General features: G+C 64.4%; 54 protein-coding genes and 1 pseudogene. 26 read left to right on the forward strand and 29 right to left on the reverse strand.

Annotated features, from left to right (window positions below):
- The 3 genes and pseudogenes from N5A93_RS07710 to N5A93_RS07720 all read right to left on the reverse strand — a co-directional run.
- Positions 1–392, reverse strand: a pseudogene (locus N5A93_RS07710) (transposase); the annotation flags it as partial.
- 51 nt (positions 393–443) lie between these two features.
- Positions 444–662, reverse strand: a complete 219-nt coding sequence (locus tag N5A93_RS07715; protein WP_328405802.1) for a DNA cytosine methyltransferase — start codon at positions 660–662, stop codon at positions 444–446.
- Between the two features lie 86 nt (positions 663–748).
- Positions 749–1,216: a YbaK/EbsC family protein gene (locus tag N5A93_RS07720; RefSeq protein WP_268954508.1), complete on the reverse strand. Its 468-nt coding sequence runs from the start codon at positions 1,214–1,216 to the stop codon at positions 749–751.
- 82 nt (positions 1,217–1,298) lie between these two features.
- On the opposite strand from N5A93_RS07720, the gene N5A93_RS07725 reads away from it, so the two are divergent.
- From N5A93_RS07725 to N5A93_RS07745, 5 genes are all read left to right on the forward strand, one after another.
- Entirely contained in the window at positions 1,299–4,097 is a 2,799-nt protein-coding gene (locus N5A93_RS07725) for a bifunctional [glutamine synthetase] adenylyltransferase/[glutamine synthetase]-adenylyl-L-tyrosine phosphorylase (protein WP_268954679.1), read from the forward strand.
- A 1-nt stretch (position 4,098) separates the two neighbouring features.
- Complete coding sequence (locus N5A93_RS07730; protein ID WP_268954509.1) at positions 4,099–4,368, forward strand: hypothetical protein; 270 nt, start codon at positions 4,099–4,101, stop codon at positions 4,366–4,368.
- 151 nt (positions 4,369–4,519) lie between these two features.
- On the forward strand, positions 4,520–5,155 hold the full coding sequence (locus N5A93_RS07735; RefSeq protein ID WP_268954510.1) for a DUF6778 family protein: 636 nt from the start codon (positions 4,520–4,522) through the stop codon (positions 5,153–5,155).
- A 37-nt stretch (positions 5,156–5,192) separates the two neighbouring features.
- A complete protein-coding gene (locus N5A93_RS07740) occupies positions 5,193–6,389 on the forward strand; it encodes an RSP_2647 family RNA methyltransferase (protein ID WP_268954511.1) in 1,197 nt (398 codons plus the stop codon).
- Complete coding sequence (locus N5A93_RS07745) at positions 6,389–6,934, forward strand: RSP_2648 family PIN domain-containing protein (protein ID WP_268954512.1); 546 nt, start codon at positions 6,389–6,391, stop codon at positions 6,932–6,934. The genes N5A93_RS07740 and N5A93_RS07745 overlap by 1 nt, the downstream gene beginning before the upstream one ends.
- Positions 6,935–7,025: 91 nt before the next feature.
- Here N5A93_RS07745 and N5A93_RS07750 read toward each other — a convergent pair whose 3' ends face one another.
- Positions 7,026–7,715, reverse strand: a complete 690-nt coding sequence (locus tag N5A93_RS07750; RefSeq protein WP_268954514.1) for a M48 family metallopeptidase — start codon at positions 7,713–7,715, stop codon at positions 7,026–7,028.
- Between the two features lie 40 nt (positions 7,716–7,755).
- Positions 7,756–8,706, reverse strand: a complete 951-nt coding sequence (locus N5A93_RS07755) for a radical SAM protein (protein WP_268954515.1) — start codon at positions 8,704–8,706, stop codon at positions 7,756–7,758.
- A 191-nt stretch (positions 8,707–8,897) separates the two neighbouring features.
- On the opposite strand from N5A93_RS07755, the gene zwf reads away from it, so the two are divergent.
- Genes zwf through pgi form a run of 3 tightly spaced genes read left to right on the forward strand, consistent with a single transcriptional unit; the run spans position 8,898 to position 12,638 of the window.
- Complete coding sequence (gene zwf / locus N5A93_RS07760) at positions 8,898–10,352, forward strand: glucose-6-phosphate dehydrogenase (protein WP_268954516.1); 1,455 nt, start codon at positions 8,898–8,900, stop codon at positions 10,350–10,352.
- Entirely contained in the window at positions 10,349–11,020 is a 672-nt protein-coding gene (pgl, locus tag N5A93_RS07765) for a 6-phosphogluconolactonase (protein ID WP_268954517.1), read from the forward strand. The genes zwf and pgl overlap by 4 nt, the downstream gene beginning before the upstream one ends.
- Positions 11,021–11,030: 10 nt before the next feature.
- The gene (pgi, locus tag N5A93_RS07770) at positions 11,031–12,638 is read left to right on the forward strand and encodes a glucose-6-phosphate isomerase (RefSeq protein WP_268954518.1); all 1,608 of its coding nucleotides are present in this window, start codon (positions 11,031–11,033) and stop codon (positions 12,636–12,638) included.
- A 258-nt stretch (positions 12,639–12,896) separates the two neighbouring features.
- On the opposite strand, the gene N5A93_RS07775 is transcribed toward pgi, so the two are convergent.
- The 4 genes from N5A93_RS07775 to N5A93_RS07790 form a co-directional block, all read right to left on the reverse strand.
- Complete coding sequence (locus tag N5A93_RS07775) at positions 12,897–13,064, reverse strand: hypothetical protein (RefSeq protein WP_268954519.1); 168 nt, start codon at positions 13,062–13,064, stop codon at positions 12,897–12,899.
- Between the two features lie 89 nt (positions 13,065–13,153).
- The gene (eno, locus tag N5A93_RS07780) at positions 13,154–14,428 is read right to left on the reverse strand and encodes a phosphopyruvate hydratase (protein WP_268954520.1); all 1,275 of its coding nucleotides are present in this window, start codon (positions 14,426–14,428) and stop codon (positions 13,154–13,156) included.
- 78 nt (positions 14,429–14,506) lie between these two features.
- Positions 14,507–15,394 (reverse strand): DMT family transporter, encoded by an 888-nt coding sequence (locus N5A93_RS07785; protein WP_268954521.1) that lies wholly within the window; start codon positions 15,392–15,394, stop codon positions 14,507–14,509.
- An 85-nt stretch (positions 15,395–15,479) separates the two neighbouring features.
- On the reverse strand, positions 15,480–15,893 hold the full coding sequence (locus tag N5A93_RS07790; RefSeq protein ID WP_268954522.1) for a Fur family transcriptional regulator: 414 nt from the start codon (positions 15,891–15,893) through the stop codon (positions 15,480–15,482).
- Between the two features lie 343 nt (positions 15,894–16,236).
- Here N5A93_RS07790 and N5A93_RS07795 point away from each other — a divergent pair, with 343 nt between their 5' ends.
- Positions 16,237–17,526, forward strand: a complete 1,290-nt coding sequence (locus tag N5A93_RS07795) for a DEAD/DEAH box helicase (RefSeq protein ID WP_268954523.1) — start codon at positions 16,237–16,239, stop codon at positions 17,524–17,526.
- A gap of 75 nt (positions 17,527–17,601) precedes the next feature.
- Here the strand turns inward: N5A93_RS07795 and N5A93_RS07800 are convergent, their stop codons facing one another.
- Positions 17,602–18,300: an endonuclease/exonuclease/phosphatase family protein gene (locus tag N5A93_RS07800; protein ID WP_268954524.1), complete on the reverse strand. Its 699-nt coding sequence runs from the start codon at positions 18,298–18,300 to the stop codon at positions 17,602–17,604.
- Between the two features lie 40 nt (positions 18,301–18,340).
- Between N5A93_RS07800 and N5A93_RS07805 the strand changes: the two genes are divergently transcribed.
- Positions 18,341–18,976 carry a DUF2238 domain-containing protein gene (locus N5A93_RS07805; protein WP_268954525.1) on the forward strand — a complete coding sequence of 212 codons (636 nt, stop codon included), beginning with the start codon at positions 18,341–18,343 and terminating at the stop codon, positions 18,974–18,976.
- A 7-nt stretch (positions 18,977–18,983) separates the two neighbouring features.
- Here N5A93_RS07805 and N5A93_RS07810 read toward each other — a convergent pair whose 3' ends face one another.
- The 3 genes from N5A93_RS07810 to mazG form a co-directional block, all read right to left on the reverse strand.
- The gene (locus N5A93_RS07810; RefSeq protein ID WP_268954526.1) at positions 18,984–20,405 is read right to left on the reverse strand and encodes a protein adenylyltransferase SelO; all 1,422 of its coding nucleotides are present in this window, start codon (positions 20,403–20,405) and stop codon (positions 18,984–18,986) included.
- 31 nt (positions 20,406–20,436) lie between these two features.
- A complete protein-coding gene (locus tag N5A93_RS07815; protein WP_268954527.1) occupies positions 20,437–20,883 on the reverse strand; it encodes a GNAT family N-acetyltransferase in 447 nt (148 codons plus the stop codon).
- Between the two features lie 130 nt (positions 20,884–21,013).
- A complete protein-coding gene (gene mazG, locus N5A93_RS07820) occupies positions 21,014–21,835 on the reverse strand; it encodes a nucleoside triphosphate pyrophosphohydrolase (RefSeq protein WP_268954528.1) in 822 nt (273 codons plus the stop codon).
- A gap of 64 nt (positions 21,836–21,899) precedes the next feature.
- On the opposite strand from mazG, the gene N5A93_RS07825 reads away from it, so the two are divergent.
- The 6 genes from N5A93_RS07825 to N5A93_RS07850 all read left to right on the forward strand — a co-directional run bounded on the left by N5A93_RS07825 (position 21,900) and on the right by N5A93_RS07850 (position 26,683).
- The gene (locus N5A93_RS07825) at positions 21,900–23,063 is read left to right on the forward strand and encodes a M20 aminoacylase family protein (protein ID WP_268954529.1); all 1,164 of its coding nucleotides are present in this window, start codon (positions 21,900–21,902) and stop codon (positions 23,061–23,063) included.
- Positions 23,064–23,098: 35 nt separating this feature from the next.
- Positions 23,099–24,076 carry an agmatinase gene (gene speB / locus N5A93_RS07830; protein WP_268954530.1) on the forward strand — a complete coding sequence of 326 codons (978 nt, stop codon included), beginning with the start codon at positions 23,099–23,101 and terminating at the stop codon, positions 24,074–24,076.
- 408 nt (positions 24,077–24,484) lie between these two features.
- A complete protein-coding gene (locus N5A93_RS07835) occupies positions 24,485–24,772 on the forward strand; it encodes a sll1863 family stress response protein (RefSeq protein ID WP_268954531.1) in 288 nt (95 codons plus the stop codon).
- A gap of 11 nt (positions 24,773–24,783) precedes the next feature.
- Positions 24,784–25,236, forward strand: coding sequence for a sll1863 family stress response protein (locus N5A93_RS07840; protein ID WP_268954532.1), 453 nt, complete (start codon positions 24,784–24,786; stop codon positions 25,234–25,236).
- Between the two features lie 75 nt (positions 25,237–25,311).
- Positions 25,312–26,055, forward strand: a complete 744-nt coding sequence (locus N5A93_RS07845) for a ZIP family metal transporter (RefSeq protein ID WP_268954533.1) — start codon at positions 25,312–25,314, stop codon at positions 26,053–26,055.
- 148 nt (positions 26,056–26,203) lie between these two features.
- Entirely contained in the window at positions 26,204–26,683 is a 480-nt protein-coding gene (locus N5A93_RS07850; RefSeq protein ID WP_268954534.1) for a hypothetical protein, read from the forward strand.
- An 86-nt stretch (positions 26,684–26,769) separates the two neighbouring features.
- Here the strand turns inward: N5A93_RS07850 and N5A93_RS07855 are convergent, their stop codons facing one another.
- Positions 26,770–27,126, reverse strand: coding sequence for an SLC5/6 family protein (locus tag N5A93_RS07855; RefSeq protein ID WP_268954535.1), 357 nt, complete (start codon positions 27,124–27,126; stop codon positions 26,770–26,772).
- Between the two features lie 314 nt (positions 27,127–27,440).
- Between N5A93_RS07855 and N5A93_RS07860 the strand changes: the two genes are divergently transcribed.
- Both N5A93_RS07860 and N5A93_RS07865 read left to right on the forward strand, forming a co-directional pair.
- Positions 27,441–28,667, forward strand: a complete 1,227-nt coding sequence (locus N5A93_RS07860) for an ATP-grasp domain-containing protein (protein ID WP_268954536.1) — start codon at positions 27,441–27,443, stop codon at positions 28,665–28,667.
- Between the two features lie 21 nt (positions 28,668–28,688).
- On the forward strand, positions 28,689–30,713 hold the full coding sequence (locus N5A93_RS07865) for a hypothetical protein (RefSeq protein WP_268954537.1): 2,025 nt from the start codon (positions 28,689–28,691) through the stop codon (positions 30,711–30,713).
- A gap of 214 nt (positions 30,714–30,927) precedes the next feature.
- Here the strand turns inward: N5A93_RS07865 and N5A93_RS07870 are convergent, their stop codons facing one another.
- Positions 30,928–31,122 (reverse strand): hypothetical protein, encoded by a 195-nt coding sequence (locus tag N5A93_RS07870; RefSeq protein ID WP_268954538.1) that lies wholly within the window; start codon positions 31,120–31,122, stop codon positions 30,928–30,930.
- Between the two features lie 363 nt (positions 31,123–31,485).
- Here N5A93_RS07870 and N5A93_RS07875 point away from each other — a divergent pair, with 363 nt between their 5' ends.
- Positions 31,486–33,453 (forward strand): metallophosphoesterase family protein, encoded by a 1,968-nt coding sequence (locus N5A93_RS07875; protein ID WP_268954539.1) that lies wholly within the window; start codon positions 31,486–31,488, stop codon positions 33,451–33,453.
- 51 nt (positions 33,454–33,504) lie between these two features.
- On the opposite strand, the gene N5A93_RS07880 is transcribed toward N5A93_RS07875, so the two are convergent.
- From N5A93_RS07880 to N5A93_RS07905, 6 genes are read right to left on the reverse strand one after another with little or no spacing between them, the layout of a single operon-like run.
- On the reverse strand, positions 33,505–35,628 hold the full coding sequence (locus tag N5A93_RS07880; protein WP_268954540.1) for an acetate--CoA ligase family protein: 2,124 nt from the start codon (positions 35,626–35,628) through the stop codon (positions 33,505–33,507).
- A complete protein-coding gene (gene sauS, locus N5A93_RS07885) occupies positions 35,618–37,021 on the reverse strand; it encodes an acylating sulfoacetaldehyde dehydrogenase (protein WP_268954541.1) in 1,404 nt (467 codons plus the stop codon). Before sauS ends, N5A93_RS07880 begins: the two co-directional genes overlap by 11 nt.
- A gap of 16 nt (positions 37,022–37,037) precedes the next feature.
- The gene (locus N5A93_RS07890; RefSeq protein WP_268954542.1) at positions 37,038–38,225 is read right to left on the reverse strand and encodes an acyl-CoA dehydrogenase family protein; all 1,188 of its coding nucleotides are present in this window, start codon (positions 38,223–38,225) and stop codon (positions 37,038–37,040) included.
- Entirely contained in the window at positions 38,225–39,427 is a 1,203-nt protein-coding gene (locus tag N5A93_RS07895) for an acetyl-CoA C-acyltransferase (protein ID WP_268954543.1), read from the reverse strand. The genes N5A93_RS07890 and N5A93_RS07895 overlap by 1 nt, the downstream gene beginning before the upstream one ends.
- Before the next feature lie 55 nt (positions 39,428–39,482).
- Positions 39,483–41,006 (reverse strand): 3-hydroxyacyl-CoA dehydrogenase, encoded by a 1,524-nt coding sequence (locus tag N5A93_RS07900; RefSeq protein ID WP_268954544.1) that lies wholly within the window; start codon positions 41,004–41,006, stop codon positions 39,483–39,485.
- 2 nt (positions 41,007–41,008) lie between these two features.
- Entirely contained in the window at positions 41,009–41,782 is a 774-nt protein-coding gene (locus N5A93_RS07905; RefSeq protein ID WP_268954545.1) for an enoyl-CoA hydratase-related protein, read from the reverse strand.
- Positions 41,783–41,958: 176 nt separating this feature from the next.
- On the opposite strand from N5A93_RS07905, the gene N5A93_RS07910 reads away from it, so the two are divergent.
- The 5 genes from N5A93_RS07910 to N5A93_RS07930 all read left to right on the forward strand — a co-directional run bounded on the left by N5A93_RS07910 (position 41,959) and on the right by N5A93_RS07930 (position 46,631).
- A complete protein-coding gene (locus N5A93_RS07910) occupies positions 41,959–42,717 on the forward strand; it encodes a GntR family transcriptional regulator (protein WP_268954546.1) in 759 nt (252 codons plus the stop codon).
- A 73-nt stretch (positions 42,718–42,790) separates the two neighbouring features.
- Entirely contained in the window at positions 42,791–43,774 is a 984-nt protein-coding gene (locus N5A93_RS07915; protein WP_268954547.1) for a Bug family tripartite tricarboxylate transporter substrate binding protein, read from the forward strand.
- Positions 43,775–43,789: 15 nt separating this feature from the next.
- On the forward strand, positions 43,790–44,362 hold the full coding sequence (locus tag N5A93_RS07920) for a tripartite tricarboxylate transporter TctB family protein (protein WP_268954548.1): 573 nt from the start codon (positions 43,790–43,792) through the stop codon (positions 44,360–44,362).
- 12 nt (positions 44,363–44,374) lie between these two features.
- Positions 44,375–45,895: a tripartite tricarboxylate transporter permease gene (locus N5A93_RS07925; protein WP_268954549.1), complete on the forward strand. Its 1,521-nt coding sequence runs from the start codon at positions 44,375–44,377 to the stop codon at positions 45,893–45,895.
- On the forward strand, positions 45,888–46,631 hold the full coding sequence (locus N5A93_RS07930) for an enoyl-CoA hydratase/isomerase family protein (protein ID WP_268954550.1): 744 nt from the start codon (positions 45,888–45,890) through the stop codon (positions 46,629–46,631). The genes N5A93_RS07925 and N5A93_RS07930 overlap by 8 nt, the downstream gene beginning before the upstream one ends.
- Before the next feature lie 53 nt (positions 46,632–46,684).
- Here the strand turns inward: N5A93_RS07930 and N5A93_RS07935 are convergent, their stop codons facing one another.
- Positions 46,685–47,677 carry a serine hydrolase domain-containing protein gene (locus tag N5A93_RS07935; protein ID WP_268954551.1) on the reverse strand — a complete coding sequence of 331 codons (993 nt, stop codon included), beginning with the start codon at positions 47,675–47,677 and terminating at the stop codon, positions 46,685–46,687.
- Between the two features lie 551 nt (positions 47,678–48,228).
- Positions 48,229–48,648 (reverse strand): PaaI family thioesterase, encoded by a 420-nt coding sequence (locus N5A93_RS07940; protein WP_268954552.1) that lies wholly within the window; start codon positions 48,646–48,648, stop codon positions 48,229–48,231.
- Positions 48,649–48,797: 149 nt separating this feature from the next.
- Here N5A93_RS07940 and rpe point away from each other — a divergent pair, with 149 nt between their 5' ends.
- Both rpe and N5A93_RS07950 read left to right on the forward strand, forming a co-directional pair.
- Positions 48,798–49,481, forward strand: coding sequence for a ribulose-phosphate 3-epimerase (gene rpe / locus N5A93_RS07945; RefSeq protein ID WP_268954553.1), 684 nt, complete (start codon positions 48,798–48,800; stop codon positions 49,479–49,481).
- Positions 49,482–49,542: 61 nt separating this feature from the next.
- Complete coding sequence (locus N5A93_RS07950) at positions 49,543–50,823, forward strand: acetylornithine deacetylase/succinyl-diaminopimelate desuccinylase family protein (protein ID WP_268954554.1); 1,281 nt, start codon at positions 49,543–49,545, stop codon at positions 50,821–50,823.
- Positions 50,824–50,921: 98 nt separating this feature from the next.
- Here N5A93_RS07950 and N5A93_RS07955 read toward each other — a convergent pair whose 3' ends face one another.
- The 6 genes from N5A93_RS07955 to N5A93_RS07980 all read right to left on the reverse strand — a co-directional run bounded on the left by N5A93_RS07955 (position 50,922) and on the right by N5A93_RS07980 (position 55,169).
- Positions 50,922–51,968 carry a threonine aldolase family protein gene (locus N5A93_RS07955; protein ID WP_268954555.1) on the reverse strand — a complete coding sequence of 349 codons (1,047 nt, stop codon included), beginning with the start codon at positions 51,966–51,968 and terminating at the stop codon, positions 50,922–50,924.
- Positions 51,965–52,441 (reverse strand): YcgN family cysteine cluster protein, encoded by a 477-nt coding sequence (locus N5A93_RS07960; RefSeq protein WP_268954556.1) that lies wholly within the window; start codon positions 52,439–52,441, stop codon positions 51,965–51,967. The genes N5A93_RS07955 and N5A93_RS07960 overlap by 4 nt, the downstream gene beginning before the upstream one ends.
- The gene (locus N5A93_RS07965; protein WP_268954557.1) at positions 52,438–53,379 is read right to left on the reverse strand and encodes a bifunctional riboflavin kinase/FAD synthetase; all 942 of its coding nucleotides are present in this window, start codon (positions 53,377–53,379) and stop codon (positions 52,438–52,440) included. The genes N5A93_RS07960 and N5A93_RS07965 overlap by 4 nt, the downstream gene beginning before the upstream one ends.
- 66 nt (positions 53,380–53,445) lie before the next feature.
- Positions 53,446–53,628, reverse strand: coding sequence for a hypothetical protein (locus tag N5A93_RS07970; protein ID WP_268954558.1), 183 nt, complete (start codon positions 53,626–53,628; stop codon positions 53,446–53,448).
- A 121-nt stretch (positions 53,629–53,749) separates the two neighbouring features.
- Positions 53,750–54,193 carry a MaoC family dehydratase gene (locus tag N5A93_RS07975; protein WP_268954559.1) on the reverse strand — a complete coding sequence of 148 codons (444 nt, stop codon included), beginning with the start codon at positions 54,191–54,193 and terminating at the stop codon, positions 53,750–53,752.
- Positions 54,194–54,296: 103 nt separating this feature from the next.
- Complete coding sequence (locus N5A93_RS07980; protein ID WP_268954560.1) at positions 54,297–55,169, reverse strand: TIGR01459 family HAD-type hydrolase; 873 nt, start codon at positions 55,167–55,169, stop codon at positions 54,297–54,299.
- Between the last annotated feature and the right edge of the window lie 97 nt (positions 55,170–55,266).

Genomic DNA, 55,266 nt, shown 5'->3' on the forward strand with positions numbered 1-55,266 from the left:
TTCTGATGCGGGATACCTCATGTCTCGCACTCCCCATCCCCGATCATGCTTTTTTTAAGCAGGCGATTTTCCAGGGTCAGGTCGGCAACGACCTCCTTTAGCGCTGTCGCCTCCGAGCGCAGTTCCTTGACCTCGGGCGAGGTTGCCTGACGCGCGGTGTCGCCCGCCAGCCGCTGCTTGCCCGCCTCGAGAAACTCCTTCGACCACGTGTAGTACAGGCTCTCGCTGATCCCTTCGCGGCGGCACAGGGCGGCAATGCTTTCCTCGCCGCGCAGACCCGCCAGCACGATCCTGATCTTCTCCTCGGCCGAGTACTGTTTGCGGGTCTTGCGCTTGATGCCCTTGACCAGCTTGTCAGCGGCGTCCTTCGATGTTTCGGATTTCTTGTTCATCTTCGCTCCTTGATGGCTGCGATGAACCAGAAATCCTCCGTTACGAAAACATCAAATCTGTCCCATGGGTGCTGACGTCAGACAGTTGGCTTCATAGGTCAGTTTCGCAAACTTGTCCCACTCTGACGTGAAAACACAATGGCCGCCAATACTTTCCATTGCCTGCCTTAGGCCACCGATACCGGCGAAGAGATCTATGAAAGAAAAGCCCTGGGTCATGTGTTCTCCGTTTTGATAAATACCATATATCGGAGCGATGGCCGGGTCCATGATGAAGTTCCGATCTGCTCTGCTGTGGTCGACAATGACCCGAACTGGTTAAGGAATTACTTGTCCGGTCTCATGCCCCGGGGGTCTCAGCCCGTAAACGCGGCCTCTTGTGCGCCGGAGATTCGCAGGAGGAGCGCGGGGGCGATGGGGAAGACGTGGCGCGGCGTGCCTGCGGCGGCCCAGACGGTTTCGAAGGCCAGCAATGCCGGATCGAAGAAGGCGCGCGGCGCGGTGAGGTGGCCAAGGGGCGCGACGCCGCCGATGGCAAAGCCGGTCTGGGCGCGGATCAGCGCCGCGTCGGCCTTGCCCAGCCGTTCGCCCGCAAGGGTCGAGGCGCTGTCGGCATCGACCTGATTGCCGCCCGCGGTGATGAAGAGGATCGCTTCGCCCGACATCTCGCCGCGAAACATGATCGACTTGGCGATCTGATCGACGGTGCAGCCGACAAGATCCGCGGCCATCTGCGCGGTGGTGGCCTGACCGACCTCGACGGGCGCGCTGTCGCAGCCGGCATCGGCGAGGGCGCGGCGGACACGGGCGAGACTTTTGCTCATGGCGACTCCTGTTGCTTGCCGGGGCACTATTTCAACCGTGTCGGGCATTGACCAGACCCGTGGCCTCGGTATCAGTGGGATCATGGATTTCTCGTCACGCATCACCCGCCTGCCACGCGCCCACGACCCCGAACAGGGGCGGGAAGCGCGCGCGCTGTTCCCAGACCTCGGCGATGATCTGGCCGATCTGGTGGAAGGGGCGGCGGGGTGCAGCCCCTATCTCAAGACGCTGGCCGAAAAGGAGCGCGACTGGCTGCCCGGCGCATTTGAGGCGCCGGAGGCGGCGATGGAGACGCTGGAATCCGATTTGCGCGCGGTCGCGCCCGAGGCGCTGGCGGATGCGCTGCGTCAGGGCAAGCGGCGGGTGGCGCTGTTGATCGGGCTGGCGGATCTGGCGGGAGTGTGGCCGCTGGAGGAGGTGACCGGGCGGCTGACGGCGTTTGCCGATCTGGCCTGCGATCTGGCGATGAAAGCCTGTGTGGGGGCCGAGATCCGGCGCGGCAAGCTGCCGGGCAAGAGCGCCGATGATGTTGCGAAAGCGGGCGGCATGGTGGCGCTGGCGATGGGCAAGATGGGGGCGGGGGAGCTGAATTACAGCTCTGATATCGACCTGATCTGCCTGTTTGACGAGACCCAGTTCGATGAATGCGCGTATCACGAGGCGCGGGCGTCCTTTGTGCGTGCGACGCGCAAGATGGCTGCGATGCTGAACGACCGCACCGCCGAGGGCTATGTGTTTCGCACCGATCTGCGGCTGCGCCCGGACCCGAGCGTGACGCCGGTCTGTCTGGCGATGGCGGCGGCGGAGACCTATTACGAAAGTCTCGGGCGCACTTGGGAGCGCGCGGCCTATGTGAAGGCGCGCGCTTGCGCGGGCGATCTGGAGGCGGGGCAGAGGTTTCTTGAGGTGCTGCGCCCCTTCGTGTGGCGCAAGCATCTGGATTTCGCCGCGATCGAGGACGCCCACAACATGCGGCTGCGCATCCGCGAGCACAAGGGGCTGGGCGGTGCGCTGACCTTGCCGGGGCATAACATGAAGCTGGGGCGCGGTGGCATCCGCGAGATCGAGTTCTTTACCCAGACCCAGCAGATCATCGCCGGTGGGCGCGACCCGGATCTGCGCGTGCGTGGCACGGTCGAGGGGCTGGCGCGGCTGGCCGAAAAGGGCTGGGTGCCGCAGGATGTGGCCGAGGTGCTGACGGCGCATTACCGGTTCCATCGCGAGGTCGAGCACCGTTTGCAGATGCTGCGCGATGCGCAGACCCATGACCTACCGGGATCGCAGGATGAGTTCGACCGGCTGGCGGCCTTCATGGGGCTGGAAACGGACGCGCTCAAGGCCGAGCTGCTGGAGCGGCTGACAGAGGTTCACGCGCTGATCGAGGGGTTCTTTGCGCCCGAGGATCAAGAGGGTGCGGGCGAAGCGCCTGACATCGGCGAGCTGCCCTTCGACGAGGAGATCATCGCGCGCTGGCCGGGTTATCCGGCGCTGCGGTCGGGGCGCGCGGTGGAGATATTCAAGCGGTTGAAGCCCGATATCCTGTCGCGCCTTGCGCGCACGGCGCAACCCGACGAGGCCTTGATGGCCTTTGACGGCTTCCTCGCGGGGCTGCCGGCCGGGGTGCAGGTGTTTTCGCTTTTCGAGGCCAATCCGCAGCTGGTCGATCTGCTGGTGGATATCGCGGGCACCTCGCCCAAGCTGGCGGCGCATCTGTCGCGTAATGCGGGTGTGTTCGATGCTGTCATCGCGGGGGATTTCTTTGCCGATTGGCCGGGGCGCGCGGCGCTGGAAGAGGCCTTGGGCGAGCGCGTGGCGCGCGAAGAGGATTACGAGCGCAAGCTTGATGCCGCGCGGCGCTGGATGAAGGAATGGCATTTCCGCATCGGCGTGCATCATCTGCGCGGCCTTGTGGGCGCGGACGCGGCGGGGGCGCAATATGCCGATCTGGCGGGCGCGGTGATCGGGGTCTTGTGGCCCGTGGTGATGGCACAGTTCGCGCAGAAACACGGGGAGGCGCCGGGGCGCGGCGCGGTGGTTCTGGGGATGGGGTCGCTGGGGGCCGAGCGGCTGAACGCGGAATCCGACCTTGACCTGATCGTGATCTATGACGCGGACGGGGTCGAGGGATCGGAGGGCAAGCGGCCCCTGGCGACGCGGCCCTATTATGCGCGCCTGACGCAAGCGATGATCACCGCGCTGAGCGCGCCGATGGCCGAAGGCAAGCTATACGAGGTCGACATGCGGCTGCGCCCGTCGGGCAATCAGGGGCCGGTGGCGGCCAGTCTGCAGTCGTTTCAGGCGTATCAGCGCGAGGATGCCTGGGTCTGGGAACATCTGGCGCTGACGCGGGCCAGGGTGATCGCGGGGCCGGAGGCGCTGGCGGGCGATGTCGAGGCGTTCCGCGCCGAATTGCTGGCCGAGAAGGGCGCCCGCGGAAAGGTGATCCCCGAAGTGGCGGCAATGCGCGCCCGCGTCGCCGAAGCGAAGCCGCCCGAAGGCCCCTGGGATACCAAGCTGGGGCGCGGGCGCTTGCAGGAGATCGAGCTGATGGCGCAAGCCGGCAGCCTGATGGCTGGCGAGACGCGGCGCTCGGTCAAGGCGGGGTTGGCGGCCTGTGTCGCAATCGGCTGGCTGGATGACGCTGCGGGAGAGGCGCTGGAGCGCGCGGGCAGGCTTTGCTGGAACCTGTTGCAGGCCGCCAAGCTGCTGAGCGACAGGCCGCTTGATCCCGGACGGATCGGCGAGGGTGGTCTTGGCTTTGTGCTGCGAGAGACCGGGCATGAGACGCTGGCCGAATTGCGCGCCGATCTGGACGCGGCGACAGAGGCGGCGGCAAGGGCGATTGATGCGGGCCTTGACAGCCCGCAAGGAGAGAAATGAGATGGAACGCGACCCGCTGGACGCCAAGGGCCTCATTCGCGAGGCCTATCGTATCGAGGGGATCGAAAGCCCCGAATGCCGCTCGATCTTTCTGGATTGGGCGCTGTCGCTGCCCGACGATCAGGACCAGTCCGAGGCGATCACGCGTCTGCTGGCGCAATATGGCGATGAGCATCCGGGCCATCCGATGACGCAGGTTCTGCGCGAGGGGCTGGAGGCGGGCGAGCGCCCGAGGCGGCGCGGCGGCTGGCGCGCGCGCGAGCGCGGCTGAGGGCGGCTCTGAGGAGCGTGCGGGCGGCGGGCATTGCCACGCCAGCGCCGTTGACAGATCACGGGAAAACGCCGGATTTGTCCAAAATGCGCCCCAATTCAGGGGGATAGTCCATCCAAACCAAAGCGGGCCAGAGGCCCAGGAGGAAGAGATGGTTACCATTCGCTTGTTTGCAGTGCTTCTGCTGGGACTGGTCGTTTCGGGCTGCGGGGCGCGCGACACCGCGATGCGCAACGCCGCGTTCGATCCGGCCGATGTACAGCCGGTGCCGACCTCGGTCGAGGTCCGCGATATCCGGGTGTCGGTGCCCAAGGAACTGAAGGTTTCGGAAGCCAACATGTATCTGCCCGCCGGCGACATCGTCTGGCGCGAGGACCCGCTTGGTGACCGCCATGCGCAGGTCAGGGCGATCTTCGAGACGGCGATGCAGCGTGGCGTCGATGCGCTGCCGCAAGGGCAGGTGCCGGTGGTGCTGGACATCGAGGTCAAGCGCTTCCATGCGCTGTCGGAAAAGGCGCGCTATACGGTGGGCGGGGTGCACTCGCTGCAATTCGTGATGCAGCTGCGCGATCCCGAGACCGGCGCGCCCTATGGGGCACCGCGCACGGTCAAGGCGAATTTCAAGGCGCTGGGCGGTCAGACGGCATTGGAGGCCGAGCGCCAGGGTATCACCCAGAAGGTGCGGATCACCGAGCATCTGGCCGAGGTGATCGGCGAGGAGCTGAGCGGGCAGGCCAGCCAGAAAACGGCCGGGCGCGGGCTCTTCGGGATCAAGACGCGACTCTGATCTTTTCGCGACGCGACAAAGGGCTTAAGGGGATGGCATGACGCTGTCCCCTTATCCCGTTATCCGCCTCAGACCCAAGGGCCAGGCGCGCACCGTGCGCCATGGATTCCCTTGGGTCTATGACAATGAGCTGGTCACCGACCGGCGCACCCGCAAGCTTGCCCCCGGCAGTATCGCGCTGCTGGAGGATGGCGAGCGCCAGCCGCTGGCGCTGGTGGCGGTGAACCCGGAGTCGCGCATCATGGCCCGCGTGCTGGAGCGCGATTGCGGCGCGGTGATCGGGGCCGACTGGCTGCGCGCCCGCATTGAGCGCGCCCGGGCGCTGCGCGCGCGCCTTTATGATGCGCCCTTCTACCGGCTGGTCCATGCCGAGGCCGATGGCTTGCCGGGCGTGGTGATCGACCGGTTCGGCGACACTGCGGTGATCCAGCCCAATGCGGCCTGGGCCGAGCTGTTGCTGGAGGAACTGGCCGATGCGCTGGTCGGGGTCACGGGTGTGCGCAATGTGCTGAAGAACGCGGGCGGGCGGGCAAGGGCGCTGGAAGGGCTAGACGACGCAAGCGCGGTGTTGCGCGGCGAGATGCCCGGCGCGCCGGTGGATGTGCCGATGAACGGCGCCGTCTACAAGGCCGATCTGGAGGGCGGGCAGAAGACCGGCCTGTTCTATGACCAGCGGCCCAACCATGCCTTTGGCGCGCGTCTGGCGAAGGGCACAAGGGTGCTCGATGTGTTTTCGCATGTGGGGGGCTTTTCGCTGGCGGCGCTGGCGGGCGGCGCGACAAGCGCGCTGGCGGTCGATGGATCGGCTCCGGCGCTGGCTTTGGCCGAGGCGGGCGCGCGCGCAAGCGGTGTGGAGGCGTCTTTCGCCACGCGGCGGGGCGATGCCTTCGACGTGCTGGGCGAACTGGCCGGGGAGGGCGCGCGGTTCGATCTGGTGATCTGCGATCCGCCGGCCTTCGCGCCGTCGAAAAAGGCGCTGGAGGCGGGGCTCAGGGCCTATGAGCGGGTGGCGCGCATGGCCGCGCCGCTGGTGGCCGAGGGCGGGTTCCTGGGGCTGTGTTCCTGCTCGCATGCGGTCGATCTTCAGAAATTCCGGACCGCCAGCCTGCGCGGGATCGGCCGCGCGGGGCGCGAAGGCGCCTTGATCCATACCGGATTTGCGGGGCCGGACCATCCGCTGCATCCGCACCTGGCCGAGAGCGGCTATCTCAAGGCGCTGTTCTTTCGGCTGTGATGAAGGTTCTGCTGGATACCTGCGTGATCTATCCCACGGTGATGCGCCAGATGCTTCTGGGCGTGGCGGCGCGCGGGGTGTTCACACCGCTCTGGTCGGCGCGCATCATCGGCGAATGGCTGCGCGCGGCCGAGAAGCTGGGGCGCGAGGGCGTGGCGCAGGCACATGGCGAGGCGGCGCTTCTGGCGCGCGCATGGCCGGAGGCGGAGGTGAGCTATCCGGCGGCGCTGGAGGCGCGGCTCTGGCTGCCGGACGCGGCGGATATTCATGTGCTGGCGGCGGCGATCGCCGGGTCGGCGGATTTGATCGTGACGCTGAATGTCAGGGATTTCCCGCGCAACATTCTGGCCGAGGAGGGCGTGAGCCGCGCCGATCCCGACAGTTTCCTGCACGGCATCTGGCAGGCGCAGCCCGAATTGGTGCACGCGGTGGCGCAGGAGGTTCTGGACGAGGCGAACCGCCTTTCGGGGCGCGCATGGGAGATGCGGCCCCTTTTGAAAAAGGCGCGGCTGCCGCGCATCGCCAAGGCGGTGGGCGGCGGCTGAGAGCGGCAAGGGAGGAATGGGGGCGCTGCCCCCGTCGCGCAAGGCGCGACTCCCCCGGGATATTTGAGAACAGAAGAAGGCCGGGGGGCGTTCAGCCCTTGAGCGCCCAGCGGGATTCGAGTTTCTCGATGGCGGCGATGCGGTCGTCGGTTTTGGGATGGCTCATGAGCCAGGCGGGGGCGGCGCCCGAGCGGGCCTGGGTGAGGGCCTCGAGTTTGCGAAAGAGGGATTTCTGCGCATCGGTGCCGATCCCGGCCTTGGTGAGCAGGGCCGCGGCGTATTCATCGGCCTCGTATTCGTCGCCGCGAGAGAGGCGCGCGGCCAGGAGCGACGTGAGCGCATTGGCGATCCAGATGCCGATGCCGGGCAGGAAGCGCGACAGGATCATCGCGAGTGCCGTGCGCAGGGCGTTCTGGCCCGAGAAGTCGATCATCCGGCGGCGGCTGTGGCCGAGCGCGACATGGCCGAGTTCATGGGCGATGACGCTGGCGAGTTCGCCATCGGTGACCTCGCCCTGCTGGAACTTGCGATAAAAGCCGCGGGTGATGAAGATGCGCCCGTCGGGGGCGGCGAGGCCGTTCACCGGGTCGATCTCATAGATGTTCACGCGGATGCGCGGCAGGTCGAGTGCCGCGGCCAGCCGGTCGGTCATCGCCTTGAGGCGCGGATCGGCCAGTTCGCTGGAGCGCGAATCGAGCTCGCGCCGGGTGCGCCAGACCGAGAAGCGATACATCACGAAGGCGTAGAGCACCGCCAGAAGGATGGGCGTGAAACGGATCATGTCTGATATATGGGGCAGGGTGGGCGCGGGGGCAAGCGCATCAGCCCGAGCAGCTGGCCCCGCCCAGCACGCAGAACTTGGCGCAATGGGGGTGATTGAGGGTGACGTCGGATTCGGCCTCTGCCAGGGTCTCGCCCATTTCGAATTCCGGCGCATAGGGCAGCAATGTGCATGAGAGCACCGCCGGGCGCGCCGCGCCGCGCCGTTTCACCACCATGCGCGAGGAGGCGCACATCACCTCGTCGGGGGATTTGCCCAGGATGTCCCAGCAGGCGGTGGTGATTTCGGGCACTTCGACGGATTCGTCCATTTCGGGGAAGATCACGGTTGCGGCCGGGTCGTCGGCGTCGATGGCGAAGCCATGTTCGGCGTAAAGGCGGCGATAGCCCGCCCGCGCCTCGGCGTCGGTTTCGCCCCAGGTGCTGCGCCCGGCGACGCTCATGCGGATGCCGGTGTCGCGCAGCCATTCCATGCCTTGAAGCGTGCGCGCGAACGCGCCCTTGCCGCGTTCGACATCGTGATATGTCCGCGACCAGTGGTCGAGCGAGATGCGCAGCGTGAGGCGGTCGCGCCATGTGTCGGCCAGTGCGGCGAGGCCGCGCTGGACATGGGGGCGCATCATCGGGCGCATGGCGTTGGTGAGGATCAGCACCTCGAAGCCGCGCTGGAGCGCGGTGCGGGCCATGGCGACCATCTCGGGGTTCATGAAGGGTTCACCGCCGGTGAAGCCGATCTCGCGCACCGGCCAGCGGCGGGTTTCGATCTGGTCGAGGAAATCGCGCGTTTCGGCTTCGGTGATATAGACCAGCCGGTCATTGAGCGGCGAGCTTTCGATATAGCAATTGGCGCAGGTGATGTTGCACAGCGTGCCGGTGTTGAACCAGAGCGTTTCGGGGCGCGACAAGGGCACCGTTGCACGGGGCTGGCCATCGGCGGTGATGGCGGGATCGCGGAACTTTCCGGCATTGGCCGGTGGGGTGCTGGCATCCATGGGGTGACCATTCTCGTTTTGTGACGATGACAGGGCTAACCCGGTGAGGACGCGAAAGAAACCGCTCTGGGGCGGCTTGACGCCATTGTGAAGTTGACCCTGCATGGTAGACTCGGAGTCGGCTGCGGGGTTTTCGCCCGGAGGCCGTGAGCGTCACATCGGTCATGCCGCCTTGCGGCAGGAGGGTTCACATGGTTTCGCGCGTCATCCCGGTCGAGCCGTTCGATCTGGTCGTGTTCGGCGGCACCGGCGATCTGGCCCGGCGCAAGATCCTGCCGGCGCTTTACCGGCGGTTCCTGGCCGGGCAGATGGGCGAGACATCGCGGGTGATCGGCGCGGCGCGCAGCAGGATGGACGCGGCGGAATATCGCGATTTCGTGCGCGCGGCGATCGGGGAGTTCGACCCCGTCTCGGCGCATAATGCCGACGGTCTGACGGCGTTCCTGGAGCGGTTGAGCTATGTCGCGGTCGATGCGGCGGGCGACACGGGCTGGGACAGGCTGGCGGGTGAGGTCGGCAGCGGGCGCATCAGGGCGTTCTATTTCTCGGTCGGGCCGCGCCTTTTCGGGGCGCTGGCCGAGCGGCTGCACGAATACGGCATGGCGGATGCGGACAGCCGGATCGTGGTCGAGAAGCCCTTTGGCCGCGACCTGGCGAGCGCGCGCGAGTTGAACCGGGTGCTGGCGCAGCATTTCCACGAGCACCAGATCTACCGGATCGACCATTACCTGGGCAAGGAAACCGTGCAGAACCTGATGGCGGTGCGGTTCGGCAACATGCTGTTCGAGCCCTTGTGGAACAGCCAGTATGTCGATCACATCCAGATCACGGTGGCCGAAAGCGTCGGGGTGGGCGGGCGCGGGGACTATTACGACCGCGCCGGGGCGATGCGCGACATGATGCAGAATCACCTGATGCAGCTTTTGTGCCTGATCGCCATGGAGCCGCCCGCCAAGTTTGACCCGGATGCGGTGCGCGACGAGAAGCTGAAGGTGATCCGGGCGCTGGATCCGGTAACGCCGGACAATGTGGTGCGCGGGCAATACGAGGCGGATGACGGCAAGCCCGATTACCGCGCGCAGGTCGGAAACCCGGAGAGCACCACGGAGAGTTTCGTCGCCCTCAAGGCGCATGTGAGCAACTGGCGCTGGGCGGGAACGCCGTTTTACCTGCGCACCGGCAAGCGCCTGAAGGACCGCGCCAGCGAGATCGCGGTGGTGTTCAAGGAAACGCCGCATTCGATCTTTGGCGAGGAGGCCGGGCGGCACCGCAATATCCTGACCATCCGGCTTCAGCCCAATGAGGGGATCGAACTGGACGTGACCATCAAGGAACCGGGGCCCGGGGGCATGCGTTTGGTGGATGTGCCGCTCGACATGACATTCGCCGAGGCGCTTGGACCCGACAGCGCCGATTTCCCCGATGCTTATGAGCGCCTGATCATGGATGTGATCCGGGGCAACCAGACGCTGTTCATGCGCGGTGACGAGGTCGAGGCCGCCTGGGCCTGGACCGATCCGATCATCGAGGGATGGGATGCGCGGGGCGAGGCGCCCAGGGCCTATGCCTCGGGAAGTGCGGGGCCGGATGATGCGTTGATGCTGATGCATCGTGACGGGCGCCGCTGGCGGGAGATAAAACCATGAAATTGCTGGAATATGCTGACGATGAAATGCTGGCCATCGAGCTGGCAAACAGGCTGGCGGGGGATTTGCGCGCGGCGCTGGTGCATGAGGACCGGGTCTTGTTCGTGGTGCCGGGTGGCACGACGCCGGGGCCGGTCTTTGATGCGCTTTGCGATTCCAATCTCGACTGGTCGCGGGTTGATGTGATGCTGAGCGACGAGCGCTGGGTGCCGGAGGTTCATGTGCGCTCGAACACGCGGCTGATCCGCGAGCGCCTGCTAGTGGGGCGCGCGGCGGCGGCGCGATTCTTGCCGCTCTATGCCAAGGCCGAGAGCCCCGAGGCGGTTCTGGCCGAGCTGGAATCGAATATATACCCGCGGCTGCCGATCTCGGTTCTGTTGCTGGGGATGGGCGAGGACATGCATACGGCCTCGATCTTTCCCAAGGGCGACAACCTGGAGCTGGCGCTGGCGCAGGATGCGCCGGTGCTGGTGGCGATGCGCGCGCCGGGCCTGCCCGAGCCGCGCGTCACGCTGTCGGCGCGGGTGCTGGACGCGGCGTTGTCCAAGCATATGATGATCACCGGCAAGGCCAAGCGCAACGCGCTGGACCGCGCGCAGAGCAGCAGCCGCCAGCAGGCGCCGGTGCGCGCGGTGCTGGAGGACATGATGGTGCATTGGGCCGCATGAAGGGGCAGGAATGTTCGACAGGCTGAAGAAAATGGCGGGCGATCCCGCACGGCAGGAGATCGCGGCGCTGTTCGCGCGCGATCCCGCACGCGCGGAGACGTTTTCGCTCAGGCATGACGGGATGCTGTTCGACTATTCCAAGACGCGGATCGACGCGGAGGTGTGCGCGGCCTTGCTGGAGCTGGCCGAAACGCGGGGCGTGGCGGCGCGGCGGGATGCGATGTTCGCCGGGCAGGCGATCAACGAGACCGAGGGGCGCGCGGTGTTGCACAGCGCCTTGCGCAACCTTGGCGGCGCGCCGGTTCTGGTCGGGGGGCGCGACGTGATGCCCGGCGTGCTGGAGACGCTGGCGCGGATGGAGGATTTTGCCGAAGCTGTGCGCGGCGGGCGTTTCACCGGGCAGGGCGGCGCCATAACCGATGTGGTCAATATCGGGATCGGCGGCTCGCATCTGGGGCCTGAGATGGCGACACGGGCGCTGGCGCCCTGTCATGACGGGCCGCGCTGTCATTTCGTGTCGAACGTGGACGGGGCCGATATTCATGACACGCTCAAGGGGCTCGATCCCGCGCGCACGCTGGTGATCGTGGCCTCCAAGTCCTTTACCACGGCCGAGACCATGACCAATGCCGCCACCGCGCGGGACTGGATGGCGCGCAGCGTCGCGGAGCCGGCGGCGCAGTTCGTGGCGGTGTCGAGCGCGCTGGAACGCACCGGGGCCTTCGGTATCGCGCCCGAGCGTGTGTTCGGCTTCGAGGATTGGGTCGGCGGGCGCTATTCGCTTTGGGGGCCGATCGGATTGCCCTTGATGATCGCCATTGGTCCTGCGGATTTTCGGGCGTTTCTGGGTGGTGGCGCCGATATGGACGCGCATTTTCGCAAAGCTCCATTGGCCGGGAACATGCCGGTGATGCTGGCGCTTTGCGGGCTTTGGCATCATCAGGTCTGTGGTCATCCGACGCGGGCGGTGCTGCCTTATGACCAGCGGCTTGCGCGGCTGCCCGCCTATCTTCAGCAGCTCGAGATGGAAAGCAACGGCAAGCGCGTGACCATGGTCGGCGCGCCGCTGGAGGATGGCAGCGGGCCGGTGGTCTGGGGCGAGCCGGGCACCAACGGGCAGCATGCGTTCTACCAGCTTATCCATCAGGGCACGCAGGTCGTGCCATGCGAATTCATGCTGGCGGCGAGAGGGCATGAGCCGCATCTGACGCATCATCAGCGGATGCTGGTCGCGAATTGCCTGGCGCAGTCCGAGGCGTTGATGCGCGGGCGCACGATGGCGCAGGCGCGCGATCTGATGCGCGCGGCGGGCGCCACGGGCGAGGCGCTGGAGCGGCTGGCGGCGCATCGGGTGTTCCCCGGCAACCGCCCGTCGACGACGTTGCTTTATGACCGTCTGACGCCGCGGCGGCTGGGCCAGATCATCGCGCTTTACGAGCATCGGGTGTTCGTCGAGGGCGCGGTGCTGGGGATCAATTCATTCGATCAATGGGGAGTCGAACTGGGCAAGGCGCTGGCCAGCGAGATCGAGCCGATCCTGGCGGGCGAGGCGGATGGGCAGGAAAAAGACGGATCGACCCGTGCGCTGATCGCGCATGTGCAGGCGCTGGGCGGTTGAGAACCGGCCCGCACGGGGGATAGACGACAGCGATACAATATGCTTGCCGCTCGTGCGGGCCGGTCCCTCAGGATGACGGGGCCGCGGCGAGGGGTCTGACACGCAAAACACATGCCCCTTCACCCGCATTCTGCTCCGGTCCTGATTTGCGGACTTTGCCTTGTCCGCGAACTTGTACGGCGCGCGTTTCAGGCTGGATCACAAATTTCTCACCGACCGAAGCCGGTCCGGATCCCGGCCCATGTCATGGCGCGGGCTTCAGCTGGCCTGGGGCACGCAATCCACCGCCGAGCTATCGAGCTCCTGAACCGGGTCGCCGGGGGTGCATTCCTCGCCGGTGACGGGGTAGTGATCCTCGTCGGCGCAGGCGCTCAGAAGGGTGGCGGCGGCGGACAGGGCGAAAAGGGTCTTCAGGAATCTTGCCATGCTATGTCTCCGTGAAAATGGGCCGTTTCACGTCTTTAGCAGGGATGCCCGCGCCTGGATTTGACACGTATCAAGGCGCGGGCGAAAGTTCAGCGCAGGATCGAGCGGCCCGCATATTGGGCGGTGTCGCCAAGGGACTCTTCGATGCGGATCAACTGGTTGTATTTCGCGAGCCGGTCCGAGCGCGCCAGGCTGCCGGTCTTGATCTGCCCGCAATTGGTGGCAACGGCCAGATCGGCGATGGTGGCATCCTCGGTTTCGCCCGAGCGGTGCGACATGACGTTGGTCATGCGCGCGCGATGCGCCATGTCGACGGCGCGCAGGGTTTCGGTGAGGGTGCCGATCTGGTTGACCTTGACCAGCATGGAATTGGCGGCGCCGCGCTCGATGCCTTCGGCCAGGCGGGCGGGATTGGTGACGAAAAGGTCGTCGCCCACCAGCTGCACGCGGTCGCCGATGGCGTCGGTCAGCAGTTTCCAGCCCTCCCAGTCATCCTCGGACATGCCGTCCTCGATCGAGATGATCGGGTAGTCGTCGCAGAGGGATTTCAGATAATCGACATTCTCGGCGCTGGACAGGCTTTTGCTTTCGCCGGAGAATTCATATTTGCCGCCTTTGTAATATTCCGTCGCGGCGCAGTCGAGCGCGAGGCAGATGTCGTCGCCCGGCGTGTAGCCCGCCTTTTCGATGGAGGCGAGGATGAGGTCGAGCGCCTCGCGGGTCGATCCCAGTTCGGGGGCGAAGCCGCCCTCGTCGCCAAGCCCGGTGGAGAGGCCCTTGGCGATCAGTTCCTTCTTGAGCGTGTGAAAGACTTCGGAGCCCATGCGCACCGCATCGCGGATATTGCCCGCGCTGAGCGGCATGATCATGAATTCCTGAATGTCGATCGGGTTGTCGGCATGTTCGCCGCCATTGATGATGTTCATCATCGGCACCGGCAGGACCCGCGCCGACGTGCCCCCGACATAGCGGTAAAGCGGCTGGCCGGTGAAATCGGCGGCGGCCTTGGCCACGGCGAGACTGACCCCGAGGATCGCGTTGGCGCCAAGGCGGCCCTTGTTGGGGGTGCCGTCGCATTCGATCATCGCCATGTCGATGCCGACCTGTTCGGTGGCGTCCATGCCCAGCAGTTCCTCGGCGATCTCGCCATTCACCGCCGCGCAGGCCTCGAGCACGCCCTTGCCCATGTAGCGCGCCGCGTCGCCGTCGCGTTTCTCGACCGCCTCATGCGCCCCGGTCGAGGCACCCGAGGGCACCGCGGCGCGGCCCATCGTGCCGTCTTCGAGGATCACATCGACCTCGACCGTCGGATTGCCCCGGCTGTCCAGGATTTCGCGGGCGTGAATGTCGATGATGGTGCTCATGGGCGTTCTCTTTGTCTTGATCCGTTGGGGTTTGGCGGTGCCATACCACCTTCGCGCAGGAATACAACGCTGATAGGGCTAACGGGCCGCGGCGGCGCGGCGGGCGCGGCGGTGCAGGCGCTGTTCGCGCAGCAGGGTATAGAGCCCCGAGCCGATGATGATGGCCGCGCCGGTCAGGGTCAGCGCATCGGGGCGTTCGCCGAACACCGTGACGCCGATGACCAGCGCGAAGACCAGCCGGGTATAGCGGAAGGGGGTGACGAAGCTGACCTCGCCAAAGCGCATCGCGGCGACGATGGCGTAATAGGCCCCGACCCCAAGCAACAGCGCAAGGCCGATGTCGCGCCAGTTGGCCGCGTCCGGGCTGACGGCGCCGCCGCTGAGCCAGATCAGCACCGCGCCTGCGGGAACGGTGGTGGCGAAGCCGTAGCTGGACAGCTGCATCGAGGTGACGCTGCGCGGCACGGCGCGGGTGGCGAGGTCGCGCAGGGCAAGGCCGATCACCGCCTGCACCGCGAAAAGCGAGGCGGGTTCGAACCCTTCGAGGCCGGGGCGGATCACGAGCAGGACCCCGACAAAACCGACGATGATCGCGCTCCAGCGCCGCCAGCCGACCTGTTCGCCCATGAACAGCGCCGCCCCCAGCGTCACCGCAAGCGGTGTCGCCTGCAGGATCGCGGAGGCCGAGGAAAGCGGCGTGAGCGCGATGGCGGTGACGAAACCCAGCGTGCCGATCAACTCGCCAAGATTGCGCAGCAGCACCGGGCCGCTGAGCAGGTCGCGCGAGAACAGGCGATGGCCGCGCGCCAGGGCGATGAGGCCGAAGGCCACCGCGCCGCCGCTGCCGAGCATGATAAGGATCTGGCCCACGGGCAGATCCAGCGACAGCCGCTTGATGAACATGTCTTCCAGCGCAAAGCCGAACATGGCCAGCACCATCAGGGCGCTGGCGCGCAGGTTTTCCATGGTATCGCCTCGGGGTGTCAGTTGTGTCTTCCGCGCCACCTGCCTACGACGGCGCGCAGAGCAAGACAAGATGCCGCAGGCGGCTCTAGCGCTTGCGCAAAGGCACGCCGTAGAGTTCGAGCCGGTGCCCCTTGAGCTTGTAGCCCAGTTTCTCGGCGATCTTTTCCTGAAGCGCCTCAATCTCGGGGTCGACGAATTCGATCACCTCGCCGCTTTGCATGTCGATCAGGTGGTCGTGATGCTCGCGTTCGGCGTCCTCGTATCGGGCGCGCCCGTCGCCGAATTCCAGCTTGTCGAGGATGCCGGCCTCTTCGAACAGTTTGACGGTGCGATAGACCGTGGCGATCGAGATGCGCGGATCGCGCGCCGCGGCGCGGGCGTAGAGCTCTTCGACATCGGGGTGATCCTCGGAGGTTTCGAGCACCGTGGCGATGATGCGCCGCTGTTCTGTCATGCGCAGGCCCTTGGCCTCGCAGCGGTCGGTGATCGTGTCGGACATGCCGGCCCCCCTGTCGTCATCGGGCTGTTGGATAACGTTATCGTCAAAATGATTCCACCTGTTTCGTGCCCCGAGGTTGACTTTGAGGGGCGAAGAGCGCATGTGACATCTCAACCGATGTTTCCTGCCGCGTGAGCAGCCGGGCCGAAGAACTGCCGCATGCCGGCGCTGGCCCATAATGAAACATCGCGGAATGTTCCCAAAATCACGCGTGGGTCCGAACCGTCTGACCAATGACCGGCACGAGGCCGGGCATGGAGTGAGGCGCAACCACGAGACCGGAACCCCGCCTGGGGTTCGCCAAGGTATGCGGCCGTGCGGCCCATGCCCGAAAGGAAATGATTTGAACCTGTTTCAGGAAATGGGCCTGCCCGGCCCGCTGGTGAAGAAGCTGGCAGCATTGGGCATTACAGAACCGACCCCCATCCAGGAGCGCGCGATTCCCTTCGCGCTGGATGGCAGCGATGTCATGGGCCTTGCCCAGACGGGCACCGGCAAGACGATGGCCTTTGGCCTGCCGCTGCTGTCGCAACTGATGGAAGAACATGGCAAGCCCGAGCCGAAAAGCGTGCGCAGCCTGATCCTCGCGCCGACGCGGGAACTGGCGGGGCAGATCCGCGACTCGCTGATGCCGCTGGTCAAGGACACGCCGATCAAGGTGGGTCTGGTTGTCGGCGGCGCGTCGATCGGCGCGCAGATCAAGCGGCTGGAGCGGGGCACGGATGTGCTGGTCGCGACGCCGGGACGCCTGCTGGACCTCTTGGAGCGCCGGGCGCTGCGCCTGGATGCGACGCGCTTCCTGGTGCTGGACGAGGCCGACCAGATGCTGGATCTCGGTTTCATCCACGCGCTGCGCAAGATCGCGGGGCTGCTGCCGCCCGAGCGCCAGACCATGCTGTTTTCGGCCACCATGCCCAAGCAGATGGAAGAGATCGCTTCAAGCTACCTGACCCATCCCAAGCGCGTGCAGGTCAGCCCGCCGGGCAAGGCGGCGGACAAGGTCACGCAGGTGGTGCATTTCATCGCCAAGTCGGAGAAACCCGAGCTGCTGATCGAGCTGCTGAACGGGCATCGCGACGAACTGGCGCTGGTGTTCGGGCGCACGAAGCACGGATCGGACAAGCTGGCGCGCCGTCTGGAGCAGGCCGGTTATGCGGTGGCCGCGATCCATGGCAACAAGAGCCAGGGTCAGCGCGAACGCGCCTTGCGGTCGTTCCGCTCGGGCGAGGTGCGGGTATTGGTGGCAACGGATGTGGCGGCGCGCGGGCTGGATATTCCCGATGTGAAGCATGTCTACAATTACGATCTGCCCAATGTCGCCGAGAACTATGTCCACCGGATCGGGCGCACCGCGCGCGCGGGCCGCGATGGCGCGGCGGTGGCGTTCTGCGCGCCCGACGAGATGGGTGAGTTGAAGGACATCCAGAAGGCGATGGGGATTTCGATTCCGGTGGCTTCGGGGCGTCCCTGGGCGGATCTGCCCGACCCCAACGCCAAGCCCAAGGGCCGTGGCGGGCCGCGTCGCCGCAAGGGCGGCGGTGGCGGCTTTGGCGGCGGCGGCGGGGGCGGACAGCCGCGCAATGCCGAAGGGCCGCAGCGCCGGCGCCGGCGCACGCGCAGCAAGGCTGCCTGAGCAACAGGCAAGGATGAAAGGGCCGGGGCGCATGATGCGCTCCGGCCTTTTTCGTGCAGGTGTCAGACCCGCATATCAGGCGGAGGCGAGATCGGCCCAGACCGGCAGGTGATCGGATGCGATCCGCGCGGGGCGCAGGCGGTGAACGCCCGACGCGAGCGCGCGCAGATCGGGGCTGAGCGCGATACGGTCCAGTGCAGCCACCGGACGCGGCGCGGGAAAGCTGGCATGGCCGGGCAGGAAGCGAACAAGTTTCACCGCCGCGTCCAGCGCCATGCCCGAACCCCAATCGTTGAAATCCCCCGCGAACACGGTCGGCATCGGGGCAAGCACATTGAGTGCGCGGTTGATCGCCGAAAGCTGCAACAGCCGGTAGCGGCGCACCAGCCCCAGATGCAGACCGATCACCCGCACGGGGCCGATGGGCGTGTCGAGATCGGCGCGGATCGCGCCGCGCGGCTCCAGTCCGGGCAATTCCAGGTGGGCCGTGGCAAGGATGCGGGCATCGCCGCGCAAAAGCATCGCGTTGCCATGCCAGCCAAGCGAGCCGCCGGGCTGGCCGAAGGGCAGTGCCTGCCAGCCATCCTCTTCGAGCATGTCATGGGGCAGTGCGGCAGGACGCGGCGGCAGGCGTTTGTCGACCTCTTGCAGCACGACAAGGTCGGCGCCAAGGGCGTTGATCACCCCGAGGCTGCGGCCGGGCCGGCGGCGCAGGTCGAGTCCGACGCATTTTTGAAGGTTGTAGGTTGCAATTCGAAAGGTGGGGGCATTCATGATAGTCATATAAAGGAACTCGAAAGGGATTTGTCACCTCGTGTTTTCGGATCAGACATGGCTGGCAAGATTGATCTGGGCCGCGCTGGTCTGCGTGGTGCTCTGGGCGGTGTTCGAGTGGCAACTGGAGCTGGCCTTCGTGGCACTGGCGACGCTGGCGCTGTCGATGGCGCCGGTCTATGTGGCGAAATGGGCCGATATCCGGGTGCCGCCCAGTTTCATCGCCGCGCTGGGTATCTTTGTGGCGGGCACGCTGTTCCTGGGCGAGGTGTTCGATTTTTATGGCCGGTTGTGGTGGTGGGACATGGCGATGCATGCCAGTTCCGCGATCGGTTTCGGCCTGATCGGGTTCCTGCTGGTGTTCATGATGTTCCAGGGTGACCGATACGCCGCGCCGCCCATCGCGGTGGCCTTCTTCGCCTTCTGTTTCGGGATGACCATCGGCACGCTGTGGGAAATCTTCGAATTCGGGATGGATCAGCTTTTCGGGTTCAACATGCAGAAATCCGGGCTTCTGGACACAATGAGCGACCTGATCGTGAACATGATCGGTGCGGTGATCGGCGCGGCCAGCGGTTTTGCCTATCTCAAGGGGCAGGCACGCGGCGGGCTGACCGGAGTGATCGACGAATTCGTGCAGCGCAATCCCCGCTTTTTCAAGCGCTGGACGAAATGAGCCCGGCTCAGGTGCCGCAGAAGGTCTGTTGCACCACTTCCGAGGGTTCCGGCGGGCGGGTGAATTCGCTGGCGTCGGTTTGGGCCTCGAAGGGGTCAGCAAGCACGTTCAGCAACCGGTCGAAAGGCGCGAAATCCCCGGCCACGGCGGCCTGGATCATCTGCTCGACGCGGTGATTGCGGGGGATGTAGACGGGATTGGCCGCGCGCATGGTGGCAAGCGGGTCGGCCTCGGCCTCAAGGCGCGCGCGCCAGCTGGTTTCCCAGGCATCGAAGGCGGCCGGATCAAGGAACTGGTCACGCGGCGCGCCGTCGCTGAGCGCGCGGAAGGTGTTGGTGAAATCGGCGCGGTTCTCGGCCATCCGGCGCAGCAGGTCGGTGATCAGCGCCTCGTCATCCGCCTGCGCATCGGCCAGCCCGATCTTGCGCCCATAGGCGGCGAGCCATTGCGTGTGGATGCGCTCGGGCATGGCGTGAACGATGCGTGTGAAGTCTTCGACGGCGGCGTCCTGATCGGGCATCAGCGGCACCAGCGTCGTCGCCAGCTGCGCCATGTTCCAGACGATCACGCTGGGCTGGCTTGAAAAGGCGTAGCGCCCATGGGCGTCGATCGAACTGTAGACCGTGTCGGGGTGGTACGTATCCATAAAGGCGCAGGGGCCGTAATCAATGGTTTCGCCAGAGATCGAGGTGTTGTCGGTGTTCATCACGCCGTGAATGAAGCCCACCGACATCCATTGCGCCACCAGACGCGCCTGACGTTCGCAGACGGTTTCCAGAAATTGGGCGGGGGTTTCGGCCTTTGGGGCGTGGCGCGCGAGAGCATATTCGAAAAGTGCCTTCAGCCCCGGCAGGTCGCGCCGGGCGGCGAAATACTGGAATGTGCCGACGCGGATATGGCTGGCGGCGACGCGCGTCAGTATCGCGCCGGGCAGCGCGCCCGCCTCGCGATAGACCGGTTCGCCGGTGGTGACGGCGGCGAGGGCGCGGCTGGTGGGGATGCCAAGCGCGTGCATCGCCTCGGAGACCACGTATTCGCGCAGCACCGGGCCGAGCCATGCGCGCCCGTCGCCCATACGCGAATAGGGCGTGGGGCCGGAGCCCTTGAGCTGGATATCCCAGCGCTTGCCCTCGTTGTCCATGACCTCGCCCAGAAGCGTGGCGCGCCCGTCGCCAAGCTGAGGCGAGAAGCCGCCGAACTGATGCCCCGCGTAAGCCTGCGCCAGGGGTGTGGCGCCTTTGGGCGGGCGGTTGCCGGCGAAGGCCTGCGCCATTTCCTCGGATGTGCCGGGAGCAAGCCCAAGGCGCGCCGCAAGCGCGTCGTTGAAGGCGATCAGGCGCGGCTCCTTGACCGGGACCGGATCGAGCCGGGTAAAGAAGCGGTCTGGCAGGCGGGAATAGCTGTTATCGAAGGGTATTGTCAGGGCCATGGGTCAAACATAGTCCGTCAATGGCGAAACGCTAGAGGGGGCGGGTCATTCGCACCGCGCCGATCGCTGCGCGAAAGCGCAGCCGCGTGAAGAAGCGTTCGGCGCGGGTGTCGCCGGGGCCGAGATCGACATGCAGCGCCACAAGCCCCGCGCCCGCCAGCGCCTTGGGCAGGCTGGTCAGCACTTCGCTGCCAATGCCGCGTCCGCGCACGCCGGGGCGGATGTAGATTTCATCGACGGTGCCGGTCAGCCCGCCCAATGTGACCGACCAGCCGAAGCCGAGAATCGCGAAACCGATGGGCGCGCGCACCGGGCCGATCAGGTAGACAACGCCATGATGCGAGCCTTCGAGCAGCGGCAAAAGCGCGGCGCGGCGCGCTTCGGGCGGCATGTCGAGTCCGCGCTCGACGTGGCTGTCGGTCAACAGGCGGCACAGGAGGTCAAGGTTCTCGGGTCGGGCAAGAGTGAGCTGCGTCAACGGGTCGGGGCCTTCTGGTCCGGCGTGAAAAGGGCTGGCATGGAATGGTGGCGCGGAACGTGGGGCGCAGGCGCGCGAATGTCCAGCGATGATCGGCGGGGATCGGCGTGGTTTCGCTTGCCGGGGGCGCTCAGACCTGGCCGCGTTCCTCGGCCTTGGCGCGGTTCCAGAGCGCATCCATTTCGGCAAGGTCGGAGTCTTCGGGTTTTTTGCCTGCGGCGGCCAGATGGGCCTCGATGCGCGCGAAGCGGCGGGTGAACTTGGCGTTGGCGGCGCGCAGGGCGGATTCGGGGTCGACCTTCATGTGGCGGGCAAGATTGGCCATGACGAACAGCAGGTCGCCGAATTCCTCTTCGACCTTGTCATGCGTCAGGGATTCAGCCGCTTCGCGCAGCTCGCCGGCCTCTTCGGTGATCTTGTCGAGCACATCGCCCGTGTCGGGCCAGTCAAAGCCGACCCGCGCCGCGCGCTTTTGCAGCTTGAGCGCGCGTGTGAGCGCGGGCAGCCCCGCCGCCACCCCGTCAAGCACGCCGGTCTGGGCCTTCTCGGCGCGCTCGCGCGCCTTGATCGATTCCCAGTCGCGGGTTTGCTGTTCGCTGGATTTTTCGCGGCTTTCATCGCCGAACACATGCGGATGGCGCGCGATCATCTTGTCGGCGATGGCATTGGCCACGTCGTCAAAGGCGAAAAGCCCGCGATCGTCGGCGATCTGGGCGTGAAACACGACCTGAAGCAGAAGATCGCCCAATTCGCCGCGCAAATCGTCGAAATCGGCGCGCTCAATCGCGTCGGCGACCTCGTAGGCCTCTTCGATCGTGTAAGGCGCGATGCTGGCGAAATCCTGTTCGATGTCCCAGGGGCAGCCGGTTTCAGGGTCGCGCAGGCGGCGCATGATTTCGAGCAGGCGCGCGATGCCGCTGTCTTGGGCGTGGAGGGTCGGGTCCTTGGGCATTGCGCGGGCGTCCTTTCTGCGGTTCAAGGGAAGGGTGACGCGCAACAGGCAAGGAGTCCAGCCAATGGCCGTGATCAATCGCATCGCCGGGTTCGCCGAGGAGATGGCCGGCTGGCGGCGGCATCTGCATGCGCATCCCGAGCTGGGGCTGGAGTGCCACGGGACCGCCGCCTACCTGGTGGCGCGGCTGCGCGAATTCGGCATCACCGAGATCGAGGAGGGCATCGCGCAATCGGGCGTCGTGGCCCTGATCGAGGGGCAGGGCGAGGGGACGACCATAGGCCTTCGCGCCGATATAGATGCGCTGCCCATTGCCGAGACCACGGGCGCGCCCCATGCATCGACGGTGCCGGGGCGCATGCATGCCTGCGGCCATGACGGGCATAGCGCGATGCTGCTGGGGGCGGCGAAATACCTGGCCGAGACACGCAATTTCGCAGGCCGCGTGGCGCTGATCTTTCAGCCCGCCGAAGAAGGGCCGGGGGGCGCGCAGCCGATGGTGGATGCGGGTATCATGGACCGCTACGACATCGCGCAGGTCTATGCGCTGCATACCGCGCCGGGGGTGCCCGAGGGGACGTTCCACACCACGCCGGGGCCGATCATGGCATCGGTCGACACGGTGCATATCGACATCACCGGGCAGGGCGGGCATGGGGCGATGCCGCATGACGCGCGCGACCCGGTGATCGCCGCCTGCGGGATGGTGCAGGCGATCCAGACCATCGTGAGCCGCAATCACTATGCGCTCGACGACCTTGTGATCTCGATCACCCAGATCCATGCCGGCAGCGCCGATAACGTGATTCCCGGCACCGCCTATGTGAACGGCACGGTCAGGACCTTCGACAAGGCGGTGCGCGCCATGGTGCGCCGACGCATGGAAGAGATCGTCGCGGGGCAGGCGGCAAGCTATGGTGTCGACGCGGTGCTGCGCTATGAGGAGGGCTATCCGCCGACGGTGAACGACCCCGACAAGACCGCCTTTGCGGCGCGGGTCGCCGGTGCTGTCTCAGGAGAGGAGGCGGTTTTTGCCAATGGCGATCGCTTGATGGGGTCCGAGGACTTCGCCGCCATGCTGGAGGCGCGCCCCGGTGCCTTCCTGTTCCTTGGTCAGGGCGAGGGGCCGGGCTTGCATCAGCCGGGGTTTGACTTCAATGATGCTGTGGCGCCGGTGGGCGCGTCCTTTTTCGCACGGCTTGTCGAAGAGGCGCAGCCTGCCGGATAACCCCGGTCAGGGGGCAATGCGAAGGGCGGAGCGAAATGGCGCTGGAAGATGCGAAAACACAGGTAGACCAGGCTTTTACGAGCAAAAGCTCGCGCGGGTTGTCCTATGAGAACAGCTTTGGCGGGGCGCTGTCGTTCCTGCGCCGCCGTTACGCCAAGGATCTGGCGGGCGTCGATCTGGCGGTCACCGGCGTGCCGTTCGATCAGGCGGTCACCAACCGCCCCGGCACGCGGCTGGGGCCGCGCGCGATCCGCGAGGCCAGCGCCCTGCAGGTCTTCGATCCGCCTTATGGCTGGGAGGGGATGAGCCCGCTTGAGGAGTTCGATATCGTCGATCATGGCGATCTGGCCTTCGATTACGCCAGCATCCAGGATTTTCCGCCCGCGCTGACGCGCCATGTGCGGGCGATCCTCGAGGCGGGGGCGGCCAGTATCGCGTTGGGTGGCGATCATTATATCTCGTTGCCGATCCTAAGGGCTTATGCCGAAAAGTTCGGCCCGGTCGCCTTGCTGCAATTTGATGCGCATTCGGACACATGGGCGGATGACGACATGGACCGGGTGGATCACGGAACGATGTTCTACAAGGCCGTGAAGGAGGGGCTGATCGACCCGGCGCGCTCGGTTCAGGTGGGAATCCGCACGGTCAACCCCAACACGCTGGGCCTGCACAGTATCGATGCGCGCATGGTGCATGAGCATGGCCCCGCTGAGGTCGCGCGGATGATCAAGGAGATCCTCGGCGATGCGCGGGTCTATGTGAGTTTCGATATCGACTGCCTCGATCCGGCCTTCGCGCCGGGCACGGGCACGCCGGTCTGGGGGGGCCTGAGCAGCGCGCAGGTGGCGATCATCCTGCGCGACCTGGCGGGGATCGACGTGGTCGGGGGCGATGTCGTCGAGGTGTCGCCGCCCTTTGACGCGGGCGGCGCGACGGCGATCGCGGGCGCGCATGTGGCGATGGAGCTGATCTGCCTGTGGGGCTGGACACGGCGCGCGCGCCGGACCGGGTGAGGCATGATCGCCGGGGGCCAGCCGCGTTGCCATCTGGTAGCAAAACGCGCATTTGGCGGGCGCTGCCGCCGTCCACGTCGCCTGGTGCAAGTACAAGGCGCTTGAGGCGCACGCGTGAGCGCACAGGCATGTAGGTCTTGATGGAAACGATGGCCTGATGAGACGGTGATCGCGGCGGGTGCGTTTCTTGCCCTTGCCGCGACACCTTGCCTGCGTCGCTCGGCGACGCAGCGATCTTTTGTGGAATGTGATGCAGAGCCGGTTGCACCGGGTATCGGTTCTGACCTGGCGTCCCGCGCTGAATGGCTCTTACATTCAAATCATTGCATTCTTTCTTTCTGTGCGACACACTCCTGACACCCGATCTGAACATTATTTTTCAATCCCTGAAACCAAAGGAATTTCCTAATGACCGACAAGCAAGCATATATCGAGAAAGCCAAAGCGAGACTTGATCAGTGGAATGCAGAGATCGACAAGATGAAGGCGAAGGTCGAAGAGGCCGGGGCCGACTCTAAAATCGAATACCAGAAGCAGCTCGACGAGGCGCGCAAGCAGCGCGACGAGGCCGAGGAGAAGCTCAAGGAGATGCGGGCGGCGAGCGATGACGCCTGGGACGACATGAAGGCAGGCTTCGACAAAGCCTGGGACAGCATCTCGGGCGCCTTTGAGAGCGCGATGTCACGTTTCAAGTGAGGTACTTCAAGATGACATTTTCCCATATTCTCAGGGCCGTCGCCGTCACGGCAGCCTTCGCCTTGCCTGCCGCGGCGCAAGATCAGGACGCGCTGACCACGACCGACGACGTGCGGGCCGAGATTTCCGAGGCTATGAATGCCATCGCGGCCTATTCCGAGCAGGAACGGGATCAGGCACTGGCGCAGGCGCGCGAGGCGCTGAACCGCCTTGATGCCGAGATCGCACGACGCGAGCAGGCGCTGCGCGAGAACTGGGCCGAGATGTCGGATGCGGCGCGCGAAACCGCGCAGGCGCGGGTGCAGGATCTGCGGGATGCCCGTAACCGGTTGGGCGAGCGTTATGGCGCACTGCAGGCCGGTGCAAGCAGCGCCTGGGACGAGCTGAAAGCCGGGTTCTCGGATGCCTGGAGCACCTTCTCCGAGTCCTGGAGCGCGGCGGATGAGGACGACGCCGCGAACTGATCGGCCAGACATGGCTGCCCGCGATCCGGTCGCGGGCGGTCTTCTTGACTGAACCTGAACGCATTCGGGACTCTCATGGATACCAGTCTTTGGATCGTCATCGCCGCCGCGCTGCTGACCGCGATCATGACAGGTGCTGGCGCGCTGCCCTTCTTTTTTGTCAGGAAGATCGGCAAGCGCACCATGGGCTGGTCGAACGCGGCCGCGGCTGGCCTGATGCTGGCGGCAAGCCACAGTCTGATCGCCGAGGGCGTGTCGCTCGACGTCATTCTGACCCTGGTGGGCGTCCTGGCGGGGCTTGGCGCGATCGTCGTGGCGGACCGGCTGCTTGCGGGCGCGGGCGATGTCGAGGTGGCCGACCTGCAGGGGGCGGGGGCAGCCAAGGCGCTGCTGATTCTCGGCATCATGACCGCGCATTCCTTCGCCGAGGGCGTGGGGGTCGGTGTTTCCTTTGCCGGGTCCGAAGGGCTGGGGGCCTATATCACCACGGCCATCGCCTTTCACAACGTGCCGGAGGGGCTGGCCATCGCGCTGGTTCTGGTGCCGCGCGGTTCGCCCGTCTGGAAAGCCGGGCTTTGGGCCATCTTTACCAGCCTGCCGCAGCCGATCATGGCCGCGCCTTCTTATCTTTTCGTGGAAACCTTCCGTCCGTTCCTGCCGGTGGGCCTTGGCCTCGCGGCGGGTGCGATGATCTGGATGGTGTTCTCGGAACTCTTTCCCGACGCGTTGGACAATGTCAAAAGCGGCTCGGCGGCCACTGCGGTCACGCTGGCTTTTTCGGCCATGATGGCCTTTCAGATGCTGGTGCTCGCGCATTGAGGCCCCGCGGAATGAACAAGTCGATGGCCCACATTCTGCGCAACGCCTTTGGCCAACCGGCCTGCAGCCTGAACGCCGTCTTTCATGGTGCGGTCAAGATGGGCGCGCGCAGCTGGATTCGGATGACAGCCGCAAGGTTTGCGCCCCGATGAGCGATCCGGTGAAATCGGCCTTCCGCACCGTAACCGGGACCGGCAAGGATGACATCCGCCCCGGCGAGGTGCGCAACGGGGTCGTGCATGTCGCCGCGCTGACCCTGACCAAGACAGCGGATGCGCTGATCGACCCCAAGCTGGTGCTGTCATGGTTGCTGACAGCCCTCGCAGCACCGGGGGCAATGGTCGGGCGGCTGGTGTCCGTCCGCGAGGCGGGCGCGCTCTTGCCGCAACTGGCGCTCACCCGCCGGGTCGAGGCCAGCACGCAGCGCAAACGGTTCTGGGCCTCGGGCAGCGCGGTGCAGGGGCTGGCCGCGTTTGGCATTGCTGGGGCTGCGCTGCTATTGTCGGGGGCCGTGGCGGGGGTTGTCATCGTGGCCTGTCTTGCAGTGCTGGCTGTGGCGCGCTCGGCCGCGTCGGTCAGCTACAAGGACGCGCTGGCGCGGGGTCTTGAAGAGGTGCAGCAGGACTGAAACGCCGCAGCCTTGGGGTTTGCACGCGCAGTTCTGAGCATGTCGATGCCGCCTTCGCCGCGTTGTCCGTCCCGGATCATGGTCGCCTAGCTTTCGTATGCACGGGCCATGGCGTCAGACAGGGCCGAAGATAGGCCGACCAGCACGATCAGACCGATGCCAGGCAGAGTCGCGGTCGCGCTTTTCATTCCCGACCACTGTTCACGCAGGGCTGCGGTGACCAGCTTGGCGCGACCGATAGAGGACGAGAGCGCGGCGAGGAAAAGCAGCCCGAACAAAATCGCATCCAGTCGCAATCCGGTGCTGATCGACTCCAGCGCCCCGGGTGATGTCGCGAAAGTAAGCGGCGACCCCGCTGCAGGATCCGACCCGGCGGCGAGGACACGCGCAAAGATCGCCAGCCCGCCAGCTTGGCCCCGCCGGCATTCGCGCAGGGCGTTCATTCTGAGGCGGGTCTTGACGTCAGGCAGATCTGCGACCTGGTATTTAGGTTTTATGAATTACCTTTCTGATGCGTGGACCTTAGCATTTCGTCGATTCCATCAATATAAAAGACAATATAATAACGATAAAATGCACCTTTCCCAAAGTTAGCCGAGATTCAAAAGGAACAAAAATTTGAAGTAATGGTTAGATATGCTATGTAGTTTCCAAAGGGGCGAACGAAAATTTTACGATTCCGCATATCCATATCGCGGTCCTGGCACTGCTAGCCCGGTTCGCGTCCGCGCATTCATACCGACACGAAAGGCCAATCATGACCGAGAAGAATCCAGACAAGGGCTATGTGGCGATCTTGGGCTGGTCGCCGAACGCGATCGACGCCATCGACCGGTTTGACCGGCGCTATGTGATTGTCGCGCCACCCTGGGCCGAGGATTATGCCAGGGCCAATGATATTCCGTTCATCGCCTGGGATTTCGATCGGCTCAATGAGCGCTCGCATGAGATCGCGCATATGCTCAAGGACGAGGGCTGTGACGTCGCGATCCCGTTATTCGAGGAAACCGTCGAATGGGCGGGGGCGATCAATTCCGTGCTGCTCGATAATCCACGCCTTCTGGGCCAGTCGATGTTGTTTCGCGACAAGTCGCTGATGAAGCGGCGGGCGCAGTTGGCGGGCATCCGCGTCGGCATCTTCGAGGAGGCGGACAACCACGCGGATGTCGTGCGCTTTCTCAAGCGCGTGAACCAGACCCTGCTCAAGCTGGAAGGCGACCCCGACGATCCGATCCACTTCAAGGCGTTCGACAAGGCGGGTTGCCTTGGTCACCGCACGATCCGGACGGTCGAGGATGTCGACTCGATCTCCGGCGACGAGTTTCCGGCCCTGCTTGAAAGCCATCTGGATGGCTGGGAATTCGCGGTGGAGGCATGGATCAAGAATGGCAAGATCCAGTTCCTCAACATCTCGGAATACGTGACGCTTGGCTATTCGGTCTTCGTTCCGGCCACGCCGGAGCTTGAATCCTGGCGACCCAGGATCGAGGCGGAGATCAACAAACTGATCAAGGCGTTCGACATCGACTTTGGGTTCATCCACCCGGAATATTTCGTCACCAATGACGGCACGATGTATTTCGGCGAAGTCGCGTATCGGCCGCCGGGCTTCAATGCACTCGAGCTGATCGAGCGGGCCTACGGTTTCAACGGCTATCAGGGTATCGTGCTGGCCTTCGATCCCAAGACCACGCAAGAGGAGCTGGAGGCGTTCTTTCCCACGCCTGTCGAGGATGCAACGGGCCATGCCGGGTGTTTCGGGGCCTATCCGCGCCGGCGTGTGGTCGAGCGGATGGAAGTCCCCGAGGACACCGCCAGGGATCCCTATTTCGAGTTTCATGAATTGGCCCAGCCAATGCAGCAGAAGGTGACAAAGCGCACGGCTTTCGGTACGCACTGGGGCCTCGTCTACTTTTTCGGCGAGGATCCGCATCGTCTGCGCGATCTGCTGAAGGCACAGGAAGAGGTTGATTTCTATGTTTGATCATACCGGAGCGCAGCGCTGATGGCGGATACCGATCAGGTTGCCGAAGCGGACCGTCTCGCGGCCACGCTCGAAGGCCCGCTGGAGCATCTCCGGCAAGCCCGCCCCTTTGCCAAGCCGCGCTTTCAGGCGCAGGTTCTGGACGTCGTGGGGCGGCTTCTGCGCGCGCCGGGCGGGATAGAGAAGCTTCACCTTCTGGCCCCGCGCATGGATGCGGCGGGACTCTTTGCCGGCTCCGATTGGGACGCGCCCGCCAACCTGCTTCCGGGCCTCGTTTCGGGCACGCTCGAGCATGGCGCGCCGGCCTCGGTCTCTGCCGAGGCGGTCAGCCTTCTGCGGTTGCTTGCCGTGGCCAGGGGCGAGACCGAGCACCCCGGTATCCATGCCGCCGCTGCCCGGCGTTTCCTGACACAGGTGCTCGCGCTCAATATGCGTCGCTTCTTCGGGGCCACAGACGAAGCGGCCCGCGCGGCAGGCACGCAGCAGACCGCCACAGATGCGCTTTTCCGGTATCTGGCGGATCATGTCGGCTTTCAGGATGTGCTGGGTGAACTGGTTGACGAAATCTGGCGCATCCTGCGCCAACGGCCGATTCAGGTTGCGCCTGCCAAGGACATGATCGCGCAGATCGCCATCACCCTGAGCGAGCGCGGTGGCGAGGTCGGAGACAGGCGGCTCGGGGCCGACCGCCTCGTTTCGGCCCTGTTCGGCCCGACAGCGGCCTGCATGGGCGATCCGGGGCTCGAGAGATATCGCGAACGCCTCGCCATGATGGACGAGACCGACCTGCGCCACGAAGCGCAGGGTCTTGCGCGGGCCATGCACGATACGGGGCTTGTCTCGGATTACCATGCCGCCTTCCTGCTTTGGGTGCTCGATACCGAGCATGACGGCATGATCGCCGACACGCTTGGATTGGGCAGCACCGGGCGCGATTGCCTGCAGCAGCATCGCGGCCTCGTGATCGAGCTGATCCAGCGCGCAGTGCGGCCTGAAACGGCGCAGGCGCTCTATGGGCTGTCGCTGTTACTTGACCGGGGAATCCTGCATCACGGGCCGATCGCCCCCGCCTTTCGTCGTCAACTGGAACTCGCGCCTTGTCCGGCCGTCGCCGAGCGGCTCTCGGTCGCGGGCCTGCATGTCGCGCAACCGGCTGATCTGCTTTTGGCGGGGTGCATCCAGGTGCTGGGGCAACCCTTGGGCGTGGGGCAGGGTGCGAACCCGACCTGCCAGTCGGCCCGCGCCATCGCCATGTGGGGACAGAACGATCCAGACTATCTGCTGCATCTGGTGGCGCAGGCGGCGCGCATGGACACGGTGTTGATGCATTTCGAAGGCCGGGCGATCAACTCGGGCGCATTACCGGAGGGGCTGGCCATCGGCGCGCCGCTCGATGCCGACCCCGTTTCGGTCGTGCTGGTGCCGCATCTGGACCGGATCTATGCCGAGATGGGACGCCTCTGCGCCGACCGCAATGACGATCCGCATATCTGGATCAACCCCGAATTTCATGGCTGGTGGGTGGGGCGTGTCTGCGCCGTGGCAGTCGACGTCCCGACCGGCGCGCTGGCAGGGGCAGAGGATTTCATCGCCCGTTTTCACATGGCCTATCATCCGGACTACAATGGCGGTGAGCCTGTCATCCACCCCCAGCCGGCGGGCGTTGCGGCAACCGACGCCGCGGGCCGCTTCGTCGGCTGGCACGCGATTACCATCCTGCGCGTGGCCCCGGATCGCGAAGGTGAAATGCGCGTCTATTTCTACAACCCCAACAACGATTCCGGACAGGATTGGGGCAAAGGGGCGGTTGTCTCGACGCATGGGGCGGGAGAGCGTTTTGGCGAGGCATCGCTGCCCTTTGAGACATTCGCCTCGCGTCTTTACCTGTTCCACGAGGATGGGATGCGCCCCGCGCCTGCCTGCCGCCCGTCACAGGATATCCTGGCGTGTGTCACACAGGAGGCGCGCAAGACATGGGCCGCAGGCCGTCAGGAAATCAGCGGGGAAGCGATATCGCGCCTCGCCGCCACGGAACAACCGGCCTGATCCGATCCCATAGACCCTGCGCTGTCACGCGCGAACGATCCGGGCGCGGCCTGTGCTGGCAGATCTTGAAATGATATTCGCGCGGTGCCGCGGTGTGAGGGTCACATTCGTGTCAGGGCACTTTTGACCGGGTCTCACGATCGCGGTGGACAAGGTGCGGTGCAAATGCCGGGGTGCAGATCGCCACATATCGCGTCGGAGCGTCAGGGGTGCCTTAGCGCATCCATTCCCCGTAGCCGCAGATCACCGCTTCGCCGGCAGGGAGGATGTGGACCCCGGTCTCGGCTTCGACGTGCAGCACGCCGGAGGTGACGACCGTGATCTCCCTGAAATCCGGCCGCTCTCCCATCTCGGACCAACCGGCCGGGCTTTCGATGCGGGCGACGGAGTTGTCGGTTGTGGCGTGCATTCGACCGACCTACCCGAAGATGGATTTTCGATATGCCCGGCGGCGCGAACGCGGGTCGGATTTTGCACGGTCTGCATTGCGGCGCAATATCCCCGCCTGATGCGCCATTCCGATGGCGGCGCCGGAATGCGGTTTTGCGCCAAGCCGCCATTCTGAGCGGCGAATCGGCTTAACAAACTGATTAATATAGAAAAGCAGCCATCGGTGTCGCATCGGTATCACATCGGTATCGCGTCGGTTTCCGGAACGGCATCGCGCTCGGTTAACAGGGCGGGCGCCCCTGTGGGTATGCGGATCAATTCTTTCTATCATGCTAATGTTGTGATAACTGAATTCCGAACGAATTTTTCAGGCGGAAGTGATATGACCAAAAACCCGATTGGCGAGATCTTGTTCAAAGTTGCGATCGTTTCGGACACGCATGTGAATGAGAAAGAGGATTTCTCGGCCTCGCCGTATCCTGCCAATGCGCAGGCCAACCCGCGGGCGCGGCATGTCTTCTCGCAGGTCAACCAGATCGAGCCGGAATTCACCATACATCTGGGCGACATGGTCAACCCGGTGCCCGAACTCGAAAGTTACGGACCGGCCGCAGACAATTTCCACAGCATTGCAGCAGATCTGAAGGCGCCGATCCATCTGGTGCCGGGTAATCACGACATCGGCGACAAGCCGGTGAAATGGATGCCGGCAGGCATGGTGAACAGCGCGTTCATCGCGCTTTATCGCAAGCATTTCGGCAAGGATTATTACGCGGTCGTCAGCAATGGCTGCCATTTCGTCGTCGTCAACGCGCCTTTGATGAATTCAGGCGATCCAGCCGAGGCCGAGCAGGCCGCGTGGCTTGAAAAGTATCTGGCCAAGCACCAGGGCGAGCGCATCTTCGTCTTCAGCCATTATCCGCCTTATATCAGCGACCCGGCGGAACCCGGCAGCTATGACAATATCGAAGAACCCGCGCGCAGCTGGTTCCTGAACCTCATCCGAAGATACGAGCCCGAGGCCCTGTTCAGCGCGCATGTCCATAATTTCTGGTACGACCATATCGGCGAAACGGCGTATTACATCACCCCGTCCACCTGTTTCGTGCGTCACGATTATTCAGAAATGTACCGGATCGAAGGCGGCGATCAGAAGGGGCGCAACGATTCCGCGAAGCTAGGGTTCCTGACATTGGAGATCCGCGAGAACGGACATGTTGCGAAATACCATCGCAGCTATGGCGCCACGCTTTCGCCGGATGGCGGGGCGGCCAGGGCGGTCGCGCCGCGCCCGCATGTCAAGACGGGTGGTCTGGACCATGCCTTCGTGGATATGCGCCACGCCTGGGCCGAGGAACTGGTGGTTGCGCCCTCCGGTGCCGTCGACGAGTTTCGGCGCAAGCGTGCGCGCAACGATTATCCGTTGATGGCGATGTGGGAAATGGGGCTGAAGGGGTTGCGGGTTCCGATCCAGGACCTTTCCGATCCGCGCATTCGCCGCCGCATGGAGATCCTGGTGGGTCTTGGTCACCGTTTCCAAGTTTACCTTTACGGGATGCCGGATGACGCGGAACGGGCGCTTCTGATTGCGCATTCCGGCCTGTTGGACCGTCTCGAGCTTGTCTTGAACTGGGAAGAGGCCGACGAACTGGCCAAGGATATCGGGGCCCTGAAGGCCGAGGCCGGTCTTCGCGTCATTCTGTCGAGGGTCAATCGCAAGGATGGCGCCAAGCATACCGGCGCGCGGTTCAACCATCTGATCAGTCACGGTTTCACGCTGGCCGAGATCGACGAGCTTGAAGCGTTCATCGGCCAGCATCCGGGGCTGATCGATGGCGCGCAGTTCACGATTCCGCGCAGCGTCTCGCCCTGGACGACGGCCCGCAGCCTGTCCGGTTTTATGGCGACGACGGGCTGCGCGCCGGTGCTTTATGTGAAATCCACGGAAGCCAGCCCGGCGGAGGCCTTCGAAGACCCGGTGGCGAATGCGGAACGCTTTGCCGAAACGACCCTGGCGGCGATCGGGTTCGGGATCAATGTCATCCTTGATACGATGGACGATGCTGACCGGGGCTATTTCACGCGCACCGGACTGGTCGATCGGCGCTTCAACCCGAGGCTGGCGGGGGAGCTGATTTCGACAATTGCGCTGGAAACCGGCGAGGGCGGATGGACGGCTGCGCCTGGTGACAGCCCGGTTCTGGAAAAGGCGGGGCAGCGGCTATGGGTGGCGAAACCGGCTGAGGCGTCGGACGGCGCATGGATCTGCCCGCATAGCGGTTTGCGCGCAGCGCCTGGCGATACCCCGGAAACCGACCTGATCCTGAGGGTCGGACCCGGCATGGGCTGATTGAGGATCAGGCCGCCCGGAGTTGTCCGGGCGGCCTGTGCCTTTGGCAGTTCAACGCTCTGAGATGAGCAGGCAGTCAACGGCGATCGCACCGTCCGGCCCGGCCAGCACCGGGTTCAGGTCCAGCTCTTCGAGCCAGTCCGCCGAGGCGGCGCCAAAGCGCGACACCGCGCTGATCATCTGACACAGCGCCTCGCGGTCAACGGGTGGCGCGCCGCGAACGCCGTCCAGCATCACCTTGCCTTTCAGCCTGTCGAGCATCCGCGCGGCCTCGGCTTCGGTGACGGGTGCGCGGTTGAACACGACATCCTTTTGAACCTCGATCAGGATGCCGCCCATGCCGACCATCACCACGGGGCCGAATTCCGGATCGCGGCGCAGGCCGATCACCATCTCGACGGTGCCGCTTCCCATCTGCTGGACGATGACGCCGTCGATCCGCGCCTGGGGTGCGGCCAAGGCCGCGCGCCGGGTGATGCGCTCGTAAGCGGCGCGCAGGCTGTCGGCGTCCGCAAGCCCGATCTCGACGCCGCCGATCTCGGTCTTGTGGAGGATGTCGGGCGACTCGATCTTGAGAGCGACAGGCCAGCCGATGCGCCCGGCATGTTCGATCGCCTGCTCGCAGGTGGTCGCAAGCCCGACACGGGCCACGGGCACGCCGGCGTCACGCAGCAGGCGCACCGATTTCGTCGTGGGAACGAAACCGGGGCCGGGCGCGGGCAGGGCGGGTTCATCGGATGTCTCGCCAGCATCGGCCAGTCGTGCTTGACGTGCCTCCTCCCAGTCGACCAGCGCCGCGATCGCGTCGATCGTGGGCTCCGCCCCGCGCAGGGCGCAGATGCCCAGTTCGCGCAGGGCGCGCAGCCCTTCCTCGGGGGCGGCGACCCAGGAGACCACGAACGGTTTCTCGGTTTCTTCCTTCAGCTCGCGGAATGTCTGGGTGAGAGTGTCGACGAAGCCATCCATGAGCTGCAACCAGACGGCGGCCACATGCACATCGGGATCGTCCAGCACCGCTTTCACGCTTTCCTTGAGCATCGAGGGATCGGCGATGAACTGCGCGGTGACATCCACCGGATTTCCCGCGGCGCCAAAGGCGGGCAGGATATCGCGCAGGCGCGCGACGGTCTGTTCGGAAAGTTGCGGCACGTTGAGGCCGACCTCTTCGGCGCGGTCGCTCATGAGAACGCCAGCGCCGCCGGACTGGGTGACAATGCCGACGCCGCGACCTTGGGGGCAGGGCGTGGTCGTGGACATGTCCACGATGTCGAGCATGTGTTCCTCGTTGCGGGCGCGGATCACGCCGTGCTGGCGCGCGATGCCGTCAAAGACCGCGTCCTCGCCCGCCAGCGCCCCGGTGTGGGACGACGCCGCCCGCGCGCCGGATGCGGTGCGGCCGACCTTCGTGACGACCAGCGGCTTGCCCAATTCCATCGCCCGGCGCGCGGCCGAAACGAAGCCGGGGCCGTCGGTGATGCCCTCGATATAGCCCGCCAGCGTGGTGATGCGCGGGTCTTCGACGATGCGCCCGAGGCAATCCGCGAAGGTCACATCGGTTTCGTTCCCGGTATTCGCGAAGTAGCCAAGCCCCAGCCCGCGCTTGCGCGCCAGTGCCGCGATGGCGGTGCCGAATGCGCCCGACTGGGTGACAAAGCCCACCGGCCCCGGATTGGTGCTGCCCATGCCGTATTGCGTGAACGTGGCAAAAGCCCCCTCGAAGGCGTTGATCACCCCGAGTGTGTTCGGCCCGCAGAGCCGCATTCCGTGGCGCTTTGCGATCTCAACGACCTGGCGTTCCTTTTCACGGCCTTCCTCGCCCATCTCGCCGAAGCCGGAACTGAACACGATTACCGCGCGCACGCCGGCCTTTCCCGCCGCCTCGAGCTGCTCGGGGACGACCTTGGCGGGAACCGAGATGACCGCCAGTTCCGGGGCTTCACCGATATCGCCGATGGTGGCGAAACAGCGATGACCGCCGACATCCTCGTATTTCGGGTTCACCGGGAAAATCCGGCCCTTGTAGCCCTTTTCGAGCAGGAATTTCATCACCCGGCCATTGAGCTTGTTGAAGTCGCTCGACACGCCGACGATGGCGATGGAGCGCGGTGAAAGCAGGCAGTCGAGGGCGTCGCGCCCGTTCCGGTCCTTCATGCGTTCGGTTCCCTTATTTTCCATGTCGTTGCCAATATTCCCCGAACAGGTGTTCCTCTGCCGGCTGGTCCAGCGGAATTGTTCGCACGAGATGCGTGATGTTCATGAAGTGGCGGGCGTTGAGGTTTTCGGTGATCGAGTTTCCCGCCCAGGTTCCGCCGCCCATCGAAAGGGTGAATTCGAGCGCGTTGTCGAAACTGCCGCCGTTGCCCATGGTGTGCGCCTGATTGACCAGAACGCGCACCACATCGATGGACTCCGCCAGTTCCTTGGCATGCGCGGGCGTGTTGGTGTGGATGCCTACGGAATGCCCCTTGCCGCACACGTCCAGGATCGTGTTCAGCTGCGCCTTCGCATCCTCGATATCGCGCACGCCGTAAACCGTCAGTACCAGCGACAGTTTTTCGTCGGTGAACGGGCTGTCAGGGTCGGGCCGGTCTTCCTCGACCATGAAAAAGCGCGCGTCCTGCGCCTCGGGGCCGAGTTCGAAGATATCCCTGAGCGTGTCGGCGTTCTTGGCAATGACCTGGCGGTTCAGCTTGCCGTTGGTCCAGAGCCTTTCACGGATGCGCGCCTTTTCGTCGGCGGAACAGAGATGGCCACCCGCCCGGCGCAGCGCCGCGATGGCGTCGTCGTAAACGGAGTCGTGGATCAATACCGAGTTTTCGGAGGAACAGGAGGTGGCGTTGTCGAAGGTCTTGGAGCGGCAGATCTTGGCCGCGGCATCGTCGAGATCGGCATCCGCGTCGATGACGACAGGCACATTGCCCGCGCCGACCCCGATTGCGGGTGTTCCCGACGAATAAGCGCGCCGGACGTTGTTCTGCGAGCCGGTGACCACGACGAGATCGGCCTGTTCCATCAGTTCCTGCGTCAGCGCCTTGTTGACGGGCTGCGGAAGGATCTGCACCAGATCCGCAGGGTAGCCGCATTTCTCGAGTTCCGCGCGCATGAAATCAACGGCGGCCGAAGTCGCGCCCCATCCGGACGGCGAGGGCGCGATAATGACCGCGTTACGGCTTTTGAGGGCGAACATGGCCTTGTTGACGGGCGTCGCCGTCGGGTTGGTCGAGGGGGTGACGGCGGCGACAACGCCCACCGGCTTGGCGTATTTTACCATGCCTTTATCCGGGTCGTCCTCGATCACGCCGACGCTTCGGACCCGGCTGAGGTCGCGCAGGCAGCCAAAGGTCTTGCGCTGGTTCTTGACGATCTTGCTGTCCACGTCGCCGAGGCCCGTCTGCTCAACGGCCATTTCCGCCAGCCGCCTTGCCCGGCCGGGTTCATAAATCGCCCAGGCAAGGGCGGTGACGGCCTCGTCGGCCTGCGCCTGCGTGGCGTCCGCGAATTGGGCCATCGCGTTGCGGGCCTTTTCAATCAGCCCGTCGATCGTGGTTTTTGTTTCTGGTGAAACCATTTTGCGTTCCTTCCTGTCAGCCGGCGAAAGCGCGGATGCCCGTCTGCGCGGCACCCAGCACCAGCGAATGGATGTCGTAAGTGCCCTCGAGCGTGTTTTCGACCTCGAGGTTCAGCATGTGGCGGACGACGTGATACTCGTCCGAAATGCCGTTGCCGCCATGCATGTCACGGGCTGTCCGGCATATTTCCAATGCTTTGCGGGCCGCGTTGCGCTTGACGAGGGAAAACATCTCGGGCGTTGCGCGGCCTTCGTCCTGCAGGCGGCTGAGCCGCAGGGTCGCGTGCAGGGACAGCGCGATTTCGCTTTGCATTTCGGCGAGTTTCGCCTGCACCAACTGGCTTGCGGCGAGCGGGCGACCGAATTGTTCACGCGCGAGCACGTAATCGCGCGAGGCTTCCCAGCAGAATTCGGCGGCCCCCATTGACCCCCAGCAGATCGCCAGCCGGGCGCGGTTCAGACAGGTCAGCGGCGCCGAAAGCCCTTTTGCCAGGGGCAGAACCTGATCCTCGGGCACAAAGACATCATCCATCGCGATCTCGCCGGTCGGCGAGGCCCGGACCGAGAACTTACCCTCGATCTTGCGTGTCGCGAGCCCGCTTTGCCCACGTTCGAGGATGAAGCCGCGGACGGTTCCCTCGTCATCGCGCGCCCAGACCACCAAGACATCCGCGATGGAGGCATGGGTGATCCAGACCTTGTTGCCGCTCAGGCGATAGCCGCCATCCACCGTGCGGGCGCGGGCGCGCATCCGGGACGGGTCTGATCCGGCGTCGGGTTCGGTCAGGCCGAAACAGCCGATGCGTTCCCCGCGCGCCATCGGCGGAAGATATTTCTGCTTCTGCTCTTCGCTTCCGTAGAGATGGATCGGCGTCATGGCCAGCCCGCCCTGCACGCCACAGGCCGAGCGGAAAGCGGCATCGACGCGTTCCAGCTCGCGTGCGACAAGGCCGTAGGCGGTATAGCTGGCACCGGCGCAGCCATAGCCGTCGATCTGCATGCCCAGGAAACCCATGTCGCCGAGTTCACGCATGATATCGGGGTCAAAGGTTTCGTGCCGGTGCCAGTCCAGGATCAGCGGCATCAGGCGTTTTTGCGCGAAATCGCGGGCTGAGTCGCGGATCATCCGCTCTTCCTCGTCGAGCAGGTCGTCGATGAGCAGAGGGTCGCGCCAATCGAAACTCGGTTTTCCTGTATCCGACATCAGAACACTTCCATGACGATCGCGATGCCCTGGCCCATGCCGATGCACATGGTGGCCAGCGCATATTTCCCGCCGCGGCGTTTGGCTTCGTGAATGGCCGTCAGGGCGATGCGCGGGCCAGAGGCCCCGAGGGGATGGCCAAGCGCAATGGCGCCGCCATTGGGGTTCACCCGGTCGTCCCCGTCCGCGATATCGAGACCTTTCATGCAGGCGAGAACCTGGGCGGCGAAGGCCTCGTTGATCTCGATTACCGACATGTCCGAGAGGGCGAGCCCGGCGCGCTCCAGCGCCAGCCTGGAGGCCGGGACCGGGCCGTAGCCCATGGTCCTCGGGGGCACGCCCGCCACGCCGCTGGCAAGGATGCGGGCAATGGGTTCGCGGCCGATCTTGTCGCCTGCGGCACGGCTGCCCATCATCAGGGCCACCGCGCCGTCATTGAGGCCAGAGGCGCTGCCGGCGGTAGTGACCCCGTCGGGGTTGAGGGCGCGCAGCTTCGACAGCCCCTCGAGGTCCGTCTTTGGGCGGGGGTGTTCGTCGGTGTCCACGGTGATGTCATCGCGGCCACGACCGCCGGGAACGGCAACCGGGGTGATCTCGTCATCAAAGAGGTTGTTTTCATGCGCGCGCGCCCAGCCTTGCTGTGAGCGCAGCGCGAAAGCGTCGCTTTCGTCGCGGCTGATCCCGTGTTCCTGCGCGAGATTGTCGGCGGTCTGGGGCATCGAGTCGCTTCCGAATTCCTTTTCCAGCCGCGGGTTCGGGAAGCGCGCACCAACGGCGCTGTCATACCAGTCGAGCTGGCGGGCGAAGGGCCGCGCGTGTTTGCCGATTACGAAAGGCGAGCGGCTCATGCTTTCGACGCCGCCTGAAATCACCACGTCGCCTTCGCCACAGGTCAGGGCATGCGCGGCGGAGATCATCGCGCCCAGCCCGCTTCCGCAGTTGCGCTGGACGACCGTGCCCGGCACCTCGATGGGCAGCCCGGCGCGCAGGGCCGCGTGACGGGCGACGCAGCGGCTGTCTTCGCCCGCCTGGTTGCCACAGCCCACAATGACATCGTCAATCGCGCTTCCGTCAAGCTTCGTGCGGCTCATGAGCGGCCGGATCACCTCGGCAAGAAGGTCATCGGGCCGGATGCCGGACAGTGCGCCGCCCGAGCGTCCGAAGGGGCTGCGCAGACCGTCGTAGATATAGGCATCGAGCATGGTTCATTCCTTTCGATAGGCATCGTTTTCTGATCTCTTTGCGTCCGGGCGCGGCTCAGCTGCGCGTCGGAGTCTCTGGCGTTTTCGCCGAAAGACCGAGCGCGGCGCGTCGGTGCAGCCAAGGCCCGGTCCTGTAGCGTGGGTCGCCGGTGCAGGTGCTCATCCCTTCAAGGATTTTCAGAACGCGGGCGATCCCGAGCTTGTCTGCGAACTCGAGGGGGCCGTTGGGATAGTTGAGACCGAGTTTGACGGCCCGGTCGATATCGTCCGGCGTCGCGATCCTGTTCTGGGCCACGCCCGCGCCGATGGCGGTGATCATCGCCACGATGCGTTGCGCCACGAAGCCGGGGCTGTCCTGAATTGGCGTGACCGGTGTTGCGTCGCTGGCCAGCATGGCATGGGTTTTCCGCATAACGTCGGGGCGGGTCACGATGGTCTTCATGGCCGTGCGGCGACCGGCAAACCCGAACAGCGGATCGACGGCCACGGTGCGTTCGGGATCAAGCCCGGCCTGCGCAGCATGGGTGCTGGCGTCCGTTCCCAGCGGGGTGATCAGGATAAAGCTATCGGCGCCTGGACGGTCGCCTTCATCCAGTTCGGCGCCTGATGCGCGGACGATCTCTTGCAGCGCGGCGCAGTCTTCGCCCGGTTCCACCCAGAATGTGCCGCCTTCGAATGCGGGGGCGTCGGGTTCTTCCGGTTTTTGCTGCTTGCCGTCCAGATAGGTATAGTGACCCTGATGGGTCTTGCGTCCGAGCAGACCGGCCTGCATGCGCTGCCCCATGAGCATGGCGGGACGAAAGCGCGGTTCATGGTAGGATTGCTCGTAGATCTCGACGGTTGCGGGGTGCGTCACATCGAGCGCGGTCAGATCCAGAAGCTCGAAGGGACCCATGCGAAACCCCGCCGCGTCGCGCATGATCCGATCGACCGCGGCAAAGTCCGCGACACCCTCGGCCACGAGGTTGGTGGCCTCGAGCGTGTAACCCCGGCCCACCTGGTTCACCAGGAAACCGGGCGCATCTGCAACGCGAACCGGGGTTCGGCCCATGATCTCGCCCAGTGCGACCAGCTTGTCGATCACCTCCTGATCCGTGCGGATACCGGCGATCACTTCCACCAGCGGCATCAAGGGCACCGGGTTGAAGAAGTGGAAACCGGCGACCCTTTCGGGGTGATCGCAAGACGCGGCGAGGCGCGTGATCGAGAGCGACGAGGTGTTGCTGGCGAGGATGCAATCGGGCCGCGTCGCCTGTTCGAGAGCGCTGAACACCTTGGCCTTGAGCTCGATATCCTCGCTTACCGCCTCGATGACCACATCGGTTTCGGCAAAGGCGGCCAGATCATCCGCTCCGGTCAGTCGCGCCTTGGCGGCATCGGCGTTTTCGGAGGTCATCCGGCCTTTTTCGACCGCGCGATCCAGCATCCCCCCGATGAAATTGATTGCTTCGGTGGTGGCTTCGGATCGCGCGTCGTAAAGAAGGACGTTGCAGCCTCCGGTCGCCGCAACCTGCGCTATGCCGCGCCCCATCGCGCCGGCGCCCACGATCCCTACGGTTGAGGTGTCGCTGTTTACCATCGTCAGTTTCCTTTGAATTCCGGCTTTCGTTTCTCGATGAAGGCGTTCATGCCTTCTGATTTGTCCGCGGTGTCGAAAAGAGTGTCGAAAGTTCGCCGCTCAAGCATCAGGCCCGCATCAAGAGACGAGTCCTGGCCCGCAAGCACGACTTCCTTGATGCGCCGCGCGGCCAACGGGGGCATGGCGGCGATCTGGTCGGCCAGTTCCAGCGCCCGGTCGAGCACCTCGGCATCGGGCACGCATTCACTGGCGAGGCCCATGTCGAACGCCTCGCGTCCGGTTACCGGGTCACCCGTCAGCATCATCTTCATCGCCTTGAACTTACCGATCGCCCTTGGCAGGCGCTGTGTTCCGCCGCCTCCGGGCATGATGCCCACCTTGATCTCGGGCTGGGCGAATTTCGCGGTCTCTCCGGCGATGATGATGTCGGCATGCATCGCCAGTTCGCAGCCACCGCCAAAGGCCACGCCTCTGACCGCCGCGATAAATGGAATGGGACACTGGGCGATGACCTGCCACATCCGGCGCACGTTGGAGCGGGTGATTTCGGCGGTGCCCATTCGCGCCATGTCCTTGATGTCGGCCCCGGCGACAAATGCCCGCTCGTCGCCCGTAACGACGACGCATCGCGCGTCGGGGTCGTCGTAAAGGGCCGCGAATCGTTGGGTGAGGGCCTTGCGAAGATCGGCGCTGAGGGCGTTGCGCGATTCTGGGCGGTTCAGTCGCAAAAGGACCGTTCCGGTCTCGCGGCGCTCTTCGAGAATCAGGTCTGACATCAATCTTCTTCCCCAAAGTGAGTGATTTTCCACTACAAACATACTATGATTGGAATGACATAAAAACAATAACAATTTTCTGGACGGATCGAGCGTTTGTTTGCTAGCATGAATCGAAATCCGCGGGTTTTGCCCCGGACGAGCGGCGCCCCGCGCGGCGGAAAAGGGATCGGATGATGGACGTTCTGAGGAAAAGTCCCGGCAAGTTGTATCTCCATGTGGCGGATATTCTGCGTCAGCGTTTGCGCGCGGGTGAGTTGAGCCCTGGCGACCGGCTGAAGCCCATTTCCGAGCTGGCTGACGAGTTCGGGGTCGCAACGGTAACGATCCGTCAGGCTGTTGCCATCCTTGAGGGCGAGGGCAGGCTGAGGCGCCAGCAGGGTGCGGGCACGTTCGTCACGAAAAGCGAGACCGGCAGTGACACATTCGCCGTCGGGCTTGATTGGCCTGAGTTGCTGGACATGGTGACCAAGACCGTTCCGCGCCTGATCGAAAAGCGCGAGAATGTCGCGCTCAAGGCCGCCGATCTCAAAGGGGGAAAGGCGGCGCCGTCCTATGTGTTCCTGCGCAGGGTCAATTCACTGAAGGGGCTCGATTGCCTTGTGGCCGACGCCTACATCGCCTCGGATCTCTATGCCCGCTGCCCGGAGCGTTTCGATCACGAGACGATCATTCCGGTCATCGAATCCTTGCCGGGCGTGACCATTGCGCAGTGCCACCAGATTCTGACGATCGGGCAGGCTGATATGGAAAAGGCGACCCTTCTTGGTTTGCCGCTCAGTGCGCCGCTCGGAGATATCCGGCGCATCCTGACAGCCCCGGACGGGACCGTGCTTTATTTCAACGATGTCTCCTATCGCGGGGACATGGTGAAATTCGAGATTAGTCTCGATCTGACCGCAGAGCAGGAGGAAGAAAAGCCTGTGCGGGACTAAGCGGACGTTTCGGCGATCCGTTGAACGGGCGCAAAGAAAAGCGCCCACGCAAAAATGTATTGGGAGGATAGAAATGACCAAGACGAAAATTCTGACCGGAATCGCCTTCGCGACAATGACGGCCTTGCCTTTGGCTGCGCAGGACTATCCGTCGCAACCGGTGCAGCTGACCGCCCCTTATGGGCCCGGCGGTGCCTCTGACCTCGCAGCGCGCAATCTGGCCAATGTCGCGCCGGACTATATGGGCCAGCCGGTTCTGGTGACGAACCGTGCCGGGGCCGGTGGGGCGACCGGATCAGCATACGTGAAAAACTCGGATCCGGATGGCTACAACCTGCTGCTTGCCAGGATTGGCTCGCACAGCATTTCGCCGGCTCTCAAGACGAGCATGCCCTACAAGTGGGATGATTTCACCTATCTCAGTCTTCTTGAGATCAACCCGGCGGCCTGCGCCACGGCAACGTCGAAACCGTATGAAAGCCTGGAGGAACTTCGTGCCGCCATCGAGGCAGCCCCCGGTGCCGTGACGTATAGTTCCGCCGGGGTGGGCACGCTTCATCATCTGGGCGGCATCATGTTGCTGGACGAGCTAGGCTTCGAAGACCCGGCTGTCGCCGCAACGCATATTCCGTTCCAGAGCGGCGGGGCCGCGGCAGCCGCGGCCGCAACAGGGCAGGTCGACTTCGTGTGTTCCAACATCTCGGCGATCATCAGTCAGATCGAGGGGGGGCAGCTACGCCCGCTGGTCGTGACGACGCCCGAGCGCGTTGAATCCCTGCCGGACGTGCAGACCGCCTCGGAACTGGGCTATCCCGCGCTTGAGGCGCTTGTTGGCTGGTCGGGGCTTGTCGGTCCGCCGGGTATGAGCGATGAAATCGTCGCGACCTGGACCGAGGTGCTTCAGGAGGTTGCCAGCGACGAACGTTGGGTCAATCAAACCAAGTCTCTCGGTTCGGTTCCGATGATGCTGTCGCCCGAAGAGACCGTTGCCTTCGTCGAGAACCAGTACACCACTTTCCGGAGTCTGGTCGAAGAACTGGGTCTTCAGATCGACTAGATCCGGCTCAGGCCAGTGCGGCCGGTTCGCCGGCCGCACACCCGCTTCCTGATCATCAATCCGTTTCAGCCGGAGGGACTGTCCGTGAAGACCGTTAACAAGCGAGACTTTGTGCTTGGACTTGTGGTTTGCGCCTTGGCGTTGTTCGTCCTTTTCGGGATACTTCCCTGGGCCGTCAAGACGCCGAAGGTCATCCCCAACCTGGCGCTTTCGCCAACATTCTGGCCCCGCATCATTCTCGTCAGTCTGGTGGGATTGAGCGCCTTTCTTGCGATCCAGGCGCTTTATGAAGGGATCAAGCCGCGGGACGCCGTTCAGGATGAAAGCTATGAGGAACCCTTTGACCTGAGCGATTTTCGTGTGATCCCGACGGCGTTGCTCATGGTACTCTTCTGCGCTGCGCTCAAGCCCTTCGGTGTCGTGCTGCCGGCAATCGCAATGCTTTTGGGAATGATCGTGATGCATGGGCGCAAGGAATGGCCGAAGGCCATAGGCGTCTCGATCGCGACGGTGCTCATTCTTTACATGTTCTTTCGGTATGTCGCCAAGGTCCCGGTGCCGCTGGGTCCTTTGAATGGATTGCTTTGAGGTGCTGAAGCCATGATCGAGAACCTTTCGGATGCGCTCGTACTCTTTCTGAACATCTACAACATAATCGCGCTGGCCGGGGGGATCGGTATCGGCGTCATCGTCGGGGCAATCCCGGGGATGACCTCCACGATGGCGGTCGCGCTGACGCTTCCCTTCACCTTCACGCTTCCGCCCGTCACGGGAATACTGCTTCTCTTGGGTGTCTACAAAGGCGGGGTCTACGGCGGTTCGATCCCTGCAATCCTGGTCAAGGCGCCCGGCACCCCGGCGGCGTCCTGCTCGGTGCTGGATGGCTATCCGCTGGCCCAGAAAGGGCAGGCGGGCAGGGCGCTGGATATCGCGCTTTACGCCTCGTGTTTCGCGGACCTGGTATCCAATCTGTCGCTGATCCTTCTGGTGGGATATCTCGCGCAGCTCGTCACGAGCTTCGGCCCGCCCGAGAACTTCACCCTGATTTTCTTTTCGCTGACAATCATCGCTTCGGTTTCGGGCGACAGCCTTCTGCGTGGTTTCATCTCGGCCGGTGCTGGTCTCTTGCTGGCGACCGTAGGATTGGATCTGATCTATGGAACCGACCGTTTCACCTTTGGGAACTCCGATCTGCTGGGGGGGCTGGCCTTCATCCCGCTTCTGATCGGCCTTTTCGCGATCCCCGAAATCCTCAATGGCTATGCCAAGCGCGGCGCAACAGGCAAGGTCGCGGCTGATCCGAGCGGCTCGCGCGCGACATTCGCGGATTTCCGATACTGCTTCCGCTCGATTCTGAGAGGTAGCCTGATCGGTGTCGTGCTGGGCGCGATACCGGGCATCGGTGGCGCGCCTTCGGCTTTCGTATCCTATTCCGAGGCTATGCGTCGCTCGCCCAACCGGAAGAATTTCGGCAAAGGAGAACTGGAAGGCGTGGCGGCCGCGGAGGCCGGGAACAACGGTGTTGCCGGTTCGACGATGATCCCGCTTCTGGCGCTCGGTATTCCGGGGGACGTGATTACGGCGGTCATTCTGGGCGCATTCATGGTTCATGGACTACGCCCGGGCCCGATGCTGTTTGAGCAGAATATCGACCTGATCTATGCGCTGTTCATCGGAATTTCGATCAGTTCGCTATTCCTGTTGATCATCGGTAAGGCGGCGATCCACATGTTCAGGCACATCGCCTCGATACCGAGGAGTTATCTTTATCCCGTGGTCATGGTGCTGTGCGTCTTCGGCGCATATGCGGTCAACAACTCGTTCTTCGACATCTATGTGATGGTTGCTTTCGGGATCCTTGGTTTCTTGATGATGAGGATGCATGTTCCTTCGGCGCCTTTCCTGATCGCGTTCATTCTCGGACCGATGCTCGAAGACAATTTCCGCCAATCGCTGCTGATGTCGCAGGGCAGTCTGACAATCTTCGCAAGAAGCTGGATCACCTGGATTTTCTGGTCGCTCACCATTCTGTCTGTGGTGCTGATGGTGCGACGGCATCTGGCGGGGAAATCGATTGAAAAAGCACTGCCGGTGCTTCCGGAGGAAAAGCGCGATGGCTGATGGGTTGGACATCGAGAAAGACGGGCGCGTCACGACCTTCACGATCAATCGCCCCGAAAAGATGAACGCGATCGACAAGGAGCTCGCGCGTCGGCTTCAGGACGGGTTTGCCGCATTCGATCGTTGCGAAGATCAGCGGGTCGCGATCCTGACCGGTGCCGGAGAGAAGGCATTCACCGCGGGCGCGGATCTCGAGGATTTTCCCGAGCTTTGGCGCTGCATGCCCGGAATGGGGATCACCACGGCGAAGCCCGTGATCTGCGCCATTGATGGCCATTGTATCGGTGGGGGTATCGTGCTTGCCGCGCTTTGCGATCTGTGTGTGGCGACGCGGCGCAGCAAATTCCTTTATCCCGAGGGCAAGGTGGGCATGACCGGTGGGTTGATTGCCTCGCTTGCGGCCAGACTGCCGCACAAGATGGCGATGGAGATCATGCTTCTGGGCCGTTCGGTCGATGCCGGGCGGGCCTATGAGATGGGTCTGGTCAACGAGGTCGTCGAACCGGGCCAGCACCTTGAGGCTGCACGTGCGATGGCAAGCGACATGGCCGCGATGGCGCCTTTGGTTCTGCAGACATTGAAACAGACGGTCGTGTCGGACATGCTGACGCCGGCACCTGCAGAACGCATGGGACGCACCATGAGAGACCTCGACCGGGTCGAAAGCAGTGAGGACCGGCAAGAGGGGCTGGCCGCGTTTCGCGACAAGCGGCAAGCGCAATTCCGGGGCCGTTAGCGGAAGCAGTTTGCAGTGGCCCTGGATGCAGGAAAGGGGATCATCCGGATCGCTCAGCGGCGAATGGCGCTGACCATTTTCTCAAGAAATGCCTGCGTATGTGCAGGGTCAAGCCACCGCATCACGCCGACGATGTCATCATCGGGGTTGATCCAAAGACAGTTACCGCCCGCGCCCAAGGCGCTGAAGGCTGTCGATGGCAGCCTGGGATTGGCATCGCGCCCCTGGTTGAGCCACCAAAGGAAGCCGTATTTATCGAGCGTCGGGGTCGGTTCGCGCGAGCGCGTCATCCAGGTTTCCGGCAGGATCTGCTCACCCTCCCAGGTGCCATTGCGGCTGATGAAAAGGCCGAATCGTGCATGGTCATTCGCGCTGATGAACATCCCGCCGCCCCAATGGCCGCCGCCGGTCACCGATTGCACCCGCTGACCGCCCAAATCGACCCATGAGGTGGAATAGCCCTCCCATCGCCATGTGTCGGAGGCGCCGATGCGGTCCATGATCCGTTCGCGCAAGACCTCGGGCAAGGGCCGGCCGAAAAGACAGAGCAAGGCGTAGGCCAGCGCATTCACGCGCACATCGTTATACTCGTAATAGCTGCCGGGGCGGCCCACCTTTCGCAACTGCCCCTTGCGGCTGTTATCCGCACCGACACCTATCTGACGGTAATGGTCGACCTGATCGTCCTTGCCGAAAATCTCGCCGCGCCACTCGCTGTTCATCTGAAGCATGTGGCGCCATGTGATCCGGGCATTGTGCGCGCTGGAGAAATATGGCCCCTTCACGATCGCGCCGACCGGCGCATCAAGATCGGGGATCAACCCGTCCTTCTCGGCGAGCCCCGCAAGAACCGACAGGTAGCTTTTGGCAATGGAAAACGTCATGTCTGGGCGATCCGCATCGCCCCATTCTGCCACCTTCTGCCCCCGGTGCAGAACGACGCCCGCAGGGCCGCCGCGTTCGGCGACCGGGCCGATGATCTCGGTCCAGGGACCGGTTTCGTTCCACTCGACATTTCCGACATAGGCGCCATCGGGATAATACATGCTTCGGGGCCACTGCGTTTCGTGTGCCAAAGCAAAGTCGATGACGGTCTGAAGAGCAGGGGTGGCAGCAAAGGAGGTCATGGCGATGGCCTTATGATATTGACGATATTCATTTTTCACGCATGATGCGATTTCGTCTCTGGCCCGGATCAGGCCGTTTGTTTCTCGTTGTGGCTCTGATTGGCGGATCTGTCCTGCGGGGCGGCCCGCTGCGGCCCTGCCAAGAGAAGGCGACAAGGCGCAGTCTCCACAGACGCGCCTTGTTGTAAACCTGAATTCCGATCCCGGCTGATGGCGCGCCGGATTCGGGTGGATTGATCGGACCCTCACGGCCTGCACCTGCCGACGGGTCCGGTCTGCTGTTCTGCGGCCCTCGGTCAGGCTGTTCCGACCGGACGCGCCGGCCCCATGTCCCGCAAAGGGTTCCGAAGCTGAAAGCGAAGAACGCGTTGGGCTTCGCCGTCATGGCTGTGTCGCGCCAGACCCCCGCCACATCGCACTGCTTGCGCTGGGGCAGGAGTATTTGGGGCAAGATGAAGCCGGGGAGACTGTCAGGACCCGGGCGCGCCGCGATAGCGGAAGACGCCGGTGGCGGTGGCGATCAAAGTGCCGGCCTCGTCCTGCACGCTGCCTTCGGCGAAAAAGGTCTTGCGCCCGCCCCCGGTCTTGCGCGCCTGCGCGATCAGGCGCCGGCCGCCCGCCTGCGCGAGATAGTTGACCGTCATCGACAGGGTCAGAGCATGCTGGCGCAGCGCCGGGTCGCCGGTATGGCATCCCGCGTATCCCATCGCGGTGTCGAGCAGCGTGGCGTGCAAGCCGCCATGCGGCAGGTCCTGACGATTGAGAAGCTGTGGCGCAAGCGTCACCTCGACCTGCGCCCAATCCGCCTGCCAGCCGGTCAGCTCGATCCCCAGGTGCCGGGCCATCGGAGTGATCGGCTCGGCGGCGATCGGGTCGAGATGATTGGTCATCGGGGGTCCTGTCGGTGCATGGGCGCGGTTGCGCGGAAACTGGCATGAAACCCCGGCGGGTGCAATCGTGCCGGGGTCGGGTTTGGCCCGGGGGCTTGACCTTGGCGCGCGCAGGTCGCATGTGCATGCCAGCCAAGGGGGATGCCGCCATGAGTTTCGATCGTTCCATCAAGATCGCCCCGTCGATCCTGAGTGCCGATTTCGCCAATTTCGGGCAGGAGATCCAATGCGTCGAGGCCGAGGGCGCCGACTGGATCCATGTCGACGTGATGGACGGGCATTTCGTGCCCAACCTCACCTTCGGCCCGCCGATGTGCGCCGCGATCCGCAAACATGTCACCACGGTGATGGATGTGCATCTGATGATCGCGCCCGTCGATCCCTATATCGAAGCCTTCGCCGAGGCGGGCGCCGATGTGCTGACCGCCCATCTGGAGGCCGGCCCGCATATTCACCGCACGCTTCAGGCGATCCGCGCCGCCGGGTGCAAGGCGGGGCTGGCGCTCAATCCCGGCACGGGGATCGAGGATGTGGATTACCTGCTCGACATGGTCGACCTGATCTGCGTGATGACGGTCAATCCCGGCTTTGGCGGGCAGTCATTCATTCACAGCCAGGTCGACAAGGTGCGCCGTCTGCGCGAAAAGATCGGTGATCGTCCGGTCCATATCGAGATCGACGGCGGGATCACGCCCCTGACCGCGCCGCTTATGGTCGAGGCGGGGGCCGATGTGCTGGTCGCGGGTTCGGCCGTGTTCAAGGGGGGCAGCGTCGCCGACCCGGCGCCTTACGGCGACAATATCCGCGCCATCCGGGCGGCCTGCACAGCATAAGTCGCGGCTCGGGCCAAGTTTGTGCTGGCCTTGGTGCGGGCTCGCGGGGCAAGCTTGGGTCATGACGATCAAGGACCGACTGACACGCGAAATCGAGGCGCGGCGTGACGATTTGGTGACGCTGACGCAGGATCTCATCCGCATCCCAACCCGCAACCCGCCGGGCGAGAATTACCGCGAGATCTGCGACTATCTCGACAGGCGGCTGTCGCGGGCGGATTTTCATACCGAACTGATCCGCGCCGAGGGCGCGATCGGCGACAGCGACCGGCACCCGCGCTGGAACATCGTGGCGCGCCGCGAGGGCGCGCGCCCCGGTGCCTGCGTCCATTTCAATTCCCATATCGACGTGGTCGAGGTCGGTCATGGCTGGACCACCGAACCTTTCGGGGGCGAGGTCCGGGATGGCCGTATCTATGGGCGCGGCGCCTGTGACATGAAGGGTGGTCTGGCCGCCAGCATCATCGCCGCCGAGGCCTTTGTCGCGACCTGTCCCGATTTCGCCGGCGCGATCGAGATCAGCGGCACCGCTGACGAGGAATCCGGCGGCTTCGGCGGGGTCGCCTATCTGGCGGAAAAGGGCTGGTTCAACCCCGAGCGCGTGCAGCATGTGATCATTCCCGAGCCGCTCAACAAGGATCGTATTTGCCTTGGCCATCGCGGGGTCTGGTGGGCCGAGATCGAAACCCTTGGCGAGATCGCCCATGGCTCGATGCCCTTCCTGGGTGATTGCGCCGTGCGTCACATGGGGGCGGTGATCGACGCAATGGAGCAGAACCTGTTCCCCGCGTTGGCGCAGAAGCGCACCAACATGCCCGTCGTGCCCGAAGGCGCGCGCCAATCGACGCTCAACATCAACTCGATTCACGGCGGTGCGCCCGAACAGGCCGCCGATTACACCGGCCTGCCCAGCCCCTGCGTGCCCGATCGCTGCCGCATGGTGATCGACCGCCGGTTTCTGATCGAAGAGGATATCGGCGTGGTCGAGGCCGAGATCCGCGAGCTGCTGGAGACCCTGCGCGCGGGCCGGCCCGGATTCGACTATGACATCCGCGAATTGCACCGCGTCCTGCCCAGCATGACCGAAAAGGATGCCCCCGTGGTGGGCGCGGTGGCCCGCGGGGTCGCGCAGGTCTTCGGGCGCGAGGCGGATTACGTCGTCAGCCCCGGCACCTATGACCAGAAACATATCGACCGGATCGGACGGCTGAAGAACTGCATCGCCTATGGGCCGGGGATTCTGGACCTGGCGCATAAGCCCGATGAATATGTCGGGATCGAAGACATGGTGCAATCTGCACAGGTGATGGGGCTTGCCCTGCATGACCTGTTGGGGGGCTGAGCCTGTCCGGGTTTCACCGTTCCGCAAATACTCATGGCGCAGCGCGTGTGGCGTGTGTTGCCTTTTGAGTATTTGAAGAACGATGAAATCCGGGCCGTTCAACCCTGCGCGATCCCGATAAAGCGGTCGATCTCGGAATCTTCGATGGACCAATCGCAGACAAGGCGCATCGGCAGTGGTTCATCCTCCGGGCCGGTTTCGAGCGGGCCGCCATTGAGGTGATAGCGCGCGCCGGCGGCATGCAGGCGCTGATGGGCGGCGCGCGGCAGGGTGGCGAAGATCATGTTGGCCTGCGGTTCGGCCAGAAAGTGACAATCGGGCAGGGCACCAAGCCCTTGCGCCAGCCGGGCGCCATGGGCGTTGGCGGCGCGCGCCGAGGTCAGCCACAGGTCGTCCGCGAGATAGGCCCCCATCTGCGCCGACAGGAAACGATGCTTGGAAAAGAGATGCGCGGCGCGCTTGCGGCGCAGTTCGAACTCCCATGCTGCTTCGGGATTGAAGAAGATCACCGCCTCGACCCCGATGCAGCCGTTCTTGGTTCCGCCGAAGCTGACGGCGTCGATGCCCGCTTTCCATGTCATCTCGGCCGGGCTGCAGCCGAGCGCCACCAGCGCATTGGCAAAGCGCGCGCCATCCAGATGCACCGGCAGCCCATGCGCCGCGGCGACGCCCGAAAGGGCCTGAAGCTCGTCGAGCGTATAAAGCCGCCCCATTTCGGTGACCTGCGTAAGCGAGACCGGGCCGGGCTGTGCCACATGGACATTGCCATGCCCCGCGGCGGAAATGGCGCGGTCCAGCGCGTCGGGGGTCATCTTGTCATCCGTGCCCACCAGCGTCAGCTTGGAGCCGCCGGTGTAGAATTCCGGGGCCTGGCATTCGTCGCAGTTGATATGCGCGAGCGGCGTGCAATAGATCGTCTGCCAGGGCTGGGCCAGCGTGGCCAGCGCCAGCGCGTTGGCCGCCGTGCCCGTCGCCACGAGGTGGATCGAGGCCGCGGGCGCCTCGAACAGCGCGCGCATATGGGCGCGCAGTTCGGACATTGCGTCCTCGGCGCCATAGGAGGGCGAAAAGCCCGCGTTGGCGGCGGCGATTGCGGCGATGATCTGCTCATGGGCGGGGCCGCTGTTGTCGGATGCGAAATTCATGCGCCGGGCTCCTCGATCTGATGGTCTTCCCAGTCGTCCTCGTCCACTTCGAACTCCGGGATGGTGGCGTCGCGCACCGATACCCCCGCCCGGTGCACGCTTTCGGGATCGCCCGAGATCAGCGGGTGCCAGTCGAACAGCGGTTTGCCCTGGTGCAACAGCTTGTAGGCGCAGGTCTCGGGCATCCAGTAGAGGTGCCCTTCGAGATTGCCCGCGTCAAGCGAGATGCATTCGGGCACGAATTGGCGGCGGATGTCGTATTGCGCGCAGCGGCAGGTGGAATCGTCGAACAGGCGGCAGGCAACGCGGGTCAGCGCCACTTCGCCGGTCTCCTCGTCCTCGAGCTTGTTGAGGCAGCATTTGCCGCAGCCGTCGCAGAGCGCCTCCCATTCATGGCGGGTCATGCGGGCAAGCGGCGTCGTTTCCCAGAAGCGCGGGCGCAAGCCGCTGCGGTCGATCGGGTCGTCGCTCATGGCCGCTTGAGAATACCACGCGCCTGCGCGCAATCGGCATCCATTTGCGCGATAAAGGCATCGAGGCTTTCGAATGTTTCTTCCGGGCGCAGGTATTCGACCAGCGCGACTGACAATCCGGTGCCGTAAAGATCGCCCGAGAAATCGAACAGGAAGGTTTCCAGGTTGGCGACCTCGCCATGAAACATCGGCCGAACGCCCAGCGATGCGGCCCCGTGATACTGCCCCGCGTGGGGGCCATCCAGCACGTCGACAAGCACCGCGTAGACGCCGAAACGCGGCGGGTGCAGCCCTTCGATCGACATGTTGGCGGTGGGATAGCCCAGCTCCCGACCGCGCTGTTCGCCGCCTACGACCATGCCCTCGATCCGGTGCCAGTGGCCCAACATGGCGGCGGCGTCGCGCGGGCGTCCCTCGCTCAGCGCGATGCGGATCGCGGTCGAGGACACTTCCTGCCCCTTGCCGCTCTCAAGCAGGCGGGCGATGGTCACGCCGAACCCCATTTCGCGGCCGAATCGTTCAAGATCCGCGGCATCCCCCGCGCGCCCCTTGCCGAAGCAGAAATCCGCGCCCACCACCACATGGCTGAGGCCCAGACCGCGCGCGAGCACGTTATGCGCAAAGGCATAGGGCGTGAGCGCCGCCATACCGGCGTTGAAATTCAGCTCATAGAGCTTTTCCACGCCCAGCTTTTCCAGCCTGTGGGCGCGTGCCTCGCTTCCCATCAGGCGAAAGGGCGGGGCGTCAGGCGCGAAATGCTCGCGCGGGTGGGGTTCGAAGGTCAGAACGCCAAGCGGCACATCCAGCACCCTGGCCTGCGTGCGGGCGATGTCGATCACCGATTGATGCCCCAGATGCACACCATCGAAATTGCCGATGGCGACCGAGGCGCCCCGGTCGGCCGGTTCCACGTAATCATAGTCGCGCACGATCTGCATGGGGCAGGGGTAGCCCCATGTCAGCGCGGGTGCAAGCGCGATGCGCGCCCCCGCTGTGGTCTTGCTTCAGGTCTGGCGCGGCCCGCGCATCTCGGCGATGGCGAGGCGGATCTTTTTCCAGTTCTCGGCTTCCCGCCGTTGCCCCGCATCGTCCGATTCGCGCATCCGGCGCGCGGCGAAAGCCTGTGCCTTGCCGCCGAAGGACGACAGCAGCGCGCGGGCATATTGCGCTGTCTTGCTTGTGTCCATGCCTTGTCCTCCTGTCACTGGATGAGACATCAGGTGGGAGTCTCAGCATAGCATGCCCTGCGCGCGGCGGATCAAGGCCGGGCTTGATTCACGGGGGTTTGCGGCGGGAAGGCGCGCAGGATCAGTCGAACTTGCCCGAGGGCGCCAGCACCGTGGCTTCGCCGATCAGCACCTTCTTGCCATTCACGAGGCAGCGGCAATCCAGTTGCACGCGCCGCTTGGAATGGTCGATGCCGGTCACCTCGACCTCGGCCAGCACCGTGTCGCCGGGGCGCACGGGGGCGAGGAACTTGAGCGTCTGGCCCATGTAGACCGTGCCGTGGCCCGGAAGCTGTTCGCCGATCACCGCCGAAATCAGCCCGGCGGTCAGCATCCCGTGCGCGATGCGCCCCTCGAAGATGGTGTCCTGTGCATATGAATCATCAAGATGGACGGGATTGCGGTCGGTCGAGACCTGCGCGAACATCTCGATATCCTCGTCGGTCACGACTTTGCGAAGGCTGCGCGTCATGCCCATCTCGATTTGCTCGATGGTGATGGTTCCGCGCGGCATATTATCCAACATTCGCCCCCTCCTGATCTGACAGTGGGTAATTTTCAGGACGCTTATGCGGCCCTTGTTGGAACTTTATTACTTTGCAGGCGCAGAAAATCAAGAGCTTTTTTGCCTAGCGCAGATGGCCGATCGTGTAGGTCGGGTGGATTTTTTCCTTGTCCAGAAAGGATTCCAGCGCCTTTTTGTCGGGCTGGTGCGTTGTGCGGGTTTCGATCGCCGCCAGTCCGCCCGAGATGAACAGAGAATCGATATCCTCCCCCATCGCCCCTGAGATATCGGTGTGAATCCCGTCGCCTATGGCAAGAATCCCCGCATTCTCAACGTCATGCCCCTCGGCAGCCAGACGACGCCGGGCCAGGTCGTAGATCGGCGGATGCGGCTTGCCGAAGTAGAGGCTCTCGCCGCCCATCTCGGTATATAGCCGCGCCAGCGCGCCTGCGCACCATTCGCGGTGATCGCCCCGGTCCACCACGATATCGGGATTGGCGCACAGAAGCTTGAGCCCCTTTGTCTTGGCATAAAGGAAATCGGCGCGATAGGCGGCGGGATCGGCCATCGGGTCGGCCGGTCCGGTGCAGACGATGCCCTCGGCCTCGTCGAGTGGCACGATCTCGATATCGACCGGATCCTCGATCACCGAAAGCGGCTCGAAAAAGCTGGTGTCATGCGGGGTGCCGATAAAATGCACCTTCTGCCCCACGACCCCGCGAAACATCGCCGCGCGCGCACTGTCGCCCGAGGTGGCGATGCTGTCCCAGCAATCGTGCGGCACCTCGAACAGGTCCAGCTGCTTTTCGACGCCGGCACGCGGGCGCGGCGAATTGGTGACCAGCAACACCGCGCCGCCCCGTTCGCGGTAGGCCCGCAGCGCGGCGACCGCACCGGGGAACGCCTTGACCCCGTTATGCACGCATCCCCAGAGATCGACGAAAAGTGCGTCATAGCGGCTGGAGATGTCCGAGAGCGACTGGATGATCTGCGTCATGAACTGACCCTGCGATGAAATGCGAAACGCGAGCAGCTATGGCAGGGGCGCGCGGATTTGGCCACCGGGAAAGGTGCAGAAATCTCTGGGTCTTGCC

The sequence above is a fragment of the Roseovarius salincola genome (assembly GCF_026891095.1).
GTDB classification, from domain to species: domain Bacteria; phylum Pseudomonadota; class Alphaproteobacteria; order Rhodobacterales; family Rhodobacteraceae; genus Roseovarius; species Roseovarius salincola.

Bases quoted from the DNA above. Each gene is read 5' to 3' on its own strand.
- N5A93_RS07865 (WP_268954537.1), top strand. From the start codon at position 28,689: ATGGCGGATACCGATCAGGTTGCCGAAGCGGACCGTCTCGCGGCCACG.
- N5A93_RS07735 (WP_268954510.1), top strand. From the start codon at position 4,520: ATGGTTACCATTCGCTTGTTTGCAGTGCTTCTGCTGGGACTGGTCGTT.
- N5A93_RS07720 (WP_268954508.1), bottom strand. From the start codon at position 1,216: ATGAGCAAAAGTCTCGCCCGTGTCCGCCGCGCCCTCGCCGATGCCGGC.
- N5A93_RS07840 (WP_268954532.1), top strand. From the start codon at position 24,784: ATGACATTTTCCCATATTCTCAGGGCCGTCGCCGTCACGGCAGCCTTC.
- N5A93_RS07880 (WP_268954540.1), bottom strand. From the start codon at position 35,628: ATGGAAAATAAGGGAACCGAACGCATGAAGGACCGGAACGGGCGCGAC.
- pgi (WP_268954518.1), top strand. From the start codon at position 11,031: ATGTTCGACAGGCTGAAGAAAATGGCGGGCGATCCCGCACGGCAGGAG.
- eno (WP_268954520.1), bottom strand. From the start codon at position 14,428: ATGAGCACCATCATCGACATTCACGCCCGCGAAATCCTGGACAGCCGG.
- N5A93_RS07800 (WP_268954524.1), bottom strand. From the start codon at position 18,300: ATGAATGCCCCCACCTTTCGAATTGCAACCTACAACCTTCAAAAATGC.
- N5A93_RS07960 (WP_268954556.1), bottom strand. From the start codon at position 52,441: ATGAGCGACGACCCGATCGACCGCAGCGGCTTGCGCCCGCGCTTCTGG.
- N5A93_RS07810 (WP_268954526.1), bottom strand. From the start codon at position 20,405: ATGGCCCTGACAATACCCTTCGATAACAGCTATTCCCGCCTGCCAGAC.
- N5A93_RS07715 (WP_328405802.1), bottom strand. From the start codon at position 662: ATGGACCCGGCCATCGCTCCGATATATGGTATTTATCAAAACGGAGAA.
- N5A93_RS07875 (WP_268954539.1), top strand. From the start codon at position 31,486: ATGACCAAAAACCCGATTGGCGAGATCTTGTTCAAAGTTGCGATCGTT.
- zwf (WP_268954516.1), top strand. From the start codon at position 8,898: ATGGTTTCGCGCGTCATCCCGGTCGAGCCGTTCGATCTGGTCGTGTTC.
- sauS (WP_268954541.1), bottom strand. From the start codon at position 37,021: ATGGTTTCACCAGAAACAAAAACCACGATCGACGGGCTGATTGAAAAG.
- N5A93_RS07980 (WP_268954560.1), bottom strand. From the start codon at position 55,169: ATGACGCAGATCATCCAGTCGCTCTCGGACATCTCCAGCCGCTATGAC.
- N5A93_RS07910 (WP_268954546.1), top strand. From the start codon at position 41,959: ATGGACGTTCTGAGGAAAAGTCCCGGCAAGTTGTATCTCCATGTGGCG.
- pgl (WP_268954517.1), top strand. From the start codon at position 10,349: ATGAAATTGCTGGAATATGCTGACGATGAAATGCTGGCCATCGAGCTG.
- N5A93_RS07745 (WP_268954512.1), top strand. From the start codon at position 6,389: ATGAAGGTTCTGCTGGATACCTGCGTGATCTATCCCACGGTGATGCGC.
- mazG (WP_268954528.1), bottom strand. From the start codon at position 21,835: ATGCCCAAGGACCCGACCCTCCACGCCCAAGACAGCGGCATCGCGCGC.
- N5A93_RS07755 (WP_268954515.1), bottom strand. From the start codon at position 8,706: ATGGATGCCAGCACCCCACCGGCCAATGCCGGAAAGTTCCGCGATCCC.
- N5A93_RS07900 (WP_268954544.1), bottom strand. From the start codon at position 41,006: ATGGTAAACAGCGACACCTCAACCGTAGGGATCGTGGGCGCCGGCGCG.
- N5A93_RS07935 (WP_268954551.1), bottom strand. From the start codon at position 47,677: ATGTATTATCCCGATGGCGCCTATGTCGGAAATGTCGAGTGGAACGAA.
- N5A93_RS07730 (WP_268954509.1), top strand. From the start codon at position 4,099: ATGGAACGCGACCCGCTGGACGCCAAGGGCCTCATTCGCGAGGCCTAT.
- N5A93_RS07835 (WP_268954531.1), top strand. From the start codon at position 24,485: ATGACCGACAAGCAAGCATATATCGAGAAAGCCAAAGCGAGACTTGAT.
- N5A93_RS07890 (WP_268954542.1), bottom strand. From the start codon at position 38,225: ATGTCGGATACAGGAAAACCGAGTTTCGATTGGCGCGACCCTCTGCTC.
- N5A93_RS07855 (WP_268954535.1), bottom strand. From the start codon at position 27,126: ATGAACGCCCTGCGCGAATGCCGGCGGGGCCAAGCTGGCGGGCTGGCG.
- N5A93_RS07845 (WP_268954533.1), top strand. From the start codon at position 25,312: ATGGATACCAGTCTTTGGATCGTCATCGCCGCCGCGCTGCTGACCGCG.
- N5A93_RS07740 (WP_268954511.1), top strand. From the start codon at position 5,193: ATGACGCTGTCCCCTTATCCCGTTATCCGCCTCAGACCCAAGGGCCAG.
- speB (WP_268954530.1), top strand. From the start codon at position 23,099: ATGGCGCTGGAAGATGCGAAAACACAGGTAGACCAGGCTTTTACGAGC.
- N5A93_RS07915 (WP_268954547.1), top strand. From the start codon at position 42,791: ATGACCAAGACGAAAATTCTGACCGGAATCGCCTTCGCGACAATGACG.
- N5A93_RS07750 (WP_268954514.1), bottom strand. From the start codon at position 7,715: ATGATCCGTTTCACGCCCATCCTTCTGGCGGTGCTCTACGCCTTCGTG.
- N5A93_RS07825 (WP_268954529.1), top strand. From the start codon at position 21,900: ATGGCCGTGATCAATCGCATCGCCGGGTTCGCCGAGGAGATGGCCGGC.
- N5A93_RS07790 (WP_268954522.1), bottom strand. From the start codon at position 15,893: ATGTCCGACACGATCACCGACCGCTGCGAGGCCAAGGGCCTGCGCATG.
- N5A93_RS07870 (WP_268954538.1), bottom strand. From the start codon at position 31,122: ATGCACGCCACAACCGACAACTCCGTCGCCCGCATCGAAAGCCCGGCC.
- N5A93_RS07930 (WP_268954550.1), top strand. From the start codon at position 45,888: ATGGCTGATGGGTTGGACATCGAGAAAGACGGGCGCGTCACGACCTTC.
- N5A93_RS07905 (WP_268954545.1), bottom strand. From the start codon at position 41,782: ATGTCAGACCTGATTCTCGAAGAGCGCCGCGAGACCGGAACGGTCCTT.
- N5A93_RS07950 (WP_268954554.1), top strand. From the start codon at position 49,543: ATGACGATCAAGGACCGACTGACACGCGAAATCGAGGCGCGGCGTGAC.
- N5A93_RS07725 (WP_268954679.1), top strand. From the start codon at position 1,299: ATGGATTTCTCGTCACGCATCACCCGCCTGCCACGCGCCCACGACCCC.
- N5A93_RS07940 (WP_268954552.1), bottom strand. From the start codon at position 48,648: ATGACCAATCATCTCGACCCGATCGCCGCCGAGCCGATCACTCCGATG.
- N5A93_RS07925 (WP_268954549.1), top strand. From the start codon at position 44,375: ATGATCGAGAACCTTTCGGATGCGCTCGTACTCTTTCTGAACATCTAC.
- N5A93_RS07970 (WP_268954558.1), bottom strand. From the start codon at position 53,628: ATGGACACAAGCAAGACAGCGCAATATGCCCGCGCGCTGCTGTCGTCC.
- N5A93_RS07850 (WP_268954534.1), top strand. From the start codon at position 26,204: ATGAGCGATCCGGTGAAATCGGCCTTCCGCACCGTAACCGGGACCGGC.
- N5A93_RS07785 (WP_268954521.1), bottom strand. From the start codon at position 15,394: ATGGAAAACCTGCGCGCCAGCGCCCTGATGGTGCTGGCCATGTTCGGC.
- N5A93_RS07965 (WP_268954557.1), bottom strand. From the start codon at position 53,379: ATGCAGATCGTGCGCGACTATGATTACGTGGAACCGGCCGACCGGGGC.
- N5A93_RS07860 (WP_268954536.1), top strand. From the start codon at position 27,441: ATGACCGAGAAGAATCCAGACAAGGGCTATGTGGCGATCTTGGGCTGG.
- N5A93_RS07895 (WP_268954543.1), bottom strand. From the start codon at position 39,427: ATGCTCGATGCCTATATCTACGACGGTCTGCGCAGCCCCTTCGGACGC.
- N5A93_RS07955 (WP_268954555.1), bottom strand. From the start codon at position 51,968: ATGAATTTCGCATCCGACAACAGCGGCCCCGCCCATGAGCAGATCATC.
- rpe (WP_268954553.1), top strand. From the start codon at position 48,798: ATGAGTTTCGATCGTTCCATCAAGATCGCCCCGTCGATCCTGAGTGCC.
- N5A93_RS07975 (WP_268954559.1), bottom strand. From the start codon at position 54,193: ATGTTGGATAATATGCCGCGCGGAACCATCACCATCGAGCAAATCGAG.
- N5A93_RS07775 (WP_268954519.1), bottom strand. From the start codon at position 13,064: ATGGCAAGATTCCTGAAGACCCTTTTCGCCCTGTCCGCCGCCGCCACC.